The sequence below is a fragment of the Streptomyces sp. NBC_01275 genome (assembly GCF_026340655.1).
GTDB lineage: Bacteria > Actinomycetota > Actinomycetes > Streptomycetales > Streptomycetaceae > Streptomyces.
In genome coordinates this window covers 3,666,782-3,723,080 of the sequence record NZ_JAPEOZ010000001.1, presented here as the reverse complement: position 1 = coordinate 3,723,080, position 56,299 = coordinate 3,666,782, and the positions used below count along the sequence as shown (strand labels likewise).

Sequence of the window (56,299 nt, the reverse complement as noted above, 5' to 3'; positions counted from 1 at the left end):
TGCGCTGGATCGCCGACAACACCAACCACGAGGGCCTCACCGGCACCCTGAAGGAGGCCGTGCGCGGCGCGGACGTCTTCATCGGCGTCTCCGCCCCGAACGTCCTGGACGGCGACGACGTGGCCGCCATGGCCGAGGGTGCGATCGTGTTCGCGCTCGCGAACCCGGACCCCGAGGTGGACCCGGCGATCGCCCGCCAGACGGCGGCGGTCGTGGCCACCGGCCGCTCCGACTTCCCGAACCAGATCAACAACGTGCTGGTCTTCCCGGGTGTCTTCCGCGGCCTGCTGGACGCGCAGTCCCGCACGGTCGACACGGGCATGATGCTCGCTGCCGCGAAGGCCCTCGCGGACGTGGTGACCGGCGACGAGCTGAACCCGAACTACATCATCCCGAGCGTCTTCAACGACAAGGTCGCCGGCGCGGTGGCCGGCGCGGTGCGCGAGGCCGCGAAGGCGGCGGGCGCGCAGGCCTCGTAGGCTCGGGGAGTGCGGGAATCCGGCCGTCGTGCGGGCGCTGTGACGATTGCCACGGTCGGTTCCGTCCCGGCGCGTCGCGGGACACGGGGCCCTTGACGGCCCTCTATCGTGGCGGCCGGGCTCGGGCCCCTCTGTTCGTGTGACCCCCACGGGTGTTCTCACGACTCCTGCGGGTGCCGGATTGGCTTTCCCGCCGCAGGTAGGGGCAGGATGCGTCTCTGGGCGCGAGTGGTCTGACGACGGACCCGGGTCCGGGGACTGTCCGAGGCCCCTGGCAGCATCGACTTCGCTGTGCCCACTATGCGGCTCCGCCGCGTGGCACGCCTCAACGGCAAGAAGAACACGGGAGTAACAACATGAACCGCAGTGAGCTGGTGGCCGCGCTGGCCGACCGCGCCGAGGTGACCCGCAAGGACGCCGACGCCGTGCTGGCCGCGTTCGCCGAGGTCGTCGGCGACATCGTCTCCAAGGGCGACGAGAAGGTCACCATCCCCGGCTTCCTGACCTTCGAGCGCACCCACCGTGCCGCTCGCACCGCGCGCAACCCGCAGACCGGCGACCCGATCCAGATCCCCGCCGGCTACAGCGTGAAGGTCTCCGCGGGCTCCAAGCTCAAGGAAGCCGCCAAGGGCAAGTAAGTCTCAGCGGTACGCCGCGGGACGCGTACGAGGCGCTGTAACGCCAGCTGTAACGCCCATGGGGCGGCCACCCGGACTCGGGTGGCCGCCCCATCGGCGTACGCGCTGCGAGCCGGCCGTCAGCCCCAGCCGGTGCTCGCCCGGGCCGGGGCGACGCGGACGCTGCCGGCCGAGCGCCTTGCCCGGCAGTTCGACCTTCGCGCCGAGCTCCGCTGCTAGCCGAGCGCCTTGCCCGGCAGTTCGACCTTCGCGCCGAGCTCGACGAGCTTCTCCATGAAGTTCTCGTAGCCGCGGTTGATCAGGTCGATGCCGTGGACGCGGGAGGTGCCCTGGGCCGCGAGGGCGGCGATCAGGTAGGAGAAGCCGCCGCGGAGGTCGGGGATGACCAGGTCGGCGCCCTGGAGCTTGGTGGGGCCGGACACGACCGCGGAGTGCAGGAAGTTGCGCTGGCCGAAGCGGCAGTCGGAGCCGCCCAGGCACTCGCGGTACAGCTGGATGTGGGCGCCCATCTGGTTCAGGGCCGAGGTGAAGCCCAGGCGGGACTCGTAGACCGTCTCGTGGACGATGGACAGCCCCGTGGCCTGCGTGAGGGCGACGACCAGCGGCTGCTGCCAGTCCGTCTGGAAACCGGGGTGTACGTCCGTCTCCAGCGCGATCGACTTCAACTGGCCGCCGGGGTGCCAGAAGCGGATGCCCTCGTCGTCGATCTCGAAGGCGCCGCCCACCTTCCGGTACGTGTTCAGGAACGTCATCATCGAGCGCTGCTGGGCGCCGCGGACGTAGATGTCGCCCTCGGTCGCCAGCGCCGCGCTCGCCCAGGAGGCGGCCTCCAGGCGGTCGGAGAGGGCGCCGTGGTTGTAGCCGCCGAGCTTGTCCACACCGGTGATGCGGATCGTGCGGTCGGTGTCCATCGCGATGATGGCGCCCATCTTCTGCAGCACGCAGATGAGATCCTCGATCTCGGGCTCCACCGCCGCGTTCGACAGCTCGGTGGTGCCCTCGGCGAGGACCGCCGTCAGCAGCACCTGCTCGGTCGCGCCGACGGACGGGTACGGCAGCCGGATCTTCGTGCCGCGCAGCCGCTGCGGGGCCTCCAGGTACTGCCCGTCGGCCCGCTTCTCGATCTTCGCGCCGAACTGCCGCAGCACCTCGAAGTGGAAGTCGATGGGCCGGCCGCCGATGTCGCAGCCGCCGAGGCCGGGGATGAAGGCGTGCCCCAGCCGGTGCAGCAGCGGACCGCAGAGGAGGATCGGGATACGGCTCGACCCCGCGTGGGCATCGATGTCCGCGACGTTCGCGCTCTCGACGTACGTCGGGTCGAGCACCAGCTCGCCCGGCTCCTCACCCGGACGGACCGTCACCCCGTGCAGTTGCAGCAGTCCGCGTACGACCCGCACGTCACGGATGTCCGGAACGTTGCGCAGTCGACTCGGCTCACTGCCCAGCAGAGCGGCCACCATGGCCTTGGGCACGAGGTTCTTCGCGCCGCGGACACGGATCTCGCCCTCGAGCGGGGTTCCGCCGTGGACAAGCAGTACGTCGTCAGAGCCGTTGACGGTCATGTATCTCGCGTTCCATGGGTGGTGGACTGGGGCTAGGGCCGAGGAGACAGCAGGGCCAGAGGAGACAGAGTAATCGCCGACGACCCCTCTCCCGTAAGCCCAGGGACCGCCCAGGGACGTCATAGCTGTGTCACAACACGAACCGTTCCACAGCGGGCACATGGGGTCACCGTGCGGCCGTCGGGGCGTTCGTGCGCCCGGACCGCATCCGTGCGCCCGACCTGCCCCTCGCCCCCGTGCCTCGATTGACTCCCCACTTCCCGGGAAGTAGGGGATCATGTCTGGCATGACCGAGGTGTCCTCGCTCACAGGGCGGCTGCTCGTGGCAACGCCCGCCCTGGCGGACCCGAACTTCGACCGCGCGGTGGTGCTCCTTCTCGACCACGACGAGGAGGGCTCCCTCGGTGTCGTCCTCAACCGCCCCACCCCGGTGGGCGTGAGCGACATCCTCGAGGGCTGGGCGTCCCTCACCGGCGAGCCCGGCGTCGTCTTCCAGGGCGGCCCGGTCTCCCTCGACTCCGCGCTGGGCGTCGCGGTGATCCCCGGCGGCACCCTGGCCGAGCGCGCCCCGCTCGGCTGGCGGCGGGTGCACGGCGCGATCGGCCTCGTCGACCTGGAGGCCCCGCCGGAGCTGCTCGCCTCCGCCCTGGGCTCGTTGAGAATCTTCGCCGGGTACGCCGGCTGGGGCCCCGGCCAGCTGGAGGACGAGCTGGTGGAGGGCGCCTGGTACGTAGTGGAGTCCGAGCCCGGCGACGTCTCGTCCCCGTCCCCGGAGAGACTCTGGCGCGAGGTGCTGCGCCGCCAGCGCAGCGAGCTGGCGATGGTGGCGACGTACCCGGACGACCCTTCGCTGAACTGACCGTTGTGAGCTTCAGTACTCTTGGTGGTTATGAGCACTCTTGAGCCTGAGACCCAGCCCCAGCGAGGCACTGGGACGGGGACCCTCGTAGAGCCGACGCCGCAGGTGTCGCACGGCGACGGGGACCACGAGCGCTTCGCCCACTACGTCCAGAAGGACAAGATCATGGCGAGCGCCCTGGACGGGACGCCCGTCGTGGCGCTGTGCGGCAAGGTCTGGGTGCCTGGCCGCGACCCGAAGAAGTACCCCGTGTGCCCCATGTGCAAGGAGATCTTCGAGTCCATGGGCATCGGCGGCGGCGACGACAAGGGCAAGGGCGGCGACAAGTAGGCCGGTCCGTCTGACCGGTCCGTCTGACCGGCCCGTCTGATCAGGCCGTCTGACCGGCCCGTCTGATCGTGTGAGGCCCTCGGGGCGCGATGTACCGCGCCCCGAGGGCCTCTTGCATGCCGTCTTGTAGGTCGTCTTGTAGGTCGTCTTGTATCTCGTCTCGCGTGTCACGAAGTGGTTGAGACCTCTTGTGGAGATGTTCATGGAGTCCCTAGCCTCCGTTGTGTTGTGCAGAGCGAAACGTCCATTGCGTATGTTGCAACGCATGTCCGGAGGAACGCTCCATGAAGCTCGCCCCCCGACTCGCCGTTCTCCTGGCCGCCGTCGTCGTCGCCGGCTGCGCCCCCCAGACCTCCGACAACTCCTCCTCCGACAAGGACGAGAAGACCGGCACAGTGCGGGTGTGGCTCTTCCAGGAGGTCGGCAACAAGCCGAAGGAGAAGGTCGTCGACTCCGTGGTCGCCGCCTTCGAGAAGGCCCACGAAAACACCGAGGTCGACGTCGAGTACATCCCGATCGACACCCGCGCCCAGCGCGTCAAGGCCGCCTTCAACGACCCCAAGTCCGCCCCCGACGTCATGGAGTACGGCAACACCGACACCGCGGGCTACGTCCATGACGGCGGACTCCTCGACGTCACCCAGGACTTCGCCGACTGGAGCGAGTCCAAGGACACCGACCCCACCGCCAGACAGTCCGTCACCGTCGACGGCAAGCTCTACGGCGCCCCCTTCTACGTAGGCGTCCGCGCCCTCTACTACCGCACGGACGTCTTCAAGGAACTCGGCCTCACCGTCCCCAGGACCATGGCCGAGCTGGCGACGACCGCCCGCAAGATCCGCGCCGCCGAGCCCGACCTGTACGGCCTGGTCGTCGGCGGCGCCTACACCTACGGCGCGATGCCCTTCGTCTGGGCCAACGGCGGCGAACTCGCCACCGGCAAGAACGGCTCGTACGCCGCCGCCATCGACAGCGCGGCCGCCCAGAAGGGCATCAAGGCGTACACCTCCCTCTTCTCCGACGACAACTGTCCCGCCGCCAAGTGCGCGGGCATGGGCGGCAACGACACCATCACCGCGTTCGCCGCCGGCAAGGCGGGCATGGCGATCGGCGGCGACTTCAGCCACACCGCCGTGGAGGCGGGCAAGGTGAAGGGCGACTACGCGGTCGTGCCGCTGCCGGGTGTCACGGCCGGGTCGATCGCGCCGGCGTTCGCGGGCGGCAACAACATAGGTGTCCTGAAGAGCACTTCGCATCGGACGCTCGCCGTCCAGCTGATGGAGGCCCTCTCCGCCAAGAAGACGCAGGCGTCGCTCTTCGACGCGATGGGCTTTCTGCCGACGTTCACCGACGTCCGGGACACGGCTGCCGCGAAGGAGCCGTTCGTGAAGCCGTTCGTGCAGACGCTGGCCGCGGGCACCGAGTTCGTGCCCGCCTCGCCCGCGTGGTCGCAGATCGACTCCTCGTTGGTCGTGCCGACCATGCTGCAGGAGGTCGTCAGCGGGAAGAAGAGCGTGGCTGCCGCTTCGAAGGAAGCGGCAAAGAAGATGGACGACGCGTTCGGCTCCGCCGGGTGACGGGGGGTACGCCCAGCGGCTCGGGGGTTGTGGAGCGTGGACGACCGCGGGGCCGTCGTGGCTGGTCGCGCCCACACGCCGGTAGCCGCACCTTCGACACAGCCCCGCGCCCCCTGGCGGGACAGCGCTCGCGCGGTCACGGAGTTCCCTGGCTCTATCTTGCTCCTGCCCTTGTCGTCCTCGCCGCCCTGCTCGCCTACCCGGTCTATCAACTCGGGTTGATCTCTCTCTTCCGGTACACCCAAGCCCAGGTCAGCGGTGGTCGGCCGACCGTGTTCCGGGGGGTCGGGAACTACGCCGACGTCTTCGCCGACGACCAGTTCTGGCAGGTGCTGGCGTCGACGGTCGTGTTCGCGGCGGCCTGTGTGGTGTCCACGCTCGCCGTCGGGTGTGCGCTCGCCGTGCTGCTCACGCGGGTGCGGGCCGTGCCGCGGCTTGCGCTGATGCTGGCCGCGCTGGGGGCCTGGGCCACCCCGGCGGTCACCGGGTCCACGGTCTGGCTGCTGCTGTTCGACCCCGACTTCGGGCCGGTCAACCGCGTCCTCGGCCTCGGCGACCACTCCTGGACGTACGGCCGCTACAGCGCCTTCTTCCTGGTGCTCCTCGAAGTGGTCTGGTGCTCCTTCCCGTTCGTGATGGTCACCGTCTACGCCGGGATCCGCGCCGTCCCCGCCGAGGTGCTGGAGGCCGCCTCGCTGGACGGAGCCTCGCAGTGGCGGATCTGGCGGTCCGTGCTCGCGCCGATGCTGCGGCCGATCCTGACCGTCGTCACCATCCAGTCGGTCATCTGGGACTTCAAGGTCTTCACCCAGATCTATGTGATGACGGGTGGCGGAGGAATCGCCGGCCAGAACCTCGTCCTCAACGTCTACGCCTATCAAGAGGCCTTCGCGTCCTCGCAGTACGGACTCGGCTCGGCGATCGGCATCGTGATGCTCGTGATCCTGCTCGCCGTGACGCTGGTGTACCTGCGGCTGCTGCGCCGGCAGGGGGAGGAACTGTGAACGCGCTGCGGGGCCTGACGGCCCGTCCCGGGCGGCTCGCCGCCGAGGCCTGCGCTCTGCTGGTCGCCGTCGTCGTCGCCTTCCCGCTCTACTGGATGGTGCTGAGCGCCTTCAAACCGGCCGGGGAGATCGAGTCGAGCGAGCCGCGACCCTGGACGCTCGACCCCTCGCTGGATTCCTTCCGGCGCGTGTTCGGGCAGCAGGAATTCGGCCGTTACTTCCTCAACAGTCTTGTCGTCGCGGGCACGGTGGTGATCGCCTCCGGGGTCATCGCGTTTCTCGCCGCGACCGCCGTCACACGATTCCGGTTCCGCTTCCGGACCACCCTGCTGATCATGTTCCTGGTGGCCCAGATGGTGCCCGTGGAAGCGCTGACGATCCCCTTGTTCTTCCTCATGCGGGACTTCGGCCTGTTGAACACCCTGGGGTCCCTGATCCTGCCTCACCTCGCCTTCTCGCTGCCCTTCGCGATCTGGATGCTGAGGGGCTTCGTGAAAGCCGTCCCGGAGGCGCTGGAGGAGGCCGCCTACCTCGACGGGGCGAGCCGTACGCGCTTTCTGTGGCAGATCCTTTTTCCGCTCGTGCTGCCCGGTCTGGTGGCCACGAGCGTGTTTTCCTTCATCTCCGCCTGGAACGACTTCCTCTTCGCCAAGTCCTTCATCATCAGCGACACCTCGCAGTCCACCCTGCCGATGGCGCTGCTGGTCTTCTTCAAGCCGGACGACCCGGACTGGGGCGGCGTGATGGCGGGCTCCACGGTGATGACCGTTCCGGTGCTGGTGTTCTTCGTACTCGTACAGCGACGGCTGGTCTCCGGACTGGGCGGAGCGGTCAAGGACTGAGGTGATCGACGTGACTTCTCCCGAAGATCTGATTCCCGCGCCCCGGCGCATCACCTGGAACCAGCCCGGCCTCAGCCGCCTGGACGAGGAGACCCGGCTGGAGGCCGGGCCCGGCACCGAGGGCGTCGCGCGCTGGCTGCGGGCGACGGTCGGCGCCGCGACCGGCTTCCCCCTGCCGGAGCACGGTGACAGCGAGTGGCGCATCGCCCTGGCCATCGACCCGGAACTGCCCCCGGAGGGCTACCGCGTCGTCATCGACGGCTGGGACCGCCTGATCCTGGGCGGCAGCGCGGCCGGCGTCTTCTGGGGCGCGCAGACCTTCCGGCAGCTCCTCGGCCCCGACGCCTTCCGCCGGGCCCCCCTGCGCCCGGGAAAGGACTGGGACCTCCCGGAGGTGACCGTCGAGGACGCCCCCCGCTTCCGCTGGCGCGGCCTCATGCTCGACGTCGCCCGGCACTTCACGCCCAAGGAAGGCGTCCTGCGCCACCTGGACCTGATGGCCGCGCACAAACTCAACGTCTTCCACTTCCATCTGACGGACGACCAGGGCTGGCGGATCCAGATCGAGCGGCGCCCCCGGCTGACCGAGGTCGGCTCCTGGCGTGCACGGACGAAATTCGGTCACCGGGCCTCACCGCTGTGGGACGAGAAGCCGCACGGTGGCTACTACACCCAGGACGACATCCGCGAGATCGTCGCGTACGCCGCCGAGCGGCATATCGCCGTCGTCCCCGAAATCGACGTACCGGGCCACTCGCAGGCCGCGATCGCCGCGTATCCGGAACTCGGCAACACCGACGTCATCGACACCACCCGCCTCTCCGTCTGGGACACCTGGGGCGTCAACCCCAACGTACTGGCCCCCACTGACAACACCCTGCGCTTCTACGAGGGGGTGTTCGAGGAAGTCCTGGAGCTGTTCCCCGCGGACGCCACGCAGTTCCCGGGGTTCTCGGCGTTCATTCACGTCGGCGGCGACGAATGCCCGAAGGACCAGTGGCGGCGCTCGCCCGCCGCGCAGGCCCGCATCAAGGAACTCGGACTCGCCGACGAGGACGAACTGCAGTCGTGGTTCATCCGGCACTTCGACAAGTGGCTCTCCGCGCGCGGGCGTCGGCTCATCGGCTGGGACGAGATTCTGGAGGGCGGGCTCGCGGAGGGCGCGGCCGTGTCCTCCTGGCGGGGCTACGCGGGCGGGATCGCCGCCGCGCGCGCGGGCCACGACGTCGTCATGTGCCCCGAGCAGCAGGTGTACCTGGACCACCGTCAGGCGGCCGGCGAGGACGAGCCCGTGCCGATCGGCTACGTGCGCACCCTGGAGGACGTCTACCGCTTCGAGCCCGTTCCGCCGGAGCTGAGCGCGGCGGAGGCGGGGCGAGTGCTGGGCACGCAGGCCAACGTCTGGACCGAGGCGATGGAGGACCACGCACGCGTGGACTATCAGACCCACCCCCGGCTCGCCGCCTTCGCCGAGGTCGCCTGGAGCGCCCTGCCCGCCCCGGCGCAGCGGGACTTCGCCGGCTTCGAGGAGCGGATGACGGCCCACTACGCGCGACTCGACGCCCTGGGGGTCGGCTACCGCCCGCCGGCCGGGCCCAGGCCGTGGCAGCGGCGGCCCGGCGTCCTCGGCCGCCCGATCGACGGCCCGCCCCCGAGCAGGTGATCGGATGACTCGTCCCACCAGGTCACCTTGCGGATAAACCCCGGCAGGATCACCGAAGAGTGGCAATTCGCGCGCACCGGTGATGCCGTATGAAAACGGACCATCTCCTCGGTGAGGTGGGCGAATGCCTCCTAGCGGACCCCCGCGTTCGGGTGTTGCGAACATGTGCCAGAGTTGCCACGTCCGCCCTGTCAGCACGTACCGTACGGCAGCACAGGTGGGACCAGGTGGGGCAGCGGGAAGGGGCAGCCGGTTTTGAGCACGCACGCACCGCAGGCGGCGCAGGCCGTCACGCTGCCCACGACCCTGGACGAGGCCGTGGCGGCGCTGGCGGCCATGCCCGCCGCCGTGCCGGTGGCCGGCGGCACCGACCTGATGGCCGCCGTCAACTCCGGACAGCTCAGGCCCGCCGGACTGGTCGGCCTCGGCCGGATCAGCGAGATCCGCGGCTGGCAGTACCAGGACGGCCACGCCCTGCTCGGCGCCGGACTCACGCACGCGCGCATGGGCCGCCCCGACTTCGCCGCCCTCATCCCGGCGCTCGCCGCCGCCGCGCGCGCCGCGGGCCCGCCGCACATCCGCAACGCGGGCACCCTGGGCGGCAACATCGCCTCGGCCGCCCCCACGGGCGACGCGCTGCCCGTGCTGGCCGCCCTGGAAGCGACCCTGATCATCGCGGGACCGGGCGGGGCCCGCCGGGAGATCCCGGTGTCGCACCTGCTGGCCGGCGTGGAGATGCTGCGCGGCGGCGAACTCATCGGGTACGTGCGCGTGCCGCTGCTGCACGCGCCGCAGGTCTTCCTGAAGGCGACCGGCCGCACGGGCCCCGGACGCGCCCTGGCCTCCGTGGCCCTCGTCCTCGACCCGGCCCGGCGTGGCGTCAGGTGCGCCGTCGGAGCCATAGCGCCGATGCCGCTGCGGCCCCTGGACGCCGAGCAGTGGGTCGCCAGACTCATCGACTGGGACAACAGCCGCACGATCGTCCCCGAGGCGCTGACCGCCTTCGGGGAGTACGTCTCCGCCGCCTGCATCCCCGATCCGACCCCGGGCGTGGACGGCGTCGTACCCGAGCTTCCGCCCGCCGTACTGCACCTGCGGCGCACCGTCGCCGCGCTGGCCCGACGAGCACTGGGGAGGGCGCTGTCGTGACCGACGACCAGCACGGAAACGACCACGGCCAGGGGTCGGGACAGGGCGCCCCGCCCGGCGGCAGCCGCTGGGACCCGCTGCCCCAGGGCGACTACGACGACGGCGCCACCGCCTTCGTGAAACTCCCCGAGGGCGGCATCGACGCCCTGCTGGCCGCGCGCGGCGACAGCCCGCTCGCCGCGCCCGGGCACGGATACGTCCCGCCGCAGATAGCGGCGGCGCCCCCCGGCGCGGATCCGGGCGCGACCGGCGCCGGCTGGGGCGCACCGGCCGGCGGCGCCGAGTGGCCCGCCCCGGCGACCGGCCCCCAGTCGATCGGCGACGACCGGTTCACGTACCACCCCGGCTCGACCGGCCAGTGGACCTTCGACGACACCACGGCGCCGCCGGAGCCCGCTCCCGGGCACGACGTCACCGGGCAGTGGTCGATCCCCGTGGCCGGCGGCGACCTGCCCGACGAATCGGGCGAGTTCACCACGTCGTCCCTGGTCGAGCAGTGGGGCGGAACGCCTCCGGCGACCCTGCCGGGCGGCGCGCCCGCACCCTGGGCGACGGGCACGACCGATCAGACGTGGGACCCGCGGACGGACCAGACGGCCGACGCGCCCGCGTTCGGACACACGCCGCAGGGTGGGCCGACGGAGCACGGGACCGCGCGGTACGAGGCCCCGGACCACCGGACGGCGGAGCACCGGACGTCCGAGCACCGGACGTCGGCCGAGGAGGCCGGCCGTCACCCGGCGGCCGCCCCGCACCCCGCCGAGCAGAACCACGCGACCGGGACGTTCGCCGTCCCCGCCTTCGACACGCCCGCCCCCGAGATCTCCGCCGAGGCGTACACGGTCGCGCCGAACGCCGGGTCAGCGGACGGCGGTTCCACGAGCGAGCCCGCGGAGCCCTTCCCGGCCCCCGTGGAGGCCGCTCAGCCCGCCTCCGAGGCCCCCGAAGCGCCCGAGGCCTCCACGGGGCCCTCCGGCGACCCCGAGGCCGCTCACGGGCCCGTCCAGCCGCCCGCGTCGCACACGGACGGGCACGCGGACGAGACCGCCCCCGGCGACACCCCGCCCGTCCCCGACGCGGCCTCCGAGGCCGTACCGGACGGCGACGCGCGGGCCGCCGAGGACACGCCCCCGGCGCTCAACGAGGAACACCCCCTCGCCTCCTACGCGCTGCGCGTCAACGGCTCCGACCGGCCCGTCACCGACGCCTGGATCGGCGAGTCGCTGCTCTACGTGCTGCGCGAGCGGCTCGGGCTCGCGGGCGCCAAGGACGGCTGCTCGCAGGGCGAGTGCGGGGCCTGCAACGTCCAGGTCGACGGCCGGCTCGTCGCGTCCTGCCTGGTCCCGGCCGTCACCACGGCCGGCAGCGAGATCCGCACCGTCGAGGGCCTGGCCGCCGACGGGCAGCCCTCGGACGTGCAGCGGGCGCTCGCCCGGTGCGGCGCGGTGCAGTGCGGCTTCTGCGTGCCCGGCATGGCGATGACCGTGCACGACCTGCTGGAGGGCAACCCGGCGCCGTCGGAACTGGAGGCCCGCCAGGCACTGTGCGGCAACCTGTGCCGCTGCTCCGGCTACCGGGGCGTCCTGCAGGCAGTCCAGGACGTCGTCGCCGAACGCGAGGCGCATGCCGCCGGCGACGGTGAGACGGACGGGGACGAGGCGCGTATTCCGCACCAGGCGGGTCCGGGCGCCGGGGGCGTCCACGCGTCCGCGTTCGAGAACCCGGCGCAGCCCCACCCGCACGACCCGGCGTACGGGCAGGGCCAGGACGGAGGCCAGGCGTGACCAACGAAGCAGTCATCGCGACGACCGCCGCGGAGGCCGCCCCGGCCCCCGAGCCGATCCCGCACGGCCTCGGCGCGTCCCTGCGGCCCGCCGACGCCCGCGCGAAGACGGAGGGCACCTTCCCGTACGCGGCCGACCTGTGGGCCGAGGGCCTGCTCTGGGCGGCCGTGCTGCGCTCCCCGCACGCGCACGCGCGCATCGTCTCGATCGACACCTCCCACGCGCGTGAGATGCCCGGCGTACGGGCCGTCGTCACCCACGAGGACGTGCCCGGCAGCGCGCTGCACGGCCGCGGCAGAGCCGACCGCCCGGTGTTCGCCTCCGACGTCGTACGCCACCACGGCGAGCCCATCGCCGCCGTCGCCGCCGACCACCCCGACACCGCGCGGATGGCCGCCGCGGCCGTCATCGTCGAGTACGAAGTACTCGACCCGGTGACCGACCCCGAGCAGGCCTTCGAGGCCGAGGCCCTGCACCCCGACGGCAATCTGATCCGGCACATCCCGCTGCACCACGGCGACCAGTCCGCGGCCGGCGAGATCGTCGTCGAGGGCCAGTACCGCATCGGCCGCGCCGACCCGGCCCCCATCGGCGCCGAGGCCGGCCTCGCCGTGCCCCGCCCCGACGGCGGCGTCGAGCTCTATCTGGCCTCCACCGACCCGCACAACGACCGCGACACGGCCGCGGCCGTCTTCGGACTGACGCCCGAACACGTCAAGATCGTCGTCACCGGCGTGCCCGGCGCGACCGCCGACCGCGAGGACCAGGGCTTCCAGCTGCCGCTCGGCCTGCTGGCGCTGAAGACCGGCTGCCCGGTGAAACTCACGGCCACGCGCGAGGAGTCCTTCCTCGGGCACGTCCACCGCCATCCCACGCTGCTGCGCTACCGCCACCACGCGGACGCCGAGGGCAGACTGGTGAAGGTCGAGGCGCAGATCCTGCTGGACGCGGGCGCGTACGCCGACACCTCCGCCGAGGCCCTCGCCGCCGCCGTCTCCTTCGCCTGCGGCCCCTACGTCGTGCCCAACGCCTTCATCGAGGGCTGGGCCGTGCGCACCAACAACCCGCCGTCCGGCCATGTCCGCGGCGAGGGCGCCATGCAGGTGTGCGCCGCCTACGAGGCGCAGATGGACAAGCTGGCCAAGAAGCTCGCCCTCGACCCGGCGGAGCTGCGCCTGCGCAACGCCATGGCGACCGGCGACGTCCTGCCCACCGGCCAGACGGTGACCTGCCCCGCGCCGGTCGCCGAGCTCCTCCAGGCCGTCCAGGAGTTCCCCCTCCCGGCGCTCCCCAAGGACACGCCCGAGGAGGACTGGCTGCTGCCCGGCGGCCTCGAGGGCGCGGGCGAACCGGGCGCGGTGCGCCGGGGCGTGGGCTACGGCCTGGGCATGGTGCACATGCTCGGCGCGGAGGGCGCGGACGAGGTCTCCACGGCCACCGTGAAGGTCCAGGACGGCGTCGCGACGGTCCTGTGCGCGGCGGTGGAGACCGGCCAGGGTTTCACCACGCTGGCCCGCCAGATCGTCCAGGAGACCCTCGGCATCGACGAGGTGCACGTCGCCCCCGTGGACACCGACCAGCCCCCCGCGGGCGCGGGCTGCCGAGGCCGTCACACCTGGGTCTCCGGCGGCGCGGTCGAGCGGGCGGCGAAGATGGTCCGCACCCAACTGCTCCAGCCCCTGGCGCACAAGTTCGGCATGTCCACGGAGCTGCTCCAGATCACCGACGGCAAGATCACGTCGTACGACGGCGTCCTGTCGACCACCGTCACCGAGGAGCTGCACGGCAAGGAGCTGTGGGCGACGGCCCAGTGCCGCCCGCACCCCACGGAGCCGCTGGACGCGGCCGGGCAGGGCGACGCCTTCGTGGGCCTCGCCTTCTGCGCGATCCGCGCGGTGGTGGACGTGGACATCGAACTCGGCTCGGTCCGGGTCGTGGAACTGGCCGTGGCCCAGGACGTCGGCCGGATCCTGAACCCGGCTCAGCTCGCGGCCCGCATCGAGGCGGGCGTCACCCAGGGCGTCGGCATCGCCCTCACGGAGAACCTCCGCACCCCGCGCGGCCTGATCCGCCACCCCGACCTCACCGGCTACGCCCTGCCCACGGCCCTGGACGTCCCGGACATCCGGATCGTCAAACTGGTCGAGGAGCGGGACGTCGTCGCCCCGTTCGGCGCGAAGGCCGCCAGCGCGGTCCCGGTCGTGACCTCGCCCGCGGCCATCGCCTCCGCCGTGCGCGCGGCGACGGGCCGCCCGGTCAACCGCCTGCCCATAAGGCCGCAGGCGGCGGTGGTGACGGCCCAGTGAGCGAGCCCGAGTCCGAGCCCTACGCACCTCAGCCCTACGAACCTCAGCGCTACGAGCCCCCGCCGAGTGTGAGCAAGCTCCTGCTGTGGATAGCGCTGTTCGTGGTGGCCGCGGTGGTCGTGGTCCTCGGCGGCATCTATCTCACCTGAGGAACCTCACCCGAGGCATGAGCCGAGCATGGACGGGGTTGTCCTCGTCACCGGGGATGGGGGTGCCTCCCACGCCCTTCAGGCAGTGGGGGAGGCGTCCGGCAAGTCGACGGTCGCGCAGGCCTTGACCGGTGAGGCCGAGGCCCAACTCCGGCTGCGCCACCGGCTGTCGGCGGCGACGGCGGACGCCTATGCGCAGGCGGGCTTCACGGCCGTGGTGCCGGACGTGGTCCTGGGCGCGGCTCTGGAGGCGTCCGTCGATCTCGTCCGCACCCGCCCGCTGCACGTGGTCGTCCTGGCGCCGGACGCCGGGACGGTGGCGGTGCGCGAGGCGGGCCGACGCAAGACGGGCTACGGCGCCGGCTCCGGCTGGACGGTCGCGGACCTGGACGAGGAACTGCGGCTGCGCACCCCGCGCATCGGACTGTGGCTGGACACCGGGGAGCTGACGGTGGGGCAGACGGGCGGGGCGATTCTGGCGGGAAGGGAACGTGCGAGGGTCGTCTGACGTCTACCGGTGGGGAGACCGGTGTCGGCGTCGGGGGACCGGGGTCGGTGCCGACCGGCCGGCGTCAGCGGGGCCGGCCGGGGTCGAGGTCGGCTTCGGCGGGCGTCGTCGCTGGTCAGGGGCCGTTGTCAGTGGCGCCGCGTAGGGTGCGGAGCAGTGGGACGGCGCACGCACTTCACCACGGGGGGACCCGATGAGCACGACCAGGACCACCACCGCCATGACGACGATCGCGACGATCACCTTCACCGAGGACCAGTTGGACCCGTATGTCACGCACGCGCCGACGCGCCGCTGGCTCACCGGCCCCGGACTGCCGGGCGACGGCGGCCTGCTGACGTTCGACGCGCTGCGCACGGACGGACTGCGCACGGTCGCCGACTCCACCGGCGACCCCGAGGGCCGACTGGCGGCGGAGCTGCGCGACCGGCTGGTCATAGGCGGCATCCTGGGCGTGGACGGCATGGCGCGGGAGTCGGTCCTGCTGGACGGCACGACGGGCGAGATCTCGACGACGTACTTCTTCCACGACCGCCCCGACCTGATGGACGTCCGCCCCCTCGCGCCCTCCCTGGAGAAACTGGTGCGCTGCGCGACAGCGGTGGACGAACTGGCGGCCCTGCGCGGCCAGTTCGCCTCCTACGCGGGCCGTCTCGGTCCGCAGGCGGTGGCGGAGGCCACCCGGCAGCTGCTGGCGGTGTTCGAGGACGCCGCCGAGGCCGACGGCACGGGCGTCCCGGAGGGCGGGCCCGGGCTCTTCTGGAAGCTGGCGGCGGTCATCCGTCCGCTCGCCCTGGTGGCCGGCCCCGGCACCGCGTCCGGCCTGGCGCTGGATCTGCCGCCCCGCCTCCTGGAGGACGAGTTCGGCACGGGCGAGGTCGTCCGGTTCGAGGGCGTCGACTGCCCGAAGGCGCTCACGCACGCCCCGACCCGCCGCTTCCTGCGCGAGGTGGGCCTGCCCGAGGAGGTCGTCTGGTTCGCCCTGGAGACGGACGTCCCGCTGCAGACGCTCGCCGAGTACTGCGCGGACGCCCGCGAGGGCGACGTCGCCGAGGACCTGCTCCCGGCCGACGCGGACCGGCTGATCCGGCTGGGCTCCCTGCTGGAGGACACCAGCCTGGTCGTCGACGGCGCCACGGGAGCCGTCCTGAGCTGGAGCGAGCCGGACCTCGGCCTGCGCCCGCTCAACGCCGACGTCTCCACCCTGGCGTTCACCCTGTGGCTGATACGGCGCGAGCGGGCCCTGGACGCGGTGCACGAGCTGACCGAGGCCTACGACCAGCTGGCCGAGACCATGGCCCGCACCCTGGCCACGGTCGACCCCGTCGCCTGCGACCCGACCCCGAACACCCCCACCGACGACGGCTGGCGCTACTGGCCGGGGGTGTTCGAGGACGAGGCGGGCGGCGGGCTGTACGCCTAGGGCCGGCCGCCTGGGGTCAGCCTTGTAGAGCCGCTCCTAGCGACGGCACCTGCTGACGTCGATCCGGACGATCTGCGGGTCGTGGTCGCTGGCCTGGTCGGCGAACTCGGCGTTGATGTGCACGACGTCGTAGTCGAAGTGCGTGACGGCCGGGCTGGTGAGGATGTGGTCCAGGGTCTGCGAGTTGCCGTCGTAGACGTAGGTGTAGCGCTGGTCGGCCGGCAGGGTGGTGATCAGCGGCTTGAGGACCTTGCCGGCGGTCAGCGTGGTCACCGTCTGGGAGAACTCGTAGTCGTTGAGGTCGCCGAGCACCACGGCCTTGGCGTCGCGGTCGGCCGCGAGCAGCGACTTGACGAAGGAGTTGACCTCGGCGGCCTGCGCCGCCCGCTGGGTCTCGGAGCTGCGCGACGGCGGCTGGTAGCGGCCGTGCAGGGGCTGGTCGCCGCCCTTGGAGGTGAAGTGGTTGGCGATCACGAAGACGCTCTCGCCCCGGAAGACGAATTCGCCGACCAGCGGCTTGCGGCTGCTGTCCCAGGCGTCGTTCGTCGGGTCGATCCGGCCGGGGGAGTAGGTGAGCCGGGCGCCCTTCTTCGTCTTCACGACGCTGGTCGCCGTGGTGGCGTCGCCGCCGGCCCGGTCGGTGAAGGAGACCCGCTTGGGGTTGAAGAGGAAGACCTGACGGATGTTTCCGCCGGGCTCGCCGCCGTCCTCGTCGTTGGTCGGGGAGATGTAACGCCACTGGTAGCGGGGGCCGCCGGCCGCGCGGACGGCGTCCGTGAACCGCTTCAGGGTGGCCTCGGAGGTGACGGTCCCGTCGTTCGTGGCGCCGTTGTCGTCCTGGATCTCCTCCAGGGCGACGATGTCCGGCGAGCTGAGGTTGACCGCGACGCCCTCGGCGAGCCGGTCGAACTTCTCCTGGCTGTCCAGCGCGTCCAGGTTCTCCACGTTGTAGGTGGCGACCGCCAGCTCGTCGCTCTTCTGCCGACGGGTCACCTCCTGCTCGAGGCCGTTGTCGACCCGGGCGCCGAGCTGGGTGGCCTGGACGTTGTAGCCGCCGTAGGTGGAGTAGTCGAGCGGTCCGACGGTGGTGCCGGACAGCTCGTCGCCGACGTTCGCCGAGGGGAAGGCGGCGGCGGTGTCGAGCGACATCACCTCCAGGCGGCCGGTGTTGGGCTGGTCGTAGGAGGAGTAGAGCGTCCCGCCGCGCACGGTGGGGTTCTCGTCGGGCTTGACGGTCACCCACAGCTCGCCGTACGCGTCGCTCGCGCCGACCACGCGGGCGTCGGCGAAGGTGACCCGCATGCCCTCCGACGCCTCGTAGAAGTCCTGGGCGTACACGGCCGGTTCGAGCGCGAGCGACTCGATGCTGCCGCCGTCGGCGGTGGGCGCGTAGCCGTCCGGGACGCTCGACGGGTCCAGGGCGACGGCCGCGGGCAGCGCGTTGCCGCTGGACAGCACGGTCGCCGTCGGGCCGGTGAGCTCGGTGACCGACTGGCTGGTGCTGCTCGGGTAGTACTCGCTGACCTTGCCGCTCACCAGCACCGAGTCGCCGACCGCCACGGCGGGCGCGGCCGACCCGGTGTACACGAAGACGCCCTCGCTGGTGCGGGAGTCGGCGTCCGGCGTCGGATCCTGGATCCAGTACCCCTTCGACCCGGACGTCCGCACTCCGGTCACGATGCCGGGCACCCGGGTGACCGTCTGCCCGGCGAGCGGGGAGAGACGGGTGGCGCCCTGGATGTCGTGGATGCGGACGGTACCGGGCTCGGTCGGACTCCCGCCCCCGTCACCCCCGTCACCGCCGTCCCCCGAACCGGGCGTCTCCCCGGCCGAGTTGACGGGCGAGGGCGTACCGGCGGCGAGATCCACGGCGTTGTCGTCGGTGTCGGCGAGAGCCGAACCCCGGGCGACGGAGGCGGTGTTGGACGCCCCGGTGACCGGCCCGCTGCCCTCCCGCACCACGGCGCTTCCGTAGCCGACGAGGTCGACGATCCGGCTGTCGGCCGCGCAGTCGGCGGCGGTCTTGCAGCTCAGGGCGGTGGTGCCGGAGACCAGGGCGATGGTGCCGGTGGTGGCGCTCATCGCGATCGACCCGGTGGCGTCGGGGGTGGGCAGCGCGGTCGTACCGCCGGAGCCCGCCCCCTCGGCGACGAGGAAGCGTCCGCCCGGCGCGACGGACCCGCTCAGCGCGGTCACCTGCCACGCGGAGGACGAGGACGCCGAACCGGGCAGGTACTGCACGCTGTACCCCGACAGGTCATAGCCCGCCGAGCCCGCGTTCCCGAGCTCGACGAAGTCCCGGGTCAGGGTCGCCCCCGAGTTCCCCCCACCGCCGTACACCTCGGAGATCACCGCGGTGGCGGACGGCGTCGCGTACGCGGCGGGCAGCGAGGTGATGGCGAACGTGCTCGCCACACCGACGGATATGAGCGCGTAGACAGCGCGACGGGGTCTGTTTCCTACGGGTCTGGACACGCTGGCGGTCTCCTCGTACGTCTTCGGGTACGGCCGGTGGTGTGGGGGAGTCGGCTCAAGTTACGCGCGTAGAGAGGACGTCGCCAAGAGGTCGCAGGTTAAATCCGGGGAACGGGGAGGTGAGAAGGGTGAGGTGAAGGCTGCGCAGGAGAGGGGAAGTTGGCGTGCCGTCACTCGCCGGGCGACTTCAACGGACCAACGAAGGGGCGGCGCCCCGTGGTGGGCGCCGCCCCCTGCGTACCGCACGGCTCGATAAAGGCGATCGCCACCCGGATCCTGATCGCGTTGGCTGTGGGGCATGCCTGAACTGCGCACCGATCGTCTCCTGCTCCGCCGGTGGCGGGAGTCCGACCTTGAGCCGTGGGCGGCGATGAACGCCGATCCCGAAGTCCGAGAACACCTGGGGGAACTGCTGACGCGGGAGCAGAGCGATGCCACGGTGGCAGTCATGCAGGCCGAGTTCGACGACCGGGGATTCGGGTGGTGGGCGCTGGAAGCAAGGGAGACCGGTGAGTTCATCGGCCGCGTCGGCTTGGACGAGGTGGACAGGGACATGCCCTTCGCGGGGGTGGACATCGGATGGCGGTTGATGCGTTCGGCGTGGGGTCACGGTTACGCCACCGAGGCCGCCCTGGTCTGTCTTGCCTTCGGCTTCGAGGCCCTCGGGCTGCCGGAGGTGGTTGCGTCGACGACCGTCGACAACCTTCGTTCCCAGGCGGTGATGCGCCGGATCGGCATGACCCGGGACCCGGCCGACGACTTCGAGGATCCGAGCGTGCCCGAAGGGCCGCTACGCCGGTGTGTGCTGTACCGGACCTCCGCAGCGATGCACCGTCGCAGGCGGCCGACCGACTGGGACGGGAACTGAGACGGACGACCAGAAGGGCGGCACCCCCGGAGGGGTGCCGCCCTTCTGTTTTCTCCGGTCGGACACCAGAGGCCGTGGCGGGAATTGAACCCACGTGCCTCGCTTTGCAGGCGAGTCCCTAAGCCACTCGGGCACACGGCCGTTCGCCGAGTTCCTGTCGGGGAGCCGAAGTGCCCCTTGCGAACTCGGTACGTCGACCGTACGGCCGGGGCGGGAGGAGGATCAAGGGAGGCGGGTGGGCTGCAATGGGACTGCCATATGCCGTTCATGAAAGGCGGCCGTGGGGAGGGTGGACGTACGACCAAGGGACCAGGGGAGGGGGGGCTTCCGACAGGGGTCAATGTCAGTCGTGGACCTTACGCTGGCGTCCATGGCTGTTCTGGAACCCCGCGACACCGGCGTCGCAGACGCGCACGAGAGCCTTGGCCCGTCCTCCGGGGAAGGCGTGCTCGGGAAGGCCTATCGGGCGCTGAGCGTCGGGATCGTCTCCGTTGTGCTGCTGATCGCCTTCGAGGCCACGGCTGTGGGGACGGCCATGCCGGTGGCGGCGCGGGAGTTGGACGGGGTCGGGTTGTACGCGTTCGCCTTCTCCGGGTACTTCACCACCAGTCTGTTCGGGATGGTGCTCGCCGGGCAGTGGTCGGATCGGCGGGGGCCGCTCGGGGCGTTGAGCAGCGGGATCGTCGCCTTCGGGGCGGGGCTTGTGGTGTCGGGGACCGCCGGCGGCATGTGGGTGTTCATCCTCGGGCGGGCCGTGCAGGGGCTCGGGGGAGGGCTGGTCATCGTCGCGTTGTACGTCGTGGTCGGGCGGGCCTATCCGGAGCGGTTGCGGCCGGCGATCATGGCCGCGTTCGCCGCCTGCTGGGTCGTGCCCTCCGTCGTCGGGCCGTTGGCCGCGGGGGCCGTGACCGAGCATCTCGGGTGGCGGTGGGTGTTCCTCGGGATACCCGTCCTGGTCCTGCTTCCGCTGGCGCTCGCGCTGCCTCAGATACGGCGGCGGGCGGGTGGACCGGTGCACTCCTTGTCCACCGGCTCCTTCGATCGGCGTCGGCTGCGGCTCGCCTTCGGTATTTCCTTCGGGGCCGGGCTGCTTCAGTTCGCCGCCCAGGATCTGCGGCCCCTGTCCGTTCTGCCGGCCGTGGCCGGTGTCGCTCTGCTCGTGCCCGCCGTGCTCGGGCTGCTTCCCAGCGGGACCTGGCGGGCTGCCCGCGGGCTGCCGTCCGTCGTGTTGTTGCGCGGGGTGGCCGCGGGGTCGTTCATCGCCGCCGAGTCCTTCGTGCCGTTGATGCTCGTGACGGAGCGGGGGCTGAGCCCGACCCTCGCCGGGTTCTCGCTCGCGGCCAGCGGGGGGACCTGGGCGCTGGGGTCGTGGGTGCAGACGCGGGCGCGGGTGGAGCCGTATCGGGAGCGGCTGATGACGTTCGGGATGGTGCTCGTGGCCGCTGCCATCGCCGCCGCGCCCAGTGTGCTCGTGCACTCCGTGCCGGTCTGGACCGTGGCCGTCGCCTGGGGGTTCGGGTGCTTCGGGATGGGGCTCGTCATCTCCTCCACCAGCGTGCTTCTGCTGAAGCTGTCCGCCCCGGAGGAGGCCGGCTCCCACTCCGCCGCCCTGCAGATCTCGGACGGGCTGTCGAACGTGCTGCTGCTGTCCGCCGGGGGCGCCGCCTTCGCGGCCCTGGGCGGCGGCAGCGTCGCCCACGCCGTCACCGACCCGGGCGTGACCTCCGGCTCCCACCCCGCCGCCTTCGCCGCCGTCTTCCTGCCGATGGCCGCGGTGGCGTTGCTCGGGGCGTGGGTGACCACCCGGCTGCGGGAGCGGCGCCCCTGACATGGTGCGGGAGCGGCGCCCGTAGAACGCCGCGGGAGCAGCATCCGTAGAACCGTTCTTCTACGGCGCCTTCCCTTCCGCACGCCCCCTCCCTCGCCTCGCCGTGGAACCCCTCGCCGTAGAACCCCGCGCCCAAAACCCCTCGCCCATGAACCCGCCCGCCTCCTACCCTCACCGGCATGCACCAGCCAGCCCGCTCCCCCTCCCCCTCCTTCTCCCTCACGCTCCCCCTCGCCCCCGCCCTCCGCCACGCCCTGGACGACCTCGCGGACGCCACCGGTCGCCGGCCGGAGGACGTCGCGCTGGACGCCGTACGCGCGCGGCTGGGTGAGGAGGAGGCGCGGGTGCGGGGCGCGGCCGAGCGGCTTGCCGTCGCTCACGCCGATCTGTTGCGGAGGCTCGGCGAATGAAGCCGCCCACCACGGATGCCGGGGCCGGGCGGCGGGCGACCCGTCACCTCACCCTCGCCGAAGTCACCGAGATCGCGCGGATCGCGTTCGGCGGGCGTGCCCCCGAGACCCGTGCCCCCGGGCTGCTCGCCTCCGCCGTGCACCGGCCCCGCGCCCGGATGTTCGGCACGGCGGCCTACGACGACGTGCACGAGCAGGCCGCCGCGCTGCTGCACGCGATCGCCGCGAACCATCCCCTCGTCGACGGCAACAAGCGCGCCGCGTGGCTGGCGGCCGTGACGTTTCTCGCGCTGCACGGCGTGGATCTGGCCGACTGCGACCAGGATGCGGCGTACGGGCTGGTCATCGACGTGGCGTCCGGCGTCGAGTCCGAGGTCGGGGTGATCGCGGAGCGGCTGCGGGCGCTGTGACGTGGGTCCCACCCACCGGCGACCCGGCCTCGTTCGCGCGTGGACGGTCCCGGGCCGCCGGTAGGGTGGCCCGGTTGTCATACACAGCCGACGTGGCCGACGTGGCCCATGTGGCGTCCATGTGACCGACGTAGCCGAGAACCGAGCCGCCCGACCCCAAAACCGGAGACCGTGACTACCACCGCCGCCGCCAGCTCCGCCTCGCACTCCTCCCATCACCTTTCTCCCGCCTTCCCCGGCCGTGCCCCCTGGGGCACCGCCAGCAAGCTGCGTGCCTGGCAGCAGGGGGCGATGGAGAGGTATCTGCAGGAGCAGCCGCGCGACTTCCTCGCCGTCGCCACGCCCGGCGCCGGCAAGACGACCTTCGCGCTGACGCTCGCCTCCTGGCTGCTGCACCACCACGTCGTGCAGCAGGTGACCGTGGTCGCGCCGACCGAGCACCTGAAGAAGCAGTGGGCGGAAGCGGCCGCGAGGATAGGGATCCGACTGGACCCGGAGTACAGCGCGGGCCCGCTCAGCAAGGACTACCACGGCGTCGCGGTGACGTACGCGGGCGTCGGCGTGCGGCCGATGCTGCACCGCAACCGGTCCGAACAGCGCAAGACTCTCGTCATCCTCGACGAGATCCACCACGCCGGTGACAGCAAGTCATGGGGTGAGGCGTGCCTCGAGGCGTTCGAGCCGGCCACCCGCCGCCTCGCTCTCACCGGCACGCCGTTCCGGTCCGACACCAACCCCATCCCCTTCGTGGCCTACGAGGAGGGGAACGACGGGATCCGGCGGTCCTCCGCCGACTACACCTACGGCTATGGGTCGGCCCTCGCCGACAACGTCGTGCGGCCCGTCATCTTCCTCTCCTACAGCGGCAACATGCGCTGGCGCACGAAGGCGGGCGACGAGATCGCGGCCCGGCTCGGCGAGCCGATGACGAAGGACGCGATCAGCCAGGCCTGGCGCACGGCGCTGGACCCGCGCGGCGAGTGGATGCCGAGCGTGCTGCGCGCCGCCGACCAGCGGCTCACCGAGGTCAGGAAGGGCATCCCGGACGCCGGTGCGCTCGTCATCGCCTCCGACCAGGACTCCGCCCGCGCCTACGCCAAGCTGATCCGGGAGATCACCGGCGACAAGGCGACCCTCGTCCTGTCCGACGACAACGGCGCGTCCGACCGGATCGACGAGTTCAGTCACAGCACCGACCGGTGGATGGTCGCGGTGCGGATGGTGTCCGAGGGCGTCGACGTGCCGCGTCTCGCCGTCGGGGTGTACGCCACCACCATCTCCACCCCCCTCTTCTTCGCGCAGGCCGTCGGGCGTTTCGTGCGGTCCCGGCGGCGCGGCGAGACCGCCTCCGTGTTCCTGCCGACCGTGCCCGACCTCCTCGGCTTCGCCAACGAGATGGAGGTCGAACGCGACCACGTCCTCGACAAGCCCAAGAAGGAGGGCGAGGAGGATCCGTACGCCGAGTCCGAGCAGGAGATGGACGAGGCGAACAAGGAGCAGGACGAGGACACCGGCGAGCAGGAGCAGTTCTCCTTCGAGGCGCTGGAGTCCGAGGCAGTCTTCGACCGCGTCATGTACAACGGCGCCGAGTTCGGCATGCAGGCCCACCCGGGCAGCGAGGAGGAGCAGGACTACCTCGGCATCCCGGGGCTGCTGGAGCCCGACCAGGTCCAGCTGCTGCTCCAGAAGCGGCAGGCCAAGCAGATCGCGCACAGCCGGAAGAAGCCGGACGAGGACGCCGACCTGCTGGAGCTGCCCGCCGAGCGGCGGCCGGTCGTCTCGCACAAGGAGCTGATGGAGCTGCGCAAGCAGCTCAACACGATGGTCGGCGCGTACGTCCACCAGAGCGGCAAGCCGCACGGGGTGATCCACACCGAGCTGCGCCGCGTGTGCGGGGGACCGCCGAGCGCGGAGGCCACGGCCGGACAGCTGCGGCAGCGCATCGCCAAGGTGCAGGAGTGGGCCACCCGGATGAAGTGACCTCCCTGCGGGGGCGCTCGGAGCGAGGTCACGCTCCGTACGTATCGGGATAAATGCAAGTAGTCCATACCGGCCAATGACCGGATTCTGGACGGAGCCTTCCGCTCAGCGAACCTGCTTCGCTACTGTCCCGCTACGCACACGCCCCGTGGCAGCGCCGCCGCGGAGCGCAGCCGTGAAGCGACTGGGCCCGGACACGCCGGGCCCATCTGTCGATCGGCGGCCTCTGAAGCGCGTCACTGACGGGACTCGGTGACGCATCCGCCGCGACGGGGGTTGCCGACCTCACCACTTAAGGAGTGGGCGTCGTGACCGCGGAGACCTCCCAGACGCTCGACCGGGGACTGCGCGTCCTCAAACTGCTGGCCGACACCGACCACGGGCTGACCGTCACCGAGCTTTCCAACAAACTGGGCGTCAACCGGACCGTTGTGTACCGGTTGCTCGCCACCCTGGAGCAGCACGCACTCGTACGACGCGATCTGGGCGGACGAGCCCGGGTCGGCCTCGGAGTGCTGAGGCTCGGCCGGCAGGTGCATCCGCTGGTGCGCGAGGCGGCCCTGCCCGCACTGCGCTCGCTGGCCGAGGACATAGGGGCGACCGCGCATCTGACGCTCGTGGACGGGGCGGAGGCGCTGGCCGTCGCCGTCGTCGAACCGACGTGGACGGACTACCACGTGGCCTACCGGGCAGGGTTCCGCCATCCACTGGACCGGGGGGCCGCCGGCCGTGCGATCCTCTCCGCCCGCCAGAAGCCGGCGCTCGAACCCGGCTACACCCTCACGCACGGCGAACTGGAGGCGGGGGCGAGCGGCGCCGCGGCGCCCCTCCTCGGCGTGACCGGCGTCGAGGGCAGCGTGGGCGTGGTGATGCTGGCCGACGCGGTGCCGGAACGGGTCGGCCCACGCGTCATGGACGCGGCCCGGGAGGTGGCGGAGGCGCTGCGCTGAGAGCGACCGAGAGCCTGCGAGCACCGAGGGCCTGAGAGCACAGAGGGCCTGCGAGCACCGAGGGCACCGAGAGCGCTGAATGCGCTCACAGCGACTGACTCTCGGCCGATGTGCGTACGCACCCACCTCCGAACACCGCATCGCCGCGACACTGGACGCATGACCCCAGTCACCGTGCGCACCGTCCATGACGTCACCGGGCTCACGGCCGTCGCCGACTTCTTCGGCGACGTCTGGCAGACCCCGCCGACCGCCCCGCCCTACCCGACCGAGGTGCTGCACAGCCTGGTGCACGCGGGCGGGGCGGTGCACGCGGCGTACGCCGGAGAGCGGCTCGCGGGGGCCTGCGTCGCCGTGTTCGGGCCGCCGGCGGAGCAGGAGGCGTACTCCCTGGTCGCCGCCGCCGACCAGGGGCTCGGGTACATCGTCAAGCAGGCCCAGCGGGCCTGGGCCCTCGGGTGCGGGGCGCGCACCATGCGCTGGACCTTCGACCCGCTGGTCGGCCGCAACGCCCGCTTCAACCTGGTCAAGCTGGGCGGCCTCGGCACCGAGTACGTCGTCGACTTCTACGGCCCGATGGCGGACGGCGTGAACGACGGCGACGAGAGCGACCGGCTGACGATCACCTGGGAGCTGGCCGATCCGCGCAAGCCGTACGAGACCGGCGACCGGGCCGCGGCCCCCGTGGTCCGCACCGCGCCCGACGGCGGCCCCCTCGCCCACCGTGACCTCGATGACCTGCGTGTCTGGTGCCGGGTGCCCGAGGACGTCGTGGCGCTGCGGGCCGTGAACCCGGAGTCGGCGCTGCGCTGGCGGCGCGCGGTGCGCGAGGTGTTCACGGAGGCCTTCGGGCAGGGGTTCACCGCGACCGGCATGTCCCGCGACGGCTGGTACACCCTGACCCGCCCCACAGGACAGGGCGCGGCATGAAACTGGCACGCGTCGAGATCGTGCATCTCGCGATCCCGCTGGTCACCCCCTTCCGTACGTCCTTCGGCACGATGACGACGAAGGACACCTTCCTGCTCCACGTCGTCACGGACGAGGCCGAGGGCTGGTCGGAGTTCGCGGCCGACCCCGAGCCGCTGTACTGCTCGGAGTTCGTCGCGGGCGCGGAGATCGTGCTGCGCGACTTCCTGCTGCCCCGGGTCGCCGCGCTGCCGCGCCTCACCGCGCCCGCCCTCGGGCCCGCCATGGCGAAGGTCAAGGGGCACGAGCTGGCGAAGGCGGCCCTGGAGACGGCGGTCCTGGACGCGGAGCTGCGCGCGTACGGCATGTCCCTGGCGACCTATCTGGGCGCGGTCCGCGACCGGGTGCCGGCGGGCGTCTCCGTCGGCATCAAGGAGTCCGTCGCCGACCTGCTGGACGACGTCGAGCGCTATCTCGCCGAGGGCTATGTCCGGGTCAAGCTGAAGATCGAGCCCGGCTGGGACCTGGTCCCCGTACGGGCCGTGCGCGAGCGCTTCGGGGACGCGCTGCCGCTCCAGGTCGACGCCAACACGGCGTACACCCTGGCGGACGCCGAGCATCTGCGGCGGCTGGACGAGTTCGGGCTGGTGCTGATCGAGGAGCCGCTGGAGGAGGACAACCTGTACGGGCACGCCCGCCTCCAGCAGCGCATCGCCACGCCCGTCTGCCTCGACGAGTCCCTGCACAACGCCCGTGACACCGCCTCCGCGATCGCCCTGGACGCCTGCCGGGTGGTCAACGTCAAGCCCGCGCGGGTCGGCGGCTATCTGGAGGCGCGCCGCGTGCACGACGTGGCGCACGCGCACGGGGTGCCGGTGTGGTGCGGCGGGATGCTGGAGACGGGCGTCGGCCGCGCCCCGAACCTGGCGCTGGCCGCGCTCCCCGGCTTCACCCTCCCCGGGGACACCTCGGCGTCCGCCCGCTACTTCGCCGAGGACGTCACCGAGCCCTTCGTGCTCGACGCCGACGGCTGTCTGCCCGTCCCGCGCACTCCGGGCATCGGCGTCGCCCCCCTCCCGGACCCGCTCCGCCGCTTCACCCGCACCCGACGGGACCTGTACGGGGGCCGCGAGGGCGGCCGGTGACCCGGCGCCTGTACGGGGCCGCTGAGCGCCGCCGGTGACCCGGCACCTGTACGGAGGTCGCCGAGCATCGCCGGTTACATTGACCCCGTGCTCTCTCGCCTCTCGCGCCTCTCCCGCCCCCAGGCCCTCGCCGTCTGCGCCGCGCCCCTGGTGGCCCTGATCGCCACGGCGGCCCTGGCGCCGCTGCCGTTCTCGGTGGCGCAGCCCGGCATGACGGCGAACGTCCTCGGCGAGAACAAGGGCGCGGAGGTCATCACGATCTCCGGCGCGCCCACCCGGGACACCAGCGGGGAGCTGCGGATGACGACGATCGAGGCGACCGGTCCCGACGCGCACGTCTCGCTGGGCGATGTGATCGACGGCTGGTTCCGCGCCGACCAGGCGATCATGCCGCGTGACTCGGTCTACCCGAGCGGCGAGAGCACCAAGGAGATCGAGCAGCACAACACCGAGCAGATGCAGGAGTCCCAGGACTCCGCTACCGAGGCCGCGCTGAAGTACCTCGACCGTTCCTCGGACGACGTCGAGGTCACGCTGAAGCTGGCCGACGTGGGCGGCCCCAGCGCGGGTCTGCTGTTCTCGCTGGGGATCGTCGACAAGCTCGACGGCGACGGCAGCGGCGGCGACCTCACGGGCGGCCGCACCATCGCCGGTACGGGGACCATCGACGCCGACGGAAAGGTCGGCGCGGTCGGCGGCGTCGCCCTGAAGACGCAGGCGGCCCGCCGGGACGGGGCGACCGTGTTCCTCGTGCCGAAGGACGAGTGCGCCGACGCCAAGTCCGAACTGCCCAAGGGACTCCGGCTGATCCCGGTGACCACCCTCAAGGGCACGGTGAGCGCACTGGTCGCGCTGGAGAAGGGGAAGGGCTCGGTACCGAGCTGTTAGGACCTGTCCTAGGCGACCGCGGGCGACCGCTTCGGCGTGGCCGCGAGGCGCAGGCCGACTTCTACGAGGGTCCAGCCGACGCGGGTGCGCAGTTCGCTCGGGCGCTTGGCCTCGGCGGCGAGGCGGTGGGCGTCGGCCTGGGCGTGGAACTCGGCGGCGCGGGCGCGGGCGAGCTGGCTCTGAGTGTGCATGGCGGTGCCCTTCAGTCCGTGGTGATGGGGAAGAGGTGGCTGTGGATGCGTACGCGTTCGGCCCCGACCTCGTCGTCGGGAACGCGGTCGCGGTAGCTGTCGATCAGCTCGTGCATCTTGTCGACGAGCTCGCCGGCGAGGGCCGGAGTGAGCCGCAGGGTCATGTCGCTCATGTCGGTGGAGCGTGACCAGGGCTCGGACCAGCGGTCGCGGGTGCTGAGCCAGGTGGACAGCTCACGGGCGTGGTTGTTCGCGACTTCGTGCAGGAACATCTCCGCCGCCCCGCGTACTTCGGGTCCGGCGCCCTCGAACTCGGAGCTGTCGAAGACCAGCCCCTCGTCCACAGCCCGCCACCAGCGCTCGCGTCCCTTGCCGTGCTCCGGGGCGTCCTCGACGAAGCCGTGCGCGGCGAGCTGGCGCAGGTGATAACTGGTCGCTCCGCTCGACTCGCCCAGCTGTGCGGCCAGTTGGGACGCGGTTGCCGGACCGCGCTGCCGCAGTGCGTTGAGCATCTGCATGCGCAGCGGGTGGGCGAGGCCGCGCAGGGCGCGGGCGTCGAGCCGCCGCTGCTTCGGTTCTTCCTGCTCCGTCATGAATACAAAGGTAGCGTTGCAAAGGTCTCTTTGCAACAACTTCTTTGTAAGTCGATCGGCCCCGTTCGCCCCCTACTTGACGAACCCCTCCGCCTTCATCCACTCCAGCGCCACCTGATGCGGATCCTCCCCGTCCACGTCCACCTTCGCGTTCAGCTCCTGCGCCACCGCGTTGTCCAGCTTCTCGGTGACGGGGTCGATGACCTCCGCGATGGCCGGCCACTTCTCGAAGGCCTTGGAGTTGATCGCCGGGGCAGCGTTGTAGTTGGGGAAGAACCTCCTGTCGTCCTGCATCACCACCAGGTTCATGGACTTGATGCGCCCGTCGGTGGTGAAGACCTCCCCGTAGGTGCAACTCCCCTTCTGCACCTGGGTGTAGATGATCCCGGTGTCCATCTGCGTGATCCGGGACGTCGACACGTCCATGCCGTACGCCTTCTCCATCCCCGGCAGCCCGTCCGCGCGGTTGGCGAACTCGCTCTCCACGCACAGCGTCACGGCCTTCGGGTCCGACGTGGACAGCGCGGCCACCTCGGACAGCGTCCTCGTGCGGTGCTTGCGGTAGTCGTCCTGGTTCATGGCCAGCGCGTAGGTGTTGTTCAGCCGCGACGGCGGCAGCCAGGTCACCCCGCCCCGCACATCGGCGTCGTGCACGGCCTGCCACTGCGCCTGCGGGTCGGTGACGGGCTCGGAGTTGCCCTGGTACGTGATCCAGGCGGTGCCCGTGTACTCGTACATGGCGTCGGCGTCGCCGTTCTTGACCGCCTCGCGCGAGCCGATGGAGCCCTGGATGCCGGTGCGGTCCAGGACGTCCGCGCCCGCCGCCTGGAAGGCGATGCCCATCATCGCGCCGAGGATCAGGTTCTCGGTGAACGACTTCGACGTCACGGTGAGACGGGCGCCCTTCAGCGGCTCGCCCTGTCCGATCGACCCGGGCGAGACGTCGTCGACCATGGGGGAGCCGCTGGACAGCCCGCAGCCGGACGCCGCCGACGACGCCAGCACCAGGGCCAGCGCGGCCGTGCAGCGAAGCGGACGTCTCACCTCCCCACCTCCAGCCCGCGCGGCCGCAACAGCACTTCGGCCAGCGAGCCCAGCCAGTCGACCAGCAGGGCCAGCGAGACCGTGAGGATCGAGCCCAGCACCAGTACCGGCATCCGCTGGTTGGTGATGCCGGCGGTGATCAGCACGCCCAGACCGCCGCCCCCGCCGAAGGTCGCCAGGGTCGCCGTGCCGACGTTGAGGACGAGGGCCGTCCGCACGCCCGCCAGGATCAGCGGGACGGCGAGCGGCAGCTCCACGCGGCACAGCACGCCCAGCGAGGACATGCCGATGCCGCGGGCCGCCTCCAGCAGGGTCGGGTCGTTCGCCTTCAGACCGGCGACGGTGTTGGAGAGCACCGGCAGGACGGCGTAGGCGATGATGCCGATCAGGGCGGCCTTCGTGCCCGTGCCCAACCAGATCACCAGCAGGGCGAGCAGACCGATCGCGGGCGTCGCCTGGCCCATGTTGGCGACGGTCATCGCGAGCGGGGCGGCTCTGCGCAGCGCCCGGCGGGTGAGCAGGACGCCCAGCGGGATCGCGATGATCAGCACGAAGAACGTGGACACCGCCGTCAGATACACGTGCTGCCAGAGCGCCTTCTGCACCTGGCCCTTGGCCAGCGCGTTCTCGGAGATCGAGTCCAGGGTGGCCTGCTGGAACCACAGCCAGGTCGCGAGCAGCAGGGCGACGAGGAACGCGGGCAGGAAGGTCAGCTTCTGCCACGTGACGCGCCGCCGCGCGGGAGGCTGCGGCACGGGGGATTCCGCCGGCCCGGGAGCCTCGTTCACTCCACCGGGCGTCCCTGTACGTCCGCCGGGCGTCTCCCCCTGTGCGTCGGGAGTCCCGCCCTGTCCGTCGGGCGTCTCCTCCTGTACGTCGGGAGTCTCGCCGCTTCCGCCGGGAGTGCCCTCGAGCCGTCCGGGCGCGGTCACGCCTTCACCTCCCCGCCCGGTCCCTCCTGTTCCGCGTGCGTCTGCGCGGACCGGGCCTCCTCCAGTTCGTGATGGGCCTCCAGCGCCTCCAGCCGGTCGGCCTCCAGCAGCTCCTGCACGGAGTTCATCAGCGTCTCCATGTCGACGACGCCCATGTACTCGCCGCGCCGCCCGGTGACCGCGACCCGCCCGGCGTTGTCGATCAGGACCGCCTCCAGCGCGTCCCTCAGCGTCGCGTCCCGGGTCACCGTGTCGTGCACCAGCGTCCCGGCGCGGGCCAGCGAGCCCTTGGCCCGCATCAGGTCGCCGCGGCGCAGCCACTTGTAGGGGCGGCGGCGCCTGTCCAGGAGCAGGATCTCGTTGGCGCTGCTGGAGCGGAGCATGTTGAAGACGCTCTGCAGGGGGTCGTCGACCGTCACCGTCGGATAGTCGGTGATCCCGACGTCCCGCACCCGGGTGAGGTTGAGCCGCTTCAGCGCGGCCCCCGCCCCCACGAACCCGGAGACGAAGTCGTCCGCCGGGTTGGTGAGGATCGCCTCCGGGGTGTCGAACTGGGCGATGTGCGAGCGCTCGCGCAGGACCACGATCCGGTCGCCCAGCTTGATCGCCTCGTCGAAGTCATGGGTGACGAACACGATCGTCTTGTGCAGCTCGTGCTGGAGCCGGATCAGCTCGTCCTGGAGGTGGTCGCGGGTGATGGGGTCGACCGCGCCGAACGGCTCGTCCATCAGCAGCACCGGCGGATCGGCGGCCAACGCCCGTGCCACGCCCACGCGTTGCTGCTGGCCGCCGGAGAGCTGGCGCGGGTAGCGGCCGTGGAACTCGCCGGGGTGGAGCCCCACCAGGTCGAGCATCTCCTCCACCCGGTCCCTGATCCGCGCCTTAGGCCAGCCGATCATCCGCGGCACGAGCGCGATGTTCTGGGCGACCGTCATGTGCGGGAAGAGCCCGGACGACTGGATCGCGTACCCGACCTTCCGGCGCAGCTTCACCGGGTCGATGTCGGTGACGTCCTCGCCGTCGATGCGGATCCGGCCGCCGCTCGGCTCGATCAGCCGGTTGATCATCTTGAGCGTCGTGGACTTCCCGCAGCCGGACGGGCCGACGAAGACGACCGTCTCGCCGGCCTTGATCTCCATGCTGACGCTGTCGACGGCGGGGTGGGGGTTGCCCGGGTAGCGCTTGGTCAGGTTCTCCAGTTCGATCGTCGCCCCATGCGTCGTCCCATGCGTTGCCCCATGCGTCGCTCCATGTGAGTCAGACACGGATCCCCCTGGGAATCGTCAGCCGGCCGAGCAGGACGTACGCGGCGTCGAACAGCAACGCGAGGACGATGATCCCGAGCGTGCCGGCGAGGACCTGGTTGAGCGCGTTCTTGCTGCCCAGGGAGGCGATGCCCCGGAAGATCTCGTTGCCCAGGCCCGGCCCGGAGGCGTACGCGGCGATGGCGGCGATGCCCATCAGCATCTGCGTCGAGACCCGGATCCCGGTCAGGATCGGCGGCCAGGCCAGCGGCAGCTCCACCCGCGCCAGCCGGGCCAGGCGGGACATCCCGATGCCGGTGGCCGCTTCCACCAGGGAGGGGTCGACCCCGCGCAGCCCGACGATCGAGTTCCGCACGATCGGCAGCAGCCCGTACAGCGTCAGCGCGATCACCGTCGGCGGCACGCCCAGGCCCACCACCGGGATCAGCAGACCGATCATGGCGAGGGACGGGATGGTGAGGAGGGCGGAGGTGGAGACGGTGGCGAGGTTGCCGCCCCAGTCGCTGCGGTAGGCGACCACCCCGATCAGCACCCCGAGCAGGGTCGCCACGACCATGCACTGGAAGACGGCGCTGGCGTGTTGAAAGGCGTCGGTGAGCAGTTGCTGGTGCCGGGTGCTCAGGTACTCCCAGAAGGTCACACGCGCTCACCACCCCATGTCGGCCGGATATGCGGACCGGGCCGGGCAGGTCGACCGGGCCGGGTGCGTCGGCCGGGTCGGGTGTCGGCTAGGTCCGCTCCGGGTCTTCCGCCGCCTGCTCCACCAGCGGGATGACCCGCAGTGGAACGGGGTTCTCCATCACGATCGCGGTGGAGGCCCGGACGATCCCATCAAAACCGACGACCAGGTCGATGACCCGCTGGAGATCGGCGTTGGAGCGGGCCACCAGCCGGCACAGCATGTCCCCGCCGCCGGTGGTGGTGTGCAGCTCCAGCACCTCCGGCACACCCGCCAAGTGCGCCCGTACGTCCGCCCCTTGCCCCTGCCGGATCTGCAGCGTGGCGAACGCGGTGACGGGGTAGCCGAGCGCCGCCGGATCCACCTGCGGACCGAAGCCCCGGATGACTCCATTCGACTGAAGCCGGTCGAGCCGCGCCTGCACCGTGCCCCGCGCCACCCCCAGCCGACGGGACATCTCCAGCACCCCGATCCGCGGCTCCCGCGCCAACAGCACGATGATGCGCCCGTCCAGCCGATCGATCGCCATGCCCGCCTCCGAGATGGTCACCCTGTACAGAAAGGCCGCCGAAACCGTCGTACCGCTGAACATGTTGTCCAGCGAATAAGCGAACTATTGCGCACCTTGCAGGCCGGAGCGAGGCTTCGACTATGACGCAGACCACACACCGCATCCCCGAGACCGCCCGGCAGGCCGATCCCTTCCCGGTCAGGGGGATGGACGCGGTCGTCTTCGCCGTGGGCAACGCCAAACAGGCGGCGCACTACTACTCCACCGCCTTCGGCATGCAGCTGGTCGCCTACTCCGGACCGGAGACGGGCAGCCGCGAAACCGCTTCCTACGTGCTCACCAACGGCTCGGCGCGCTTTGTGCTCACCTCCGTCGTCAAGCCCGCCACCGCCTGGGGCCACTTCCTCGCCCAGCACGTGGCCGAGCACGGCGACGGCGTGATCGACCTCGCCATCGAGGTCCCGGACGCCCGCGCCGCCTACGCGTACGCCGTCGAGCACGGCGCGCGCTCGGTCGCCCAGCCGTACGAGCTGAAGGACGAGCACGGCACGGTCGTCCTCGCCGCGATCGCCACCTACGGCGAGACCCGCCACACCCTCGTCGACCGCTCCGGCTACGACGGCCCCTACCTTCCCGGCTACGCCGCCGCCGCGCCGATCGTCCAGCCGCCCGCCCACCGCACCTTCCAGGCCGTCGACCACTGCGTCGGCAACGTCGAGCTCGGCCGGATGAACGAGTGGGTCGGCTTCTACAACAAGGTCATGGGCTTCACGAACATGAAGGAGTTCGTGGGCGACGACATCGCCACCGAGTACAGCGCGCTGATGTCCAAGGTGGTGGCCGACGGGACCCTGAAGGTCAAGTTCCCGATCAACGAGCCCGCCATCGCCAAGAAGAAGTCCCAGATCGACGAGTACCTGGAGTTCTACGGCGGCGCGGGCGTCCAGCACATCGCGCTCAACACGGGCGACATCGTGCAGACGGTACGGACGATGCGGGCGGCCGGGGTCCAGTTCCTCGACACCCCCGACTCCTACTACGACACCCTCGGCGAGTGGGTCGGCGACACCCGCGTCCCGGTCGAGACCCTGCGCGAGCTGAAGATCCTCGCCGACCGCGACGAGGACGGCTATCTGCTGCAGATCTTCACCAAGCCGGTCCAGGACCGCCCGACCGTCTTCTTCGAGATCATCGAACGACACGGCTCGATGGGCTTCGGCAAGGGCAACTTCAAGGCCCTGTTCGAGGCGATCGAGCGGGAGCAGGAAAAGCGCGGCAACCTGTAACCGGTCACTCGGGTACTCCGGTACTCCGGCACTCGGGTACTCCGGTTACTCGGGCAGCTTCTCCTCGGCCGGTTCGTCGCCCAGTCGGGCCAGCGCCGCCCGGGCCTGCCGTACCTGGAGCGGGGAGAAGTACGGGTTGATCTGCAACGCCTCCTGAAGGTGACGCCGGGCCGGCCCGTCCTTCTCCAACCCCCGCTCGATCATGCCCCGATGGAAGGCGTACGGCGCACTGCGCACCGCGCCGCCGTGCGCCCGGTCCGTGGCGATCCTGGCGAACCTGAGCGCTTCCTTGTCGTCACCGGCCTGGTGCAGCGCCCACCCCAGCGCGTCCGCGACCGCGATCCCCGGCTGCCGCAGCCACTCGGCCCGCAGCCGCCGCACTGCCGACGCCGGATCCCCGTGTTCCGCCTCGAACCGGCCCAGCAGCAGCTCCCCGTCGACCCCGCCCGCCGCCTCCTGTCCCACCCGCGCCCGCAGCAGGTCGTACTGCACCCGGGCCGGCTGGGTCAGCCCCAGCGACTCGTACAGCTCGCCCAGCTCCAGCGCGTAACCCGGCAACGGCTGCTTGGCGAGCGCCACCTGGTACGCGCTCAGCGCCTCCGACGTGCGGCCCAGCGCCGCCAGCGCCCGCCCCTGTCCGGCCTGCGCGGCCCGCTGGTCGGGGTCGAGCCGCACCGCCTCCTGGAAGTGCCGCAGCGCGTCCTCCCGCTCGCCGCGCTCCCAGGCGAGCTGCCCGGCCCGCTCCAGCCAGCCCGCCTGCTCCGCGGGGGAGGAGGCGCCGGCCGCCGCGTCCGACAGCGCGGCCTGCGCGTCCTCGCGCCAGCCCCGGTCCCAGTAGACGCCCGCCGCCCGCCCGAGCACGGCCGGACCGGACCGCAGCCGCATCAGCCGGTCCAGCGCCGTGCGCGCCTTCTTGTAGTCGCCGAGGCCGGTGTACGCGTCGATCAGCGGCGGATACGTCGTCCAGCGCTTCGGCGCGAGCTTGCGCGCGGCCTCGCCCCAGGCCCGCGCCGACCGGAAGTCCCGGCGCGCGTCGGCCAGGGCGGCCAGACCGCTGAGAGCCTCGGCGTTGCCCTTCGGGCGCACCTTCAGCGAGGTCCGCAGCGCCCGCTCCGCCTTCGGGTAGAGGTGGGCCGCGTCGGCGGTGCGCCGGCCCTGTTCGACGTAGGCCGCGCCGAGCACCGCCCAGGACCGGGCGTCCTCGGGATGCGCCAGCACCCGGCTCTCGCGTGCCTCCACCAGCGCCGCGAGGTCGGGCAGCGCGGCCGGCACGCCCGCCTGGACCGCCGCTCCCGCCACGGCCCCCGGAGCCGGCGCGGCCGCCTTCCCGCCCGCCGCGTCCTCGCCGGGCAGCCACCACAGCAGCGCCGCTCCGCCGCCCAGCACGAGAGCGCCCACGAGCGAGCCGAGGAGCAGATGCCGGCGGCGAAAGCGTTTCCCGGACGTTCCCGGAGCTCCCGGTGTTCCCGGAGTTCCCGGCGTCTGCTGTGTTCCCGGCGTTCCCTGCGCGGGGCTGGTGGCCACGGCTTCCGCGGCTGCGGCTTCGTTCTCCATGGCGCTCACTGTGCGTCAGCACGACGACCCTGCGACGTCAGCCGAAGGGGCCGGCGGACGGGGTTCACACCGATGGCCCCGGGTGCGAACCTGTGATCATGAGCCTGCTCGTCGACCGTCTGCTCGCCGGCCTGCCCGCCGAGGCCGTCCTCACCGACCCCGACGTCACCGCCTCGTACGCCAACGACATGGCCAGCTTCTGCCCGGCCGGCACCCCCGCGGTCGTCGTGCTGGCGCGCACGGTCGAGGACGTCCAGCACGTCCTGCGCACCGCCACCGAACTGCGCGTCCCCGTCGTCCCGCAGGGCGCGCGCACCGGTCTGTCCGGCGCCGCCAACGCCACCGACGGCTGCATCGTCCTGTCCCTCGTCAGGATGGACCGCATCCTGGAGATCAACCCGGTCGACCGCATCGCCGTCGTCGAACCGGGCGTCGTCAACGCCACGCTCTCCCGCGCGGTGAACGAACACGGCCTCTATTACCCGCCCGACCCCTCCAGCTGGGAGACGTGCACGATCGGCGGCAACATCGGCACCGCGTCGGGCGGGCTGTGCTGCGTGAAGTACGGAGTGACGGCCGAGTACGTCCTCGGCCTCGACGTCGTGCTGGCCGACGGCCGCCTGATGTCCACCGGCCGGCGTACGGCCAAGGGCGTCGCCGGGTACGACACGACCCGGCTCTTCGTCGGATCCGAGGGCTCGCTCGGCGTCGTCGTACGGGCGGTCCTGGCCCTCAAGCCGCAGCCGCCCCGGCAGCTCGTGCTGGCCGCGGAGTTCGCCTCCGGCGCCGCCGCCTGCGACGCCGTGTGCCGGATCATGGAAGGCGGCCACGTCCCGTCGCTCCTGGAGCTGATGGACCGTACGACGGTGAGAGCGGTCAACGAGCTCACCCGCATGGGTCTGCCCGAGACCACGGAGGCCCTGCTGCTGGCGGCCTTCGACACCACCGACCCGGCCGCCGACCTCGCCGCCGTCGGCGCGCTGTGCGAGGCGGCCGGCGCCACCCAGGTGGTCCCCGCCGACGACGCGGCCGAGTCGGAACTGCTGTTGCAGGCACGGCGCTCGTCGCTCGTCGCCCTGGAGGCGGTGAAGGGCGCCACGATGATCGACGACGTGTGCGTGCCCCGCTCGCGGCTCGCCGAGATGCTCGAAGGCGTCGAGCGCATCGCCGAGAAGCACCGGCTCACCATCGGGGTCGTCGCCCACGCCGGCGACGGCAACACCCACCCCACCGTCTGCTTCGACGCGCAGGACCCCGACGAGTGCCGGCGGGCCCGCGACTCCTTCGACGAGATCATGGCCCTCGGCCTGGAACTCGACGGCACGATCACCGGCGAACACGGCGTCGGCGTGCTGAAGAAGGAGTGGCTGGCCCGCGAGATCGGCCCGGTGGGCGTGGAGATGCAGCGCGCGATCAAGACCGCTTTCGACCCGCTGGGCATCCTCAACCCCGGCAAGCTGTTCTGACGCACCCCGACCCACCCCGACTCGCCCTGGTTCACTCCCCGTCCACGGACTCGTCCGACGGCCACGGATCGCGCAGCCACAGGTCGTCCGCGGGAGTGGGGGCGAGCAGTTCGGCCAGACCGTCGTCGATGCCGAGCTGCTCGCCCTCAGTCCCCGGGGGCACCACCCGCAGCGTGCGCTCCAGCCAGGCCGAGACCTGGGCGGCCGGCGCCTCCAGCAGAGCGTCTCCGTCGGGTGAACTCAGCGCCATCAGCACGACGCTGCGCCCCTCCACCTTCGTCGGCCACACCCGCACGTCCCCGTGCCCGCACGGCCGGAAGACCCCCTCCACGAGCAGCTCGCGCGCGAACGTCCAGTGGACGGGGTGCTCGGAGTTGATGTGGAAGCTGATGTGCACGGCGAAGGGGTCGTCGCTGCGGTAGCTGAGCCGGGCCGGAACCGGGATGCTGCGCTCCGGCGACAGGATGAGCTTGAGCTCCAGCTCCCGCTCCACCACGGTGTGATGCATGTCCGTTCTCCCTCTCGAGACGCGTCCGTACGAACCCGTGGGCGGGCCCGTACGAGGAGAGAGGCGGCTGGGCCCGAATCATTACGCGGGTTCGGAGAACTTTTTCGGAGAACTCTTCTCGACGAGTACGGCCGCGCCTGCGAAGCCCAGCACATGCCCGCCCGGAAAGGTGGCCGTATGGCCAGAGCGGTCCAGCTCCGCGCGCTCGTCTGATAGATGTGGACCCCCATCTAGATGGACCCCATCCCACCCCCGAGCAGATACGGGACGACGGACATGAGCGCCCCAACCCCGGCACCCGGCGACGACAGGCCCCGCGAAGGGTATTACCCGGACCCGTCCATCCCTGGATACGTCCGGTACTGGAACGGCTCCGCCTGGGTACCGGGCACCAGCCGACCGGCCCCGTCGGCCGGCGAACCGCTCGGGCCTCCGGCGGGCGACGGCGCACAGCAGGCCGCGCCGCCGGCCGCTCCGGTCGGCTCGGCCGCCTCGGTCGAGGAGACCGGCCCGCACTTCTTCGACGAGGACCCGAAGCCGGCGGAGCCGTACGGCGGCCGTCCCGAGCCCGCCTCGGCGTGGGGCGCCGACCGTGCCCACCAGTCCGGCTTCGGCGGCGACCAGGACCGCCGGGTCTCCTGGGGCTCCCCGCAGGGCCCCGACCCGAGGGTGCCGTCGCCGACTCCGGAGGGTATGGCGACGGCCCCGCCGGCCGGGTCTCCCTCCGGCCCGTCAGGTCCCGCTGTGCCCGTCGCCGACGAGGGCACCGTGACCTTCCGTGCGCCGGGCCCGCGCACGGGCGGCCGGTCGGGCGCGTCCGGCGCGTACCCCGGGGGCACGGACTCCGGCCCGGCCTTCGCCCCGGCCGCTGCGGCGCCCGCCGCCCCCGTCCCCGCCTCCACTCCCGCGAAGCCGGGCTTCGCCGCCGGCAAGGCGGCCGCCGAACGGGCCGCGGCCGCGCAGGCGCAGGCAGCTCAGGCACAGGCAGGCCCCGCACCGCAGGGTCCTACGGCTTTCCCGCCGGCCGCAGCCCAGGCCGCGTCCCAGGCCCCCGCCGTCTCCAGCCCCCCGCCGGCCTCCCCGGCCGCCCCGAGCACGCCCGACTTCCCTCAGCAGTCCGGCGCCCCCCAGCCCACGTCCGCACCGATGGCCAACTCCATGTCCCCGGGTCTCGGCGGCGGCCAGCCCTCCTGGGCGCAGCAGGTGCATCAGCTCGCCGGCGCCGAGGACGGGCTCGTGCCGCCCTGGAAGCCGCCCGTCGACGACGTGTTCCAGGCGGCCGCCCGGCGTGCGGCGTCGGCCCGTCCCGCGGGCCTCGGCAAACGGCTGGCCGCCCGTCTCGTCGACACGCTCGTCCTCGCGGCCGTCACCTCCGCGGCCGCGGTGCCGCTCGGCGCGAAGGCGCTCGACCACGTCAACGAGAAGATCGACGCGGCCAAGCTCACCGGACAGACCGTCACGGTCTGGCTGCTCGACGGCACGACGTCGGTGTACCTGGGCATCGTCCTGGCCGTGCTGCTGCTCTTCGGGGTCGTGTACGAGGTCCTGCCGACCGCCAAGTGGGGCCGCACGCTGGGCAAGAAGCTGCTCGGTCTGGAGGTGCGGGACATCGAGGGCGGCGAGCCCCCGTCCTTCGGGGCGGCCCTGCGCCGCTGGCTCGTCTACAGCGTGCCGGGACTGCTCGCGATCGGCGTCGTGGGCGTCGTATGGGGAGTGTTCGACAGGCCGTGGCGGCAGTGCTGGCACGACAAGGCGGCGCACACGTTCGTGGCGGGCTGAGCGGGCTGAGCGGGCTGACGGCCGGGCCGTCCTCGGGGCCTTCCCCCGGACGGCCGCTCGCCGGATGCGGAGCCGTGGGGTTCGGGGTCGACTCGGGCCATGACCACCGAACCGCCACCCGGCTCCGGCGGGCCGCCGGAGGACGACCCGTTCAGGAAGCAGCCCCCGCACCAACCCGAGCAGCCTCCGCAGTCCCCGCGGCCTCCGCAGGGCGGGGGCTCGCCGTACGACACCCCGTACGACGGGGAGCCGCCCTCGCCCTACGACGGTGGCGGCGGCACGGCGCAGGGCGGCGGCCCCTACGGTGGCGGTCCTCACGGCGGTGACCCGTACGGCGGTTTTCCCGCGGACCCGCTCGCCGGCATGCCCCCGCTCGCGCAGAGCGGCCGGCGCACGCTGGCCCGGATCGTCGACATGATCCTGGTGTTCGTCGTGGTGGTGCTGCTGGCGTGGGTCTTCCGGATCGGGCAGTACACGGTCGACCCGGACGACCTGGAGTTCGCCAGGACCTTCGGGCGCGAGCTGCTCACGGTGATCCTCTACGTCGCCTACGACACGGTGATGACCGCCAGAGGAGGCCAGACCCTCGGCAAGAAGTGGCTGGGCATGCGGGTGGCCAACCTCGACAACGGCTCCACGCCCTCGGTGCAGACCTCGCTGGTCCGCGCCCTGGTGCTGTGGGTGCCGTTCGCGTGCTGCGCCTGCCTGTGGACGGCGGTCTGCGGCGGCTGGAGCTACTTCGACAAGCCCTACCAGCAGGGTCTGCACGACAAGGCCGCCAAGACGGTGGTGGTCAGCACGCCCTGACCGCCCACACGCGGCTGCACGGCTGCACGACGAAGGGCCCGTGTCCCGGGATGGGGGCAGGGCCCTTCGTCGCGTCGTGCTCGGGTCGTGCTCGGGTCCGCGCGTGCTCGTGCTCGTGCGTCAGGGCGCCGCCGGCTGCCGGACCGGTTCGGGTGCGGCGGCGGAGGCGGGTACCGGTACGGGCTCGGGCGACGGCTGCTGCGCCGCCGGGACGCTGCGCTGTACCACCGCCGTGCGCGACGACCGCGGCGTGGGCACCGTCATCGCGACGAGCAGGCCGAGCCCGAGCGCGGCGACGGCGATGACCGCGATGCCGGGGCCCGAACTGGTCTGTGACAGCAGCAGCATGGCGAGCGTCGAGAAGATGACGGTGCAGGAACCGTACGTGAGCTGTGCGACTGTCGGACGAGGCATGGCAATCGTGTCCTCGGATGCGGGGGGAGATCTCGACTCTAATCGGCTGCATGCCCGAGTGGCATGAGCGGTAAGCGTGACCTAACCCACGGTGCCGGTGCACAGGGGGCGCACGGAGTCATGGCGTCCACCAAGTGGACGGCCCCGCGCGCCCGTCACGTAACGGTCATGTGTCCGCAATGCGAACACCGGCCTCCAATAATGCAGTTGACCTGTCCAAGTCAAGGTCTGTCTTTTCTTGTAAACCAGTAGTCAAATGGCGTCACTTGACTACACGCGTATACCGCGCGCGGACCTCCATGATTCGGGATCCCCCCTGCCGTGCGCACGGTCGCGTGAGTGGGAGGACTTTCAAGTGACCAGTAGATCCTGGACGTTCAGGACGGCCGCGACGGTCGTCGCCCTCGCGGCGGCCTCGGCGACGTTCACGACGTTCGCCGTGGCCCAGGCGGCCGAGGGCTCGGGCGCCGCGTCGGTGGACCGGCGCGACCCGCAGCCGGCCAAGGCCAAGGAGCACGACTTCGACGGCCCGCTCAGCAAGACGCAGGAGGCCCAGCGCGCGGAGGCCCTCCAGCAGGTCATATCCGGCGAGGCGTCGGTCAAGGACCGCGACGGTTCGAAGGTCGTGAAGCTCAAGAGCCGCAAGGGCGACAGCAAGTACGTCGAGCTCGGCCGCGAGAAGACCGACAAGATCTTCACGATCCTCGTCGAGTTCGGCGACCAGGTCGACAGCCGCTACGGCGGCACGGTCGGCCCGCTGCACAACCAGATAGCCGCGCCGGACCGCACCAAGGACAACTCCACGGCCTGGCAGGCGGACTACAACCAGGCGCACTTCCAGGACCTGTACTTCGGCACCGGCAAGAAGACCGAGTCGCTGAAGAAGTACTACGAGAAGCAGTCCTCGGGCCGGTACTCGGTCGAGGGCGAGGTCACCGACTGGGTCAAGGTCCCCTACAACGAGGCCCGTTACGGATCCAACGACGCCTCCACCGGCGCCTGGTACGCGGTCCAGGACGGCGTCAACGCCTGGGTCGCCGAGCGCGAGGCCGCCGGCGACAGCCCCGCCGAGATCAAGACGGAGCTGGCCCAGTTCGACCAGTGGGACCGCTACGACTACGACGGCGACGGGAACTTCAACGAGCCCGACGGCTACATCGACCACTTCCAGATCGTGCACGCCGGCGAGGACGAGTCCGCGGGCGGCGGCGCCCAGGGCGCGGACGCCATCTGGGCCCACCGCTGGTACGCCTTCGGCACCGACGCCGGCTCCACCGGCCCCGACACCAACAAGCTCGGCGGCGCGCAGATCGGCGACACCGGCGTCTGGGTCGGCGACTACACCATCCAGCCGGAGAACGGCGGACTCGGCGTCTACGCCCACGAGTACGGCCACGACCTCGGCCTGCCCGACGAGTACGACACCTCCGGCGGCGGCGAGAACTCCACCGGCTTCTGGACCCTGATGTCCTCCGGTTCCTGGCTCGGCACCGGCAAGGAGGCCATCGGCGACCTTCCCGGCGACATGAACGCCTGGGACAAGCTCCAGCTCGGCTGGCTCGACTACGACGTCGCCAAGGCGGGCGTGAAGTCGACCCACACGCTCGGCGTCGCGGAGTACAACACCAAGAACGCCCAGGCCCTCGTGGTCCAGCTGCCCGAGAAGACGGTCACCACCGACGTCGTCGCCCCGGCGCAGGGCGCCACGCAGTGGTGGAGCGGCAGCGGCGACGACCTGCGCAACACCCTGACCCGCTCGGTCGACCTGACCGGCAAGTCGTCGGCGTCCCTGTCCCTCGACGGCTGGTGGGACATCGAGCAGGACTACGACTACCTGTACACCGAGGTCTCCACCGACGGCGCCAACTGGACGCCGATCGACGGCACTCTGGCCGACGGCACCGCCATTCCGCGGGACGGCAGCGGCAAGCCCGCCCTCACCGGCACGGTCGACGCCTACCAGAAGCTGACGTTCCCGCTGGACGCCTACGCGGGCCAGAAGGTCAGCGTCCGCTTCCGCTACGCCACCGACGGCGGCGTGGCCCAGAAGGGCTTCACGGCCGACGAGATCACGCTGACGGCGGACGGCGCGACGCTGTTCTCCGACAACGCCGAGACGGCGGACGCCGCCTGGACGGCGAACGGCTTCTCCCGCATCGGCGCGGCCATCACGGACGACTACGCCCAGTACTACATCGCCGAGAACCGCCAGTACGTGTCGTACGACAAGGTCCTCAAGGTCGGCCCGTACAACTTCGGCTTCTCGACGACCCGTCCGGACTGGGTGGAGCACTACGCCTACCAGAACGGTCTGCTGATCTGGAAGTGGGACACCTCCCAGGCGGACGACAACACCAGCCAGCACCCGGGCGAGGGTCTGATCCTCCCGATCGACTCGCACCCGACCCCGCTGAAGTGGGCCGACGGCACCGCGATGAACGCCCGTCTGCAGAGCTTCGACTCGCCCTTCAGCCGGTACCGGACCGACGCGATCACGCTGCACCGGGCGGACGTCGCGGTCAAGATCAAGTCCCGTCCGGGCGTCTCGCTCTTCGACGACGGCAGGTCGACGTACTACGACGCGACGACCCCGCTGGCCGGCGTCAAGGTCACTGACACCAACACCTCGATCAAGATCGTCAACGAGCCCCTGAACGGCTCGACGATCAAGGTGAAGGTGGGTCCGTCGACGAAGTAGTCGACGTTCTCGCAGGTCAGACGCGTATCGGCGGCAACCCCCTGGCGGGTTGCCGCCGATCGTGTTTAGGTGCGTCCTGTGGACTTCTTATTGACACCGACAGCGCCGCAGGCATGGCCGCCGACCTCGATACAGACCTCGATACCGACTCGCACGGGGGTGTGACCGCATGGCCGCAGGAGGTTTCTGCAAGTTGCCCGACGGCATGGTGGTGGTGGCGCTGAACCTGCCCCGCCCCGCCCTGGCCGACGGCACCTCGGACGTCCGCGTCCTCGTCCACGCCCACAACCGCGCCCGAGCCCTGACCAGGCTCCGCAACCTCGGCCTGCGCGCCGTCTACCTGCGCGGCAACGCGGCCCCACCGACCCCGGACGAGATCACGGCGGTCCTGCACCATCCCGACGGCCTGATTTGGCGTACGGCCCCTGACAACGGTGTCGCGCCCCCCGTCGTAGCGGTGCCGGAGCTGTGGCGCCCGATCCGCGCGCTGCTGCGCAAGGCTGCGGCGTAGGGACGTAGCGACGGAGGGGCGCATGGGGGGCGTACGGGGGGCGTAGGACCCGGACGGGCGCGGGCTGGAGGCCCGGCCGGACGAGACCGGGCCGGACGGCCGGGCTAGACGACCGGCTTGCCCGTCAGCTCCACGCCCGCCTCGCGCAGCTCTTCCAGGGCGCGTTCGGTGGTCTCCTTGGCGACGCCGGCCGTGAGGTCGAGGAGGACCAGGGTGCGGAAGCCCTCCCGGGCCGCGTCCAGCGCGGTCGCCCGGACGCAGTGGTCAGTGGCTATGCCGACGACGTCCACCTCGTCGATCTGCCGGGCCCGCAGCCAGTCGCCCAGCTTCACGCCGTTCTCGTCGGCGCCCTCGAAGCCGCTGTACGCGGCCGCGTAGGCGCCCTTGTCGAAGACGGCGTCGATCGCGCCGGAGGCGACCGCCGGGGCGAAGTTCGGGTGGAAGCCGACGCCCTCCGTGCCGGCGACGCAGTGCGCGGGCCAGGAGTGGACGAAGTCGGGGTTGTCGGCGAAGTGACCGCCGGGCGCGATGTGGTGGTCGCGGGTGGCCACGACGTGCCGGTACCCGGCGGGGGCCTGCCCGATCAGCTCGGTGATCGCGGCGGCCACGTCGGCGCCGCCGGACACCGCGAGGCTGCCCCCCTCGCAGAAGTCGTTCTGCACGTCAACGACGATCAAGGCGCGGCGCATGGTCGGTGTCCTTCGACTTGGTGAAGTAACTGAGCCTATTGACTTCGGCGGCGATGCGGGAGGGGGCGGACGCCCCCGGACGGGCTCCGGGACAGGCCCGGGACCGGCCCCGGACAGGTCCTAGCTACCCGACCGGGCCGGTGCGTACTCCGTGGGAAGGACGGGTTCCCCGCGGGAGAGCTGGGTCGCGGAGAGCGGGAGGTTCGCCCGGGCCGCGGCATGGCGGTCGCGTACGACGTCCAGGGGCTCGCGGGCGACCACGGTGCCGCCCTTGACCAGCTCGACGAGCAGTTGTCGGTCGGCCAGCTCGGCCGGCACCGGACCGGTGCCCAGGACCTCGGCCTCGGCGACCCCGTCCGCGTCCAGCCGCCGCGCCGCCCACTTGCGGCCGCCGACGGACGTCTTGCCGCCGGACGACTTCTTCGCCACCGGCACGAGCGGGGCCTTCGGGTCGGCGGACTCGGCGCGGGCGACCAGCTTGTAGACCATCGAGCAGGTGGGGTGCCCGGACCCGGTCACCAGCTGCGTCCCGACGCCGTACGCGTCCACGGGGGCCGCGGCCAGCGAGGCGATGGCGTACTCGTCGAGGTCGGAGGTGACGATGATGCGGGTGTCCGCCGCGCCGAGCTCGTCGAGCTGCTGGCGCACCCGGTGGGCGACCAGGAGCAGGTCCCCGGAGTCGATGCGGACCGCGCCCAGCTCGGGCCCGGCGACCTCGACGGCCGTCCGTACGGCCTCGGCGACGTCGTAGGTGTCGACGAGCAGGGTGGTGCCCCGGCCGAGCGAGTCCACCTGGGCCCGGAAGGCGTCCCGCTCGCTGTCGTGCAGCAGGGTGAAGGCGTGGGCGCTGGTGCCCACCGTCGGGATGCCGTAGCGGAAGCCGGCGGCCAGGTCGGAGGTGGTGGCGAAGCCGCCGACGTAGGCGGCGCGGGAGGCGGCGACCGCGGCCAGCTCGTGGGTGCGGCGCGCGCCCATCTCGATCAGCGGGCGGTCGCCCGCGGCCGAGGACATCCGGGAGGCGGCGGCCGCGATGGCGGAGTCGTGGTTGAGGATGGAGAGGATCACGGTCTCCAGGAGCACGCACTCGGCGAAGGAGCCCTCGACCCGCATGACCGGCGAGCCGGGGAAGTAGACCTCGCCCTCCGGGTAGCCCCACACGTCACCCGAGAAGCGGTATCCGGCGAGCCGGTCCAGGGTCTCCTCGTCGACGATGCTCCGCTCGCGCAGGAAGCCGAGGACGTCGGCGTCGAAGCGGAAGTTCTCGACGGCGTCCAGGACGCGTCCGGTGCCCGCGACGACGCCGTAGCGCCGTCCCTCCGGCAGCCGCCGGGTGAAGACCTCGAACACACTGCGCCGCTCGGCCGTGCCCGCTTTCAGGGCGGCCTGCAGCATCGTCAGTTCGTACTGGTCCGTGAAGAGCGCCGTCGACGGAACATCCACCGGCAGCCCGAGGTCCGCTGTGTTCATGAGGGGGATCGTACTCCCATCTCGTCAGTGTGACGATTTCCGGGATGCGTGGCAGCATGGGCCATGTGACGTCACCCGCTCCCCTTGAGATCGAACGCACCGAGTCGGCGGAGGAGGTCTTCGCCGTACCCGAGCCGGACGTCCCCTGGGTCACGATCGTGCACAACGACCCGGTCAACCTCATGAGCTATGTGACGTACGTCTTCCAGACGTACTTCGGCTACCCGAAGGACAAAGCCACCAAGCTCATGCTCGACGTCCACCACAAGGGCCGGGCGGTCGTCTCCAGCGGCAGCCGCGAGGAGATGGAACGCGACGTGCAGGCCATGCACGGCTACGGTCTGTGGGCCACCCTCCAGCAGGACCGGAAGTAGCGCCCCGCCCCGCCCTACCAGCGAAAAGACTCCATGCCCGGACACTTCGAACCGCTCCCCGGCGGCGGCGCGGCCGTCGCGCTCGACGACGTCGAGATCTCCATCATCCGGTCGCTGGCCGTACAGCTGCTGGAGCTGATCGGCCCCGGCCCCGGTGGGGACGCCTCCGACGACCCCCTCGCCGAGCTCTTCGCCGAGGGGCCGAGCGAACCGCCCGCCGACCCGGTGCTGCGCCGGCTCTTCCCGGACGCCTACACCGACCCGGAGGGCTCCCCGGGCCCCCAGCGGGCCAACGAGCAGAAGGCGTACTCGTCGGAGTTCCGCCGCTTCACCGAGAACGACCTGCGGGCCGGCAAGCGCGAGAACGCCCTGACCGTGATCCGCTCCCTGGACGCGCTGACCGCGGCGGCCGCCGGCGAGGGCGGGGCGGTGCTCAAGCTGACCCCGCAGGAGTCGCAGGAGTGGCTGCGCGCGCTCAACGATCTGCGGCTCGCGATCGGCTCCCGGCTGGAGATCACCGACGAGGACGACACCGACCTTCTCTACCGGCTGCCGGACGACGACCCGCGCAAGCCGATGGTGATGGCGTACCTGTGGTTGGGCGGCCTCCAGGAGACCCTCGTGACGACCCTTATGCCGTGATCTGTGGATCTTTGTTCCGGTGTTCGTGACGGTCTGGCGTTCGCTCAGCGGACGCTCAAATCCGGATAACGATCGCGTTACCTCGACGGCCGGTTATGCCGACCGCGGGTGCGCTTTGTCCGCTTCTTCCTGTGGTGTGCGCCACATGTTCCGCCGGTGATCAGTGTTGCGGCCGTGATAAATCTTCACGATCGCCCGGCGGACGCCACCCATGTCCCGCCGGGTGCGCCGTATGGCCGACGGACCGTCGGCCGGGCAGCTCCAGTACACGGGGGGATTCGGAGAAAGGCGCACCACACATGACCTCCGCTCAGGTCGACGACGACACGGAGAAGGCCCCGGAAGAGGGGTACGAGCGCGGGCTCGGCAGTCGTCAGGTCCAGATGATCGCGATCGGCGGCGCCATCGGCGTCGGCCTGTTCCTGGGAGCCGGGGCGAACATCGCCAAGGCCGGCCCCAGTCTCATCTTCATGTACGCCCTGGCCGGCGTGATCATCTTCTTCATCATGCGGGCCCTCGGCGAGCTGCTGCTCTACCGACCGGTCTCGGGCTCGTTCGCGGAGTACTCGCGCGAGTTCCTCGGCCCGTTCTTCGGCTACTTCACCGGCTGGACGTACTGGCTGATGTGGGTGGTCACCGGCATGGCCGAGCTGACGGCCGCCGCGATCTACGTCGAGTACTGGTTCCCGTCCGTTCCCCGATGGGTGACCGCCCTGGTCTTCCTGGTGATCCTCTTCGGGGTGAACCTGATCTCCGTGAAGCTCTTCGGCGAGCTGGAGTTCTGGTTCTCGATGGTCAAGGTCACCGCCCTGATCGGCATGATCGTCATCGGCCTCGGCGTGCTCACCTTCGGCTTCAGCAGCGCCGGCGACACGGCCGCGGTCTCCAACCTCTGGGCCTTCGACGGCTTCTTCCCCAAGGGCGTCGGCTCGTCCCTGATGACCCTGCAGGGCGTCATGTTCGCCTACCTCGCGGTCGAGCTGGTCGGCGTCACGGCGGGCGAGTCCGAGGACCCGGAGAAGACCCTGCCCAAGGCGATCAACACCCTGCCCTGGCGCATCGCCCTCTTCTACGTCGGCGCGCTCACGGTCATCCTCTGCGTCGTGAAGTGGACCGAGTTCGCGCCGGGCGTGAGCCCCTTCGTCGAGGCCTTCGCGAAGATCGGCATCCCGGCGGGCGCCGCCATCGTCAACTTCGTCGTGCTGACCGCGGCCCTGTCCTCCTGCAACTCCGGCATGTACTCGACGGGCCGCATGCTGCGGAACCTGGCGGAGAGCGGCGAGGCCCCCGCGGCCTTCAAGAAGCTGTCGTCCACCAAGACCCCGGCCCTCGGCATCACCGTCTCGGTCCTCTTCATGGGCATCGGCGTGATCCTGAACTACGTCGTCCCGGAGAAGGCCTTCGGCTACGTCACCTCCGTCGCCACCGCGGCCGGCATCTGGACCTGGCTGATGATCCTGATCAGCCACGTCCTCTACCGCCGCGCGGTCGACGCGGGCCGCCTGCCCGCGTCCTCCTTCCCGGCGCCGGGCGGCGCGGTGTGCTCGTACATCGCCATCGCCTTCCTCCTCTTCGTCACCGGCCTGATCGCCTACGACGCCGACTCCCGCGTCTGCCTCTACGTGATGGCGGTCTGGGCGCTCGCCCTGGGCATCGGCTGGCTCGTCCTCAAGGGCCGCAACCCGCAGGTCACGGCCCGCCCGGGCCAGGAGGCGGAGTTCGAGAAGGTCGGCTGACCGACCGCCCGTCACCCGGTCCGCCGTCACCCGGTCCGCCGCCACCTGGCCGCCGACCACCGCCCGGACGTCCGGCCGCAGGGAGCTCTCGTGGCGCCCCCTTCGGCAGCCGCTCAGGACGTCCACGATGTGGGCCGTTCCGTACCGACCCCCGGTACGGGACGGCCCCTTCGCTCGTCCCCCCGCCCGCCCCTCGCCCGCCCCTTCGCTCACCCTCTCTGCTTATCCTGGCGACCATGCTGACCATTACCCGGGACCTCCACGACAAGATCGTCGCGCACGCCCGCAAGGACCATCCCGACGAGGCGTGCGGCGTCATCGCGGGCCCCGCGGGCTCGGACCGCCCCGAGCGCTTCATCCCCATGCTGAACGCGGCCATGTCGCAGACGTTCTACGAGTTCGACTCCGGCGACCTCCTCAAGCTCTACCGCGAGATGGACGACCGAGACGAGGAGCCGGTGGTCGTCTACCACTCCCACACCGCGACCGAGGCCCACCCCTCCCGCACCGACATCTCCCTCGCCCAGGAGCCCGGCGCCCACTACGTTCTGGTCTCCACCGCCGACACCGACGGAAACGGCCCCTTCCAGTTCCGCTCCTTCCGTATCCGGGAGGGCGAGGTGGAAGAGGAGGACGTCACCGTCGTAGAGGCGTACTGACGGGCATACTGAGCGCAGTACGCCCCGACAACTCCCCCCGACGGAGACGGTGTTGACGCAACGGACGCATGCACGACGACCCACCCTGGAGGACGTCGCCCGCAGGTCGGGGGTCTCGAAGTCCACCGTGTCGCGGGTGATCAACGGCGAGGCCAAGGTGCGTGCGGAGGTCGTCGACCGCGTCCGGGGCGTGATCGCCGACCTGGGCTACGTCCCCAACCAGGCGGCCCGCCAGCTCGTCACCCACCGCACCGGCGCCGTCGCCGTCGTCGCCGCGCAGCCCGAGAACCGGCTCTTCCTCGACCCCTTCTTCGACTGTCTGCTGCGCGGCATCCGCCGCGAGCTGGCCCGGCACGGCGCCCAGGCCGTCCTGCTGTTCCTCGACGAGCCGGACGACTATCCGCGCGTGGCCGACTACCTCGGCGGCGGCCATGTCGACGGCGCGCTGCTGTTCTCGCTGCGCCCCGGCGACCGGCTGCCCGAGATGGTCGACCGCCTCGGCCTGCCGGTCGTCTTCGGCGGCCGCCCCCTGCTGCGCGACGGCGACACCGTCCACGGCCACGCCTACGTCGACGGCGACAACCGAGGCGGCGCCCGGCAGGCCGTGCAGCACCTTCTCTCGCTCGGCCGCCGCCGCATCGCGACCGTCGCCGGACCCTACGACCAGGAGCACTCCGCCGCCGACCGGCTCGCCGGCTACCGGGACGTCCTGCCGGACGCGCCCCACCTCGTCGAGAAGGCCGACTACACCCGGCAGGGCGGCGCCGACGCCATGGCCGCGCTCCTGGACCGCGGCCCCGACCTGGACGCCGTCTTCGTCGCCTCGGACCTCATGGCCGCCGGCGCGCTGCAGACGCTGCGCGAGCGCGGTCGCCGGGTCCCGCAGGACGTGGCCGTCGTCGGCTTCGACGACCTCGCCTCCATCGCCGAGTCCACCGACCCGCCCCTGACCACCGTCCACCAGGACGTCGAGGGGATGGGCCGCCTGATGGCCCGCCTGCTCCTGCGGAAGGGCGAGGGCGTGGCGGAAGCGTCCTCCGTGGTCGTCCCGACCCGCCTGGTGCGCCGGGCCTCGGCGTAGCCGCATCGACCCCAGGGGCGGTACGTCTCACCTCCCGGCCGCATTCCGTCCGTCATGTGGGATGACACTCCGGAATCCGGACCGGGAATCGATACGATGAGCCCATGGTTCTGAACGACGTGAGCGAGAAGACGCCGGGCACACTGCTCGTGGCGCGGCTGCACGTCGACCTGTGCAGGCTGAACAGCGCCATCTGTTGACGTCCCCCTGCCGCCGTACGGCCGTGAGCCGCGGCGCCGCACCGCCGCGCGCGCCCCTACCCGACACTTTCCGACAGGAGCCCTGAGTCATGGCCATCGAGGTCCGCATCCCGACCATCCTCCGCCAGTACACCGACGGTCAGAAGGCGGTGGAGGCCAGCGGTGAGACGCTCGCCGACCTCTTCGCCGACCTCGAGACCCGCCACTCGGGCATCCAGGCCCGCATCGTGGACGGCGGCCAGCTGCGCCGCTTCGTCAACGTCTACCTGAACGACGAGGACGTCCGCTTCGTCGAGGGCATCGACACCAAGCTGACCGACGGCGACACCGTGACGATCCTGCCGGCCGTGGCCGGCGGCATGGCCTGACCGGAACGGTCTCCGACCCCCATGCGTTACGACTCCCCGCTGGCCGCGGTGGGCAACACCCCTCTGGTGCGCCTGCCGCGGCTCTCGCCGTCCTCCGACGTCCGTATCTGGGCGAAGCTCGAGGACCGCAACCCCACCGGCTCGGTCAAGGACCGTCCCGCCCTGCACATGGTCGAGCAGGCGGAGAAGGACGGCCGGCTGACTCCCGGCTGCACCATCCTCGAACCCACCTCCGGCAACACCGGCATCTCCCTCGCCATGGCGGCCAAGCTCAAGGGCTACCGCATGGTCTGCGTGATGCCCGAGAACACCTCGCAGGAACGCCGGGACCTGCTCGGCATGTGGGGCGCCGAGATCATCCCCTCCCCGGCCGCGGGCGGCTCCAACACCGCCGTACGCGTCGCCAAGGAGCTGGCCGCCGAGCACCCCGACTGGGTGATGCTCTACCAGTACGGCAACCCGGACAACGCCGGCGCCCACTACGCCACCACCGGCCCGGAGATCCTCGCCGACCTCCCGTCCATCACCCACTTCGTCGCGGGTCTCGGCACCACCGGCACCCTCATGGGCGTCGGCCGCTACCTGCGCGAGCACAAGCCGGACGTCAGGATCGTCGCCGCCGAGCCGCGCTACGACGACCTGGTCTACGGCCTGCGCAACCTCGACGAGGGCTTCGTGCCGGAGCTGTACGACGCCTCCGTCCTCACCACCCGCTTCTCGGTCGGCTCCGCCGACGCGGTCACCCGCACCCGGGAACTCCTCCAGCAGGAGGGCATCTTCGCCGGCGTCTCCACGGGCGCGGCCCTCCACGCCGCGATCGGCGTGGGGAAGAAGGCGCTGAAGGCGGGGGAGAGCGCCGACATCGTGTTCGTCGTCGCGGACGGCGGCTGGAAGTACCTCTCCACCGGCGTCTACACGGCCGCGACGACGGAGGAAGCCATCGAGACCCTCCAGGGCCAGCTCTGGGCCTGAGCACCGCCGCTCGCCGTCCGAGCCGCCGTAGAGCCGACGCCGGATTCGGCGTCGGCTCTACCAACTACCGTCCATCTACGCCCCAACCCCCTCCTACGAGGGGGCTAAGCGCTGACTATGGAGCGGCAAAGATCTCCGCCCGGTACTGCCGGGGGCTCGTGCACCGGGGCTACGTTCGGCCCGCACCCTGACATGTCACGCTCACTCGGCAAGCGCAGGGTGTTTCCAGCGTCGTAAGTGTCATGCCCATGACCGCGCCTCAGTCCGCCGCTACGCGCGTCACGTGCCTGCCACCCCACGCGAGTCCCCACTCCCGATGGAGGCAGTACCCCATGCGTGAGTCACGCCTGCGAAGACTCCTGAGCGTCGCCGTCCCCGCGCTCACCCTCACCGTCGCCGGACTCCTCGCGGCCCCGCCCGCCGGAGCCCAGCCCGCCGCCGTCACGTCCGCCGCCACCGCCACATCCGCCACCGCCGCCTCGCACGCCACCCGCGTCGCCCAGAACGCCCAGGCCCTGACCGCCCCCGCGCGGCAGACCGTCCACCCGACCGGCACGGCCGGCCAGAAGGTCCCCACCACCCACCTGTGCGGCGACCCGACCCCCGGCCACGCGTCCTGCTTCGCCCAGCGCCGCACCGACGTCAAGCAGCGGCTGGCCTCGGCCCTCGCCGCCGCCGCGGCGGCGCCCTCCGGCCTCAGCCCGGCCAACCTGCACAGCGCCTACAACCTGCCCTCGACCGGCGGCTCCGGCCTGACGGTCGCCGTGGTCGACGCCTACAACGACCCCAACGCCGCCGCCGACCTCGCCACCTACCGCTCGACCTACGGCCTGTCGGCCTGCACGGTCGCCAACGGCTGCTTCAAGCAGGTCAGCCAGACCGGCTCCACCACCTCGCTGCCCACCAACGACACCGGCTGGGCGGGTGAGGAGGCGCTCGACATCGACATGGTCAGCGCCGTCTGCCCCAACTGCAGCATCATCCTCGTCGAGGCGAACTCCGCGACCGACTCCGACCTCGGCACGGCCGAGAACGAGGCCGTCGCCCTGGGCGCGAAGTTCGTCTCCAACAGCTGGGGCGGCGACGAGGCGTCCTCCCAGACCAGCGAGGACACCTCCTACTTCAAGCACCCGGGCGTCGCCATCACCGTCTCCTCCGGCGACTCCGCCTACGGCGCCGAGTACCCGGCGACCTCCCAGTACGTGACCGCAGTCGGCGGCACCGCGCTCTCCACGTCCTCCTCCACCCGCGGCTGGACCGAGTCCGTCTGGAAGACCAGCAGCACCGAGGGCACCGGCTCCGGCTGCTCCGCGTACGACCCCAAGCCGACCTGGCAGACCGACACCGGCTGCAGCAAGCGCATGGAGGCCGACGTCTCCGCCGTCGCCGACCCCGCCACCGGCGTCGCGGTCTACGACACCTACGGCGGCTCCGGCTGGGCGGTCTACGGCGGCACCAGCGCCTCCGCGCCGATCATCGCCGGCGTCTACGCCCTGGCCGGCGCCCCCGGCTCCAGCGACTACCCGGCGAAGTACCCCTACTCCCACACCTCGAACCTGTACGACGTCACCAGCGGCAACAACGGCTCCTGCTCGACCTCGTACTTCTGCACCGCGGCCACCGGCTACGACGGCCCGACCGGCTGGGGCACCCCCAACGGCACCACCGCCTTCGCCTCCGGCGCCTCCACCGGCAACACGGTGACCGTCACCAACCCCGGCAGCCAGTCCACCGCCACCGGCGGCTCGGTCAGCCTCCAGATCGCCGCCAGTGACAGCGCGGGCGCGACCCTCTCCTACAGCGCCTCCGGCCTGCCGACCGGCCTGTCGATCAGCAGCTCCACCGGCCTCATCTCCGGTACGGCGTCCACCGCGGGCACCTACAGCGTCACCGTCTCCGCCGCCGACAGCACCGGCGCCTCCGGCTCCGCCTCCTTCACCTGGACCGTCAGCTCCAGCGGCGGCGGCGCCTGCACCTCGGCGCAGCTGCTCGGCAACCCCGGCTTCGAGTCGGGCAGCACCACCTGGACCGCCAGCTCCGGCGTCATCACCAACTCCACCAGCGAGGCCGCGCACGCCGGCTCGTACAAGGCCTGGCTGGACGGCTACGGCTCGACGCACACCGACACGCTCTCCCAGTCGGTGACGATCCCGTCCGGCTGCAAGGCCAGCTTCACCTTCTACCTGCACGTCGACACCGCCGAGACGACCACCAGCAGCCAGTACGACAAGCTGACGGTCACCGCCGGATCGACCACCCTGGCGACGTACTCGAACCTCAACGCCGCCACCGGCTACACCCAGAAGACCTTCGACCTGTCCTCCTTCGCCGGGTCCACGGTCACCCTGAAGTTCAGCGGGGCCGAGGACTCCTCGCTCCAGACCAGCTTCGTCCTCGACGACACGGCGGTGACGACCAGCTGACCCACCCGTAAGGGGGACATGGGGGAAGGGGAGGGGCGAGGGAGCCGGATGCGCCGGAGAAACGTCACAACGGTGACAGCCGGAGGCAGGACGACACCTCCCCCTCCCCGTACCGAAGGAAGGCGGCGACCTCATGCGCCGTACGACGATCCACCGGACGACGTTCCAGACGTTCCGCCGTACGACCGCCGTCGCAGCCCTCACGGCGTCGGCGCTGCTCCTCGTGGGCTGCGGCACGGAGAAGGACGGCGGCGACGCGGCCGGCCCGGCCCCGACGACGGTCACGACGGCCACCGGCGAGGACTGCGCGCAGACGTCGGCCGAGTCCACCGTCACCGCCGCCGACGACGGCCGTACCGTTTGTCTGCGGGTGGGCGGGCAGCTCCGGCTGACGCTGGACGGCACCGCACAGCGGCCCTGGTCGACCGTCGCCGCCGCCGGCGACGCGGACGCCCTGAAGGCCGCCAATGCGGGCATCGCCGTCCAGCCGGGCGACGCCCTCGCCGCCTACGAAGCGGCCAAGGCCGGCACGGTCCGCCTCACCGCCTCCCGCCCGCTGTGCGCCGTCGCCACCGGACCCGGTCAGGTCTCCTGCAAGGGCATCCGGGAGTGGAGCGTGACGGTCATGGTGTCGTAGGCGTGCGGGAGAGGTCGCTCAGCGCGCGAGATGGCGGACCTGGTCCCACAGGGCCGGGTCCACCACGCCCACCCGGCGCCGGAAGTCGCCCACCGGGATCTGGCGCAGCTCGTCCGTCTCCAGGAAGCTCGGCCGACCCTGCGCGTCCCCGACCGCGCCCGGCGGCAGCGGGATCACTCCGGCCCGGTCGTCGTGGTACTTGCTGGTGATCTTCGCGACGGTGACCCGCTTGCCGCGCACCCCGAGCACCAGGCAGGGCCGGTCCTTCTTCCCCGGCCCGTCCTCGAAGGGCACGTTCGCCCACCAGATCTCCGCGGGCTGCGGCCGCCCGGCGGCTCCGCGGCCCCGCGTCGGCCGGCCCGGCGGGCGTCCGGGCGGGCGCGTCCTGCGCCCGGTCGGCCGGCGGCCCCGGCCCCAGCCGTCGACGAGCGTGGCGACGGCCGCGAGCAGTACCACCGCGGCGAGCGCGAGCCACCAGGACGTGTCCATGCGGACGACGTTACCGGCGCGCGCCCGCCCCCGCGCGACCTCTCGCACACCTCACACGCCCCCGGTCCAGCCGAACCGGTGACACCACAGGTGAGTTCGCCCACAACAGCCCCTGGTGGAGGAGCGACCCGAGGTTTTGCGCCTTACGCTCGACGGACCGCACGACCCCTGCCGCCCGTTTCACGATC

The 56,299-nt window shown here is 71.6% G+C and carries 54 protein-coding genes and 1 tRNA gene (1 of these 55 only partly in view); 39 read left to right on the top strand and 16 right to left on the bottom strand.

Annotation, left to right across the window (positions count from 1 at the left end; genetic code table 11):
- Both OG562_RS16340 and OG562_RS16335 read left to right on the top strand, forming a co-directional pair.
- Positions 1 to 479: the end of an NAD-dependent malic enzyme gene (locus OG562_RS16340; RefSeq protein WP_266398088.1), read on the top strand. It extends 940 nt beyond the left edge of the window; 479 of the gene's 1,419 nt are visible here — the last part of the coding sequence; the start codon falls outside the window, past its left edge; its stop codon occupies positions 477 to 479.
- Between the two features lie 356 nt (positions 480 to 835).
- A complete protein-coding gene (locus tag OG562_RS16335) occupies positions 836 to 1,117 on the top strand; it encodes an HU family DNA-binding protein (RefSeq protein WP_004000874.1) in 282 nt (93 codons plus the stop codon).
- 215 nt (positions 1,118 to 1,332) lie between these two features.
- On the opposite strand, the gene murA is transcribed toward OG562_RS16335, so the two are convergent.
- Entirely contained in the window at positions 1,333 to 2,679 is a 1,347-nt protein-coding gene (gene murA, locus OG562_RS16330; protein ID WP_266398086.1) for a UDP-N-acetylglucosamine 1-carboxyvinyltransferase, read from the bottom strand.
- Between the two features lie 286 nt (positions 2,680 to 2,965).
- On the opposite strand from murA, the gene OG562_RS16325 reads away from it, so the two are divergent.
- From OG562_RS16325 to OG562_RS16270, 12 genes are all read left to right on the top strand, one after another.
- A complete protein-coding gene (locus OG562_RS16325) occupies positions 2,966 to 3,538 on the top strand; it encodes a YqgE/AlgH family protein (protein WP_266398084.1) in 573 nt (190 codons plus the stop codon).
- A 30-nt stretch (positions 3,539 to 3,568) separates the two neighbouring features.
- Positions 3,569 to 3,868 (top strand): DUF3039 domain-containing protein, encoded by a 300-nt coding sequence (locus tag OG562_RS16320; protein WP_266398082.1) that lies wholly within the window; start codon positions 3,569 to 3,571, stop codon positions 3,866 to 3,868.
- Between the two features lie 284 nt (positions 3,869 to 4,152).
- Positions 4,153 to 5,445: an extracellular solute-binding protein gene (locus tag OG562_RS16315; protein ID WP_266398079.1), complete on the top strand. Its 1,293-nt coding sequence runs from the start codon at positions 4,153 to 4,155 to the stop codon at positions 5,443 to 5,445.
- Between the two features lie 113 nt (positions 5,446 to 5,558).
- Positions 5,559 to 6,449: a carbohydrate ABC transporter permease gene (locus OG562_RS16310; RefSeq protein WP_266409295.1), complete on the top strand. Its 891-nt coding sequence runs from the start codon at positions 5,559 to 5,561 to the stop codon at positions 6,447 to 6,449.
- Positions 6,446 to 7,291 carry a carbohydrate ABC transporter permease gene (locus OG562_RS16305; protein ID WP_266398076.1) on the top strand — a complete coding sequence of 282 codons (846 nt, stop codon included), beginning with the start codon at positions 6,446 to 6,448 and terminating at the stop codon, positions 7,289 to 7,291. The genes OG562_RS16310 and OG562_RS16305 overlap by 4 nt, the downstream gene beginning before the upstream one ends.
- A 31-nt stretch (positions 7,292 to 7,322) precedes the next feature.
- Positions 7,323 to 8,954, top strand: coding sequence for a beta-N-acetylhexosaminidase (locus OG562_RS16300; RefSeq protein ID WP_266409294.1), 1,632 nt, complete (start codon positions 7,323 to 7,325; stop codon positions 8,952 to 8,954).
- Positions 8,955 to 9,209: 255 nt separating this feature from the next.
- Positions 9,210 to 10,103 (top strand): xanthine dehydrogenase family protein subunit M, encoded by an 894-nt coding sequence (locus OG562_RS16295; RefSeq protein WP_266398073.1) that lies wholly within the window; start codon positions 9,210 to 9,212, stop codon positions 10,101 to 10,103.
- A complete protein-coding gene (locus tag OG562_RS16290) occupies positions 10,100 to 11,887 on the top strand; it encodes a 2Fe-2S iron-sulfur cluster-binding protein (protein WP_266398070.1) in 1,788 nt (595 codons plus the stop codon). Before OG562_RS16295 ends, OG562_RS16290 begins: the two co-directional genes overlap by 4 nt.
- Positions 11,884 to 14,193 carry a xanthine dehydrogenase family protein molybdopterin-binding subunit gene (locus OG562_RS16285; RefSeq protein WP_266398068.1) on the top strand — a complete coding sequence of 770 codons (2,310 nt, stop codon included), beginning with the start codon at positions 11,884 to 11,886 and terminating at the stop codon, positions 14,191 to 14,193. The genes OG562_RS16290 and OG562_RS16285 overlap by 4 nt, the downstream gene beginning before the upstream one ends.
- The gene (locus OG562_RS16280) at positions 14,190 to 14,342 is read left to right on the top strand and encodes a hypothetical protein (protein WP_266398065.1); all 153 of its coding nucleotides are present in this window, start codon (positions 14,190 to 14,192) and stop codon (positions 14,340 to 14,342) included. Before OG562_RS16285 ends, OG562_RS16280 begins: the two co-directional genes overlap by 4 nt.
- 28 nt (positions 14,343 to 14,370) lie before the next feature.
- Positions 14,371 to 14,850: a phosphotransferase gene (locus OG562_RS16275; protein WP_266398062.1), complete on the top strand. Its 480-nt coding sequence runs from the start codon at positions 14,371 to 14,373 to the stop codon at positions 14,848 to 14,850.
- A gap of 193 nt (positions 14,851 to 15,043) precedes the next feature.
- Entirely contained in the window at positions 15,044 to 16,273 is a 1,230-nt protein-coding gene (locus OG562_RS16270; RefSeq protein ID WP_266398061.1) for an SUKH-4 family immunity protein, read from the top strand.
- A 36-nt stretch (positions 16,274 to 16,309) separates the two neighbouring features.
- Here OG562_RS16270 and OG562_RS16265 read toward each other — a convergent pair whose 3' ends face one another.
- A complete protein-coding gene (locus tag OG562_RS16265) occupies positions 16,310 to 18,688 on the bottom strand; it encodes an endonuclease/exonuclease/phosphatase family protein (protein WP_266398059.1) in 2,379 nt (792 codons plus the stop codon).
- Positions 18,689 to 19,046: 358 nt separating this feature from the next.
- On the opposite strand from OG562_RS16265, the gene OG562_RS16260 reads away from it, so the two are divergent.
- A complete protein-coding gene (locus OG562_RS16260) occupies positions 19,047 to 19,616 on the top strand; it encodes a GNAT family N-acetyltransferase (protein WP_266398057.1) in 570 nt (189 codons plus the stop codon).
- Positions 19,617 to 19,685: 69 nt separating this feature from the next.
- Here OG562_RS16260 and OG562_RS16255 read toward each other — a convergent pair.
- A tRNA-Cys gene (locus OG562_RS16255) sits at positions 19,686 to 19,757 on the bottom strand.
- A 229-nt stretch (positions 19,758 to 19,986) separates the two neighbouring features.
- On the opposite strand from OG562_RS16255, the gene OG562_RS16250 reads away from it, so the two are divergent.
- The 8 genes from OG562_RS16250 to OG562_RS16215 all read left to right on the top strand — a co-directional run bounded on the left by OG562_RS16250 (position 19,987) and on the right by OG562_RS16215 (position 28,136).
- On the top strand, positions 19,987 to 21,444 hold the full coding sequence (locus OG562_RS16250) for an MFS transporter (protein ID WP_266398056.1): 1,458 nt from the start codon (positions 19,987 to 19,989) through the stop codon (positions 21,442 to 21,444).
- Between the two features lie 179 nt (positions 21,445 to 21,623).
- Complete coding sequence (locus OG562_RS16245; RefSeq protein ID WP_266398053.1) at positions 21,624 to 21,854, top strand: hypothetical protein; 231 nt, start codon at positions 21,624 to 21,626, stop codon at positions 21,852 to 21,854.
- A complete protein-coding gene (locus OG562_RS16240; protein WP_266398050.1) occupies positions 21,851 to 22,264 on the top strand; it encodes a type II toxin-antitoxin system death-on-curing family toxin in 414 nt (137 codons plus the stop codon). The genes OG562_RS16245 and OG562_RS16240 overlap by 4 nt, the downstream gene beginning before the upstream one ends.
- A 171-nt stretch (positions 22,265 to 22,435) precedes the next feature.
- Positions 22,436 to 24,244: a DEAD/DEAH box helicase gene (locus tag OG562_RS16235; protein ID WP_266398047.1), complete on the top strand. Its 1,809-nt coding sequence runs from the start codon at positions 22,436 to 22,438 to the stop codon at positions 24,242 to 24,244.
- A gap of 308 nt (positions 24,245 to 24,552) precedes the next feature.
- Positions 24,553 to 25,194, top strand: a complete 642-nt coding sequence (locus OG562_RS16230; protein WP_266398044.1) for an IclR family transcriptional regulator — start codon at positions 24,553 to 24,555, stop codon at positions 25,192 to 25,194.
- Between the two features lie 159 nt (positions 25,195 to 25,353).
- Positions 25,354 to 26,124 carry a chorismate synthase gene (locus tag OG562_RS16225; RefSeq protein ID WP_266398041.1) on the top strand — a complete coding sequence of 257 codons (771 nt, stop codon included), beginning with the start codon at positions 25,354 to 25,356 and terminating at the stop codon, positions 26,122 to 26,124.
- Entirely contained in the window at positions 26,121 to 27,248 is a 1,128-nt protein-coding gene (gene menC, locus OG562_RS16220) for an o-succinylbenzoate synthase (protein WP_266398040.1), read from the top strand. Before OG562_RS16225 ends, menC begins: the two co-directional genes overlap by 4 nt.
- Before the next feature lie 87 nt (positions 27,249 to 27,335).
- Positions 27,336 to 28,136 carry a PDZ domain-containing protein gene (locus OG562_RS16215; RefSeq protein WP_266398038.1) on the top strand — a complete coding sequence of 267 codons (801 nt, stop codon included), beginning with the start codon at positions 27,336 to 27,338 and terminating at the stop codon, positions 28,134 to 28,136.
- A gap of 8 nt (positions 28,137 to 28,144) precedes the next feature.
- On the opposite strand, the gene OG562_RS16210 is transcribed toward OG562_RS16215, so the two are convergent.
- The 7 genes from OG562_RS16210 to OG562_RS16180 form a co-directional block, all read right to left on the bottom strand.
- Positions 28,145 to 28,327: a hypothetical protein gene (locus tag OG562_RS16210; RefSeq protein WP_266398036.1), complete on the bottom strand. Its 183-nt coding sequence runs from the start codon at positions 28,325 to 28,327 to the stop codon at positions 28,145 to 28,147.
- An 11-nt stretch (positions 28,328 to 28,338) separates the two neighbouring features.
- Positions 28,339 to 28,920, bottom strand: coding sequence for a helix-turn-helix transcriptional regulator (locus tag OG562_RS16205; protein ID WP_266398034.1), 582 nt, complete (start codon positions 28,918 to 28,920; stop codon positions 28,339 to 28,341).
- Between the two features lie 72 nt (positions 28,921 to 28,992).
- On the bottom strand, positions 28,993 to 29,874 hold the full coding sequence (locus tag OG562_RS16200; RefSeq protein WP_266409293.1) for a glycine betaine ABC transporter substrate-binding protein: 882 nt from the start codon (positions 29,872 to 29,874) through the stop codon (positions 28,993 to 28,995).
- 86 nt (positions 29,875 to 29,960) lie between these two features.
- Positions 29,961 to 30,719 carry an ABC transporter permease gene (locus tag OG562_RS16195; protein ID WP_323187521.1) on the bottom strand — a complete coding sequence of 253 codons (759 nt, stop codon included), beginning with the start codon at positions 30,717 to 30,719 and terminating at the stop codon, positions 29,961 to 29,963.
- Positions 30,720 to 30,892: 173 nt separating this feature from the next.
- Positions 30,893 to 32,161: a betaine/proline/choline family ABC transporter ATP-binding protein gene (locus OG562_RS16190; protein ID WP_266398032.1), complete on the bottom strand. Its 1,269-nt coding sequence runs from the start codon at positions 32,159 to 32,161 to the stop codon at positions 30,893 to 30,895.
- A complete protein-coding gene (locus OG562_RS16185; RefSeq protein ID WP_266398030.1) occupies positions 32,154 to 32,801 on the bottom strand; it encodes an ABC transporter permease in 648 nt (215 codons plus the stop codon). Before OG562_RS16185 ends, OG562_RS16190 begins: the two co-directional genes overlap by 8 nt.
- Positions 32,802 to 32,889: 88 nt before the next feature.
- A complete protein-coding gene (locus OG562_RS16180) occupies positions 32,890 to 33,369 on the bottom strand; it encodes an Lrp/AsnC family transcriptional regulator (RefSeq protein WP_266398028.1) in 480 nt (159 codons plus the stop codon).
- Positions 33,370 to 33,491: 122 nt separating this feature from the next.
- Here OG562_RS16180 and hppD point away from each other — a divergent pair, with 122 nt between their 5' ends.
- Positions 33,492 to 34,637, top strand: coding sequence for a 4-hydroxyphenylpyruvate dioxygenase (gene hppD, locus OG562_RS16175; protein ID WP_266398026.1), 1,146 nt, complete (start codon positions 33,492 to 33,494; stop codon positions 34,635 to 34,637).
- 45 nt (positions 34,638 to 34,682) lie between these two features.
- Here hppD and OG562_RS16170 read toward each other — a convergent pair whose 3' ends face one another.
- Positions 34,683 to 36,191 carry a tetratricopeptide repeat protein gene (locus OG562_RS16170; RefSeq protein WP_266398024.1) on the bottom strand — a complete coding sequence of 503 codons (1,509 nt, stop codon included), beginning with the start codon at positions 36,189 to 36,191 and terminating at the stop codon, positions 34,683 to 34,685.
- 98 nt (positions 36,192 to 36,289) lie between these two features.
- On the opposite strand from OG562_RS16170, the gene OG562_RS16165 reads away from it, so the two are divergent.
- A complete protein-coding gene (locus OG562_RS16165) occupies positions 36,290 to 37,657 on the top strand; it encodes an FAD-binding oxidoreductase (RefSeq protein WP_266398022.1) in 1,368 nt (455 codons plus the stop codon).
- A gap of 31 nt (positions 37,658 to 37,688) precedes the next feature.
- On the opposite strand, the gene OG562_RS16160 is transcribed toward OG562_RS16165, so the two are convergent.
- Positions 37,689 to 38,165: an SsgA family sporulation/cell division regulator gene (locus OG562_RS16160; protein ID WP_266398020.1), complete on the bottom strand. Its 477-nt coding sequence runs from the start codon at positions 38,163 to 38,165 to the stop codon at positions 37,689 to 37,691.
- 276 nt (positions 38,166 to 38,441) lie between these two features.
- Here OG562_RS16160 and OG562_RS16155 point away from each other — a divergent pair, with 276 nt between their 5' ends.
- Both OG562_RS16155 and OG562_RS16150 read left to right on the top strand, forming a co-directional pair.
- Complete coding sequence (locus OG562_RS16155; protein WP_266398018.1) at positions 38,442 to 39,944, top strand: RDD family protein; 1,503 nt, start codon at positions 38,442 to 38,444, stop codon at positions 39,942 to 39,944.
- 99 nt (positions 39,945 to 40,043) lie between these two features.
- Complete coding sequence (locus OG562_RS16150; protein WP_266398016.1) at positions 40,044 to 40,751, top strand: RDD family protein; 708 nt, start codon at positions 40,044 to 40,046, stop codon at positions 40,749 to 40,751.
- A 120-nt stretch (positions 40,752 to 40,871) separates the two neighbouring features.
- On the opposite strand, the gene OG562_RS16145 is transcribed toward OG562_RS16150, so the two are convergent.
- Positions 40,872 to 41,165 carry a hypothetical protein gene (locus OG562_RS16145; RefSeq protein WP_266398014.1) on the bottom strand — a complete coding sequence of 98 codons (294 nt, stop codon included), beginning with the start codon at positions 41,163 to 41,165 and terminating at the stop codon, positions 40,872 to 40,874.
- 355 nt (positions 41,166 to 41,520) lie between these two features.
- Between OG562_RS16145 and OG562_RS16140 the strand changes: the two genes are divergently transcribed.
- Entirely contained in the window at positions 41,521 to 43,863 is a 2,343-nt protein-coding gene (locus tag OG562_RS16140; RefSeq protein WP_266398012.1) for an immune inhibitor A domain-containing protein, read from the top strand.
- Between the two features lie 169 nt (positions 43,864 to 44,032).
- Positions 44,033 to 44,374, top strand: a complete 342-nt coding sequence (locus OG562_RS16135) for a hypothetical protein (RefSeq protein ID WP_266398010.1) — start codon at positions 44,033 to 44,035, stop codon at positions 44,372 to 44,374.
- Between the two features lie 104 nt (positions 44,375 to 44,478).
- Here OG562_RS16135 and OG562_RS16130 read toward each other — a convergent pair whose 3' ends face one another.
- Positions 44,479 to 45,063, bottom strand: coding sequence for a nicotinamidase (locus tag OG562_RS16130; RefSeq protein WP_266398009.1), 585 nt, complete (start codon positions 45,061 to 45,063; stop codon positions 44,479 to 44,481).
- Between the two features lie 120 nt (positions 45,064 to 45,183).
- Entirely contained in the window at positions 45,184 to 46,530 is a 1,347-nt protein-coding gene (locus OG562_RS16125) for a nicotinate phosphoribosyltransferase (RefSeq protein WP_266398007.1), read from the bottom strand.
- Positions 46,531 to 46,586: 56 nt separating this feature from the next.
- Between OG562_RS16125 and clpS the strand changes: the two genes are divergently transcribed.
- The 10 genes from clpS (at position 46,587) to OG562_RS16080 (ending at position 55,622) form a co-directional block, all read left to right on the top strand.
- Positions 46,587 to 46,904: an ATP-dependent Clp protease adapter ClpS gene (gene clpS / locus OG562_RS16120; protein ID WP_266409291.1), complete on the top strand. Its 318-nt coding sequence runs from the start codon at positions 46,587 to 46,589 to the stop codon at positions 46,902 to 46,904.
- Positions 46,905 to 46,937: 33 nt separating this feature from the next.
- A complete protein-coding gene (locus OG562_RS16115; RefSeq protein WP_266398006.1) occupies positions 46,938 to 47,546 on the top strand; it encodes a DUF2017 domain-containing protein in 609 nt (202 codons plus the stop codon).
- A 299-nt stretch (positions 47,547 to 47,845) separates the two neighbouring features.
- Positions 47,846 to 49,282 (top strand): amino acid permease, encoded by a 1,437-nt coding sequence (locus OG562_RS16110; RefSeq protein ID WP_266398003.1) that lies wholly within the window; start codon positions 47,846 to 47,848, stop codon positions 49,280 to 49,282.
- Positions 49,283 to 49,518: 236 nt separating this feature from the next.
- Complete coding sequence (locus OG562_RS16105; protein ID WP_266398001.1) at positions 49,519 to 49,941, top strand: M67 family metallopeptidase; 423 nt, start codon at positions 49,519 to 49,521, stop codon at positions 49,939 to 49,941.
- A 52-nt stretch (positions 49,942 to 49,993) separates the two neighbouring features.
- Positions 49,994 to 51,022 (top strand): LacI family DNA-binding transcriptional regulator, encoded by a 1,029-nt coding sequence (locus OG562_RS16100; RefSeq protein ID WP_266397999.1) that lies wholly within the window; start codon positions 49,994 to 49,996, stop codon positions 51,020 to 51,022.
- Positions 51,023 to 51,126: 104 nt separating this feature from the next.
- Positions 51,127 to 51,222 (top strand): putative leader peptide, encoded by a 96-nt coding sequence (locus OG562_RS46010; protein ID WP_323187518.1) that lies wholly within the window; start codon positions 51,127 to 51,129, stop codon positions 51,220 to 51,222.
- A gap of 89 nt (positions 51,223 to 51,311) precedes the next feature.
- Positions 51,312 to 51,590 carry a MoaD/ThiS family protein gene (locus tag OG562_RS16095; RefSeq protein ID WP_266397996.1) on the top strand — a complete coding sequence of 93 codons (279 nt, stop codon included), beginning with the start codon at positions 51,312 to 51,314 and terminating at the stop codon, positions 51,588 to 51,590.
- Positions 51,591 to 51,611: 21 nt separating this feature from the next.
- The gene (locus OG562_RS16090) at positions 51,612 to 52,562 is read left to right on the top strand and encodes a PLP-dependent cysteine synthase family protein (RefSeq protein ID WP_266397993.1); all 951 of its coding nucleotides are present in this window, start codon (positions 51,612 to 51,614) and stop codon (positions 52,560 to 52,562) included.
- A gap of 332 nt (positions 52,563 to 52,894) precedes the next feature.
- Positions 52,895 to 54,985: a putative Ig domain-containing protein gene (locus OG562_RS16085; RefSeq protein WP_266397991.1), complete on the top strand. Its 2,091-nt coding sequence runs from the start codon at positions 52,895 to 52,897 to the stop codon at positions 54,983 to 54,985.
- A 133-nt stretch (positions 54,986 to 55,118) separates the two neighbouring features.
- Positions 55,119 to 55,622 carry a hypothetical protein gene (locus OG562_RS16080; protein WP_266397989.1) on the top strand — a complete coding sequence of 168 codons (504 nt, stop codon included), beginning with the start codon at positions 55,119 to 55,121 and terminating at the stop codon, positions 55,620 to 55,622.
- 18 nt (positions 55,623 to 55,640) lie between these two features.
- Here the strand turns inward: OG562_RS16080 and OG562_RS16075 are convergent, their stop codons facing one another.
- Positions 55,641 to 56,111 (bottom strand): type II toxin-antitoxin system PemK/MazF family toxin, encoded by a 471-nt coding sequence (locus tag OG562_RS16075; RefSeq protein ID WP_266397986.1) that lies wholly within the window; start codon positions 56,109 to 56,111, stop codon positions 55,641 to 55,643.
- Positions 56,112 to 56,299: the final 188 nt, after the last annotated feature.

What these genes read in the sequence shown, in the direction of transcription:
- OG562_RS16090 (WP_266397993.1), top strand. Translation starts at nt 51,612, where the DNA reads ATGCGTTACGACTCCCCGCTGGCCGCGGTGGGCAACACCCCTCTGGTG.
- OG562_RS16200 (WP_266409293.1), bottom strand. Translation starts at nt 29,874, where the DNA reads ATGGTCGACGACGTCTCGCCCGGGTCGATCGGACAGGGCGAGCCGCTG.
- OG562_RS16320 (WP_266398082.1), top strand. Translation starts at nt 3,569, where the DNA reads ATGAGCACTCTTGAGCCTGAGACCCAGCCCCAGCGAGGCACTGGGACG.
- hppD (WP_266398026.1), top strand. Translation starts at nt 33,492, where the DNA reads ATGACGCAGACCACACACCGCATCCCCGAGACCGCCCGGCAGGCCGAT.
- OG562_RS16095 (WP_266397996.1), top strand. Translation starts at nt 51,312, where the DNA reads ATGGCCATCGAGGTCCGCATCCCGACCATCCTCCGCCAGTACACCGAC.
- OG562_RS16115 (WP_266398006.1), top strand. Translation starts at nt 46,938, where the DNA reads ATGCCCGGACACTTCGAACCGCTCCCCGGCGGCGGCGCGGCCGTCGCG.
- clpS (WP_266409291.1), top strand. Translation starts at nt 46,587, where the DNA reads ATGGGCCATGTGACGTCACCCGCTCCCCTTGAGATCGAACGCACCGAG.
- OG562_RS16325 (WP_266398084.1), top strand. Translation starts at nt 2,966, where the DNA reads ATGACCGAGGTGTCCTCGCTCACAGGGCGGCTGCTCGTGGCAACGCCC.
- OG562_RS16130 (WP_266398009.1), bottom strand. Translation starts at nt 45,063, where the DNA reads ATGCGCCGCGCCTTGATCGTCGTTGACGTGCAGAACGACTTCTGCGAG.
- OG562_RS16240 (WP_266398050.1), top strand. Translation starts at nt 21,851, where the DNA reads ATGAAGCCGCCCACCACGGATGCCGGGGCCGGGCGGCGGGCGACCCGT.
- murA (WP_266398086.1), bottom strand. Translation starts at nt 2,679, where the DNA reads ATGACCGTCAACGGCTCTGACGACGTACTGCTTGTCCACGGCGGAACC.
- OG562_RS16135 (WP_266398010.1), top strand. Translation starts at nt 44,033, where the DNA reads ATGGCCGCAGGAGGTTTCTGCAAGTTGCCCGACGGCATGGTGGTGGTG.
- OG562_RS16075 (WP_266397986.1), bottom strand. Translation starts at nt 56,111, where the DNA reads ATGGACACGTCCTGGTGGCTCGCGCTCGCCGCGGTGGTACTGCTCGCG.
- OG562_RS16260 (WP_266398057.1), top strand. Translation starts at nt 19,047, where the DNA reads ATGCCTGAACTGCGCACCGATCGTCTCCTGCTCCGCCGGTGGCGGGAG.
- OG562_RS16250 (WP_266398056.1), top strand. Translation starts at nt 19,987, where the DNA reads ATGGCTGTTCTGGAACCCCGCGACACCGGCGTCGCAGACGCGCACGAG.
- menC (WP_266398040.1), top strand. Translation starts at nt 26,121, where the DNA reads ATGAAACTGGCACGCGTCGAGATCGTGCATCTCGCGATCCCGCTGGTC.
- OG562_RS16110 (WP_266398003.1), top strand. Translation starts at nt 47,846, where the DNA reads ATGACCTCCGCTCAGGTCGACGACGACACGGAGAAGGCCCCGGAAGAG.
- OG562_RS46010 (WP_323187518.1), top strand. Translation starts at nt 51,127, where the DNA reads ATGGTTCTGAACGACGTGAGCGAGAAGACGCCGGGCACACTGCTCGTG.
- OG562_RS16080 (WP_266397989.1), top strand. Translation starts at nt 55,119, where the DNA reads ATGCGCCGTACGACGATCCACCGGACGACGTTCCAGACGTTCCGCCGT.
- OG562_RS16160 (WP_266398020.1), bottom strand. Translation starts at nt 38,165, where the DNA reads ATGCATCACACCGTGGTGGAGCGGGAGCTGGAGCTCAAGCTCATCCTG.
- OG562_RS16170 (WP_266398024.1), bottom strand. Translation starts at nt 36,191, where the DNA reads ATGGAGAACGAAGCCGCAGCCGCGGAAGCCGTGGCCACCAGCCCCGCG.
- OG562_RS16210 (WP_266398036.1), bottom strand. Translation starts at nt 28,327, where the DNA reads ATGCACACTCAGAGCCAGCTCGCCCGCGCCCGCGCCGCCGAGTTCCAC.
- OG562_RS16335 (WP_004000874.1), top strand. Translation starts at nt 836, where the DNA reads ATGAACCGCAGTGAGCTGGTGGCCGCGCTGGCCGACCGCGCCGAGGTG.
- OG562_RS16105 (WP_266398001.1), top strand. Translation starts at nt 49,519, where the DNA reads ATGCTGACCATTACCCGGGACCTCCACGACAAGATCGTCGCGCACGCC.
- OG562_RS16145 (WP_266398014.1), bottom strand. Translation starts at nt 41,165, where the DNA reads ATGCCTCGTCCGACAGTCGCACAGCTCACGTACGGTTCCTGCACCGTC.
- OG562_RS16245 (WP_266398053.1), top strand. Translation starts at nt 21,624, where the DNA reads ATGCACCAGCCAGCCCGCTCCCCCTCCCCCTCCTTCTCCCTCACGCTC.
- OG562_RS16125 (WP_266398007.1), bottom strand. Translation starts at nt 46,530, where the DNA reads ATGAACACAGCGGACCTCGGGCTGCCGGTGGATGTTCCGTCGACGGCG.
- OG562_RS16225 (WP_266398041.1), top strand. Translation starts at nt 25,354, where the DNA reads ATGACCCCAGTCACCGTGCGCACCGTCCATGACGTCACCGGGCTCACG.
- OG562_RS16315 (WP_266398079.1), top strand. Translation starts at nt 4,153, where the DNA reads ATGAAGCTCGCCCCCCGACTCGCCGTTCTCCTGGCCGCCGTCGTCGTC.
- OG562_RS16150 (WP_266398016.1), top strand. Translation starts at nt 40,044, where the DNA reads ATGACCACCGAACCGCCACCCGGCTCCGGCGGGCCGCCGGAGGACGAC.
- OG562_RS16275 (WP_266398062.1), top strand. Translation starts at nt 14,371, where the DNA reads ATGGACGGGGTTGTCCTCGTCACCGGGGATGGGGGTGCCTCCCACGCC.
- OG562_RS16165 (WP_266398022.1), top strand. Translation starts at nt 36,290, where the DNA reads ATGAGCCTGCTCGTCGACCGTCTGCTCGCCGGCCTGCCCGCCGAGGCC.
- OG562_RS16155 (WP_266398018.1), top strand. Translation starts at nt 38,442, where the DNA reads ATGAGCGCCCCAACCCCGGCACCCGGCGACGACAGGCCCCGCGAAGGG.
- OG562_RS16270 (WP_266398061.1), top strand. Translation starts at nt 15,044, where the DNA reads ATGAGCACGACCAGGACCACCACCGCCATGACGACGATCGCGACGATC.
- OG562_RS16085 (WP_266397991.1), top strand. Translation starts at nt 52,895, where the DNA reads ATGCGTGAGTCACGCCTGCGAAGACTCCTGAGCGTCGCCGTCCCCGCG.
- OG562_RS16205 (WP_266398034.1), bottom strand. Translation starts at nt 28,920, where the DNA reads ATGACGGAGCAGGAAGAACCGAAGCAGCGGCGGCTCGACGCCCGCGCC.
- OG562_RS16180 (WP_266398028.1), bottom strand. Translation starts at nt 33,369, where the DNA reads ATGGCGATCGATCGGCTGGACGGGCGCATCATCGTGCTGTTGGCGCGG.